Annotated in this window: 53 protein-coding genes, 4 tRNA genes, 1 other RNA gene and 5 pseudogenes; 29 read left to right on the top strand and 34 right to left on the bottom strand. The window is 69.7% G+C overall.

Going from position 1 to position 51,150, the window contains the following annotated elements; genetic code table 11:
* Positions 1 to 140: 140 nt before the first annotated feature.
* Positions 141 to 2,312, bottom strand: a pseudogene (locus QWM81_RS26405) (PAS domain-containing protein); the annotation flags it as partial.
* Positions 2,313 to 2,399: 87 nt separating this feature from the next.
* A complete protein-coding gene (locus QWM81_RS26400) occupies positions 2,400 to 2,843 on the bottom strand; it encodes an SSI family serine proteinase inhibitor (RefSeq protein WP_290114864.1) in 444 nt (147 codons plus the stop codon).
* Positions 2,844 to 3,054: 211 nt separating this feature from the next.
* On the opposite strand from QWM81_RS26400, the gene QWM81_RS26395 reads away from it, so the two are divergent.
* A tRNA-Ser gene (locus QWM81_RS26395) sits at positions 3,055 to 3,145 on the top strand.
* Between the two features lie 182 nt (positions 3,146 to 3,327).
* Positions 3,328 to 3,400 (top strand) — tRNA-Arg (locus tag QWM81_RS26390).
* Between the two features lie 78 nt (positions 3,401 to 3,478).
* On the opposite strand, the gene QWM81_RS26385 is transcribed toward QWM81_RS26390, so the two are convergent.
* The 12 genes from QWM81_RS26385 to QWM81_RS26330 form a co-directional block, all read right to left on the bottom strand.
* Positions 3,479 to 4,705 (bottom strand): site-specific integrase, encoded by a 1,227-nt coding sequence (locus tag QWM81_RS26385; RefSeq protein WP_493660873.1) that lies wholly within the window; start codon positions 4,703 to 4,705, stop codon positions 3,479 to 3,481.
* Positions 4,702 to 4,908 carry an excisionase family DNA-binding protein gene (locus QWM81_RS26380; RefSeq protein ID WP_290114862.1) on the bottom strand — a complete coding sequence of 69 codons (207 nt, stop codon included), beginning with the start codon at positions 4,906 to 4,908 and terminating at the stop codon, positions 4,702 to 4,704. Before QWM81_RS26380 ends, QWM81_RS26385 begins: the two co-directional genes overlap by 4 nt.
* Positions 4,896 to 6,299: a replication initiator protein RepSA gene (gene repSA, locus QWM81_RS26375; protein ID WP_290114861.1), complete on the bottom strand. Its 1,404-nt coding sequence runs from the start codon at positions 6,297 to 6,299 to the stop codon at positions 4,896 to 4,898. Before repSA ends, QWM81_RS26380 begins: the two co-directional genes overlap by 13 nt.
* Positions 6,296 to 6,940, bottom strand: coding sequence for a DNA methylase (locus QWM81_RS26370; RefSeq protein WP_290114869.1), 645 nt, complete (start codon positions 6,938 to 6,940; stop codon positions 6,296 to 6,298). The genes repSA and QWM81_RS26370 overlap by 4 nt, the downstream gene beginning before the upstream one ends.
* A gap of 49 nt (positions 6,941 to 6,989) precedes the next feature.
* A complete protein-coding gene (locus QWM81_RS26365) occupies positions 6,990 to 7,172 on the bottom strand; it encodes a hypothetical protein (protein ID WP_290114860.1) in 183 nt (60 codons plus the stop codon).
* Between the two features lie 91 nt (positions 7,173 to 7,263).
* Positions 7,264 to 7,617, bottom strand: a complete 354-nt coding sequence (locus QWM81_RS26360; RefSeq protein WP_290114859.1) for a SpdD-like protein — start codon at positions 7,615 to 7,617, stop codon at positions 7,264 to 7,266.
* 11 nt (positions 7,618 to 7,628) lie between these two features.
* Positions 7,629 to 7,787 carry a hypothetical protein gene (locus QWM81_RS26355; RefSeq protein WP_290114858.1) on the bottom strand — a complete coding sequence of 53 codons (159 nt, stop codon included), beginning with the start codon at positions 7,785 to 7,787 and terminating at the stop codon, positions 7,629 to 7,631.
* A 16-nt stretch (positions 7,788 to 7,803) separates the two neighbouring features.
* On the bottom strand, positions 7,804 to 7,995 hold the full coding sequence (locus QWM81_RS26350) for a mobile element transfer protein (RefSeq protein ID WP_290114857.1): 192 nt from the start codon (positions 7,993 to 7,995) through the stop codon (positions 7,804 to 7,806).
* Between the two features lie 13 nt (positions 7,996 to 8,008).
* Complete coding sequence (locus QWM81_RS26345; RefSeq protein ID WP_290114856.1) at positions 8,009 to 8,701, bottom strand: DUF2637 domain-containing protein; 693 nt, start codon at positions 8,699 to 8,701, stop codon at positions 8,009 to 8,011.
* Between the two features lie 75 nt (positions 8,702 to 8,776).
* Positions 8,777 to 8,941, bottom strand: a complete 165-nt coding sequence (locus tag QWM81_RS26340) for a hypothetical protein (RefSeq protein ID WP_290114855.1) — start codon at positions 8,939 to 8,941, stop codon at positions 8,777 to 8,779.
* Between the two features lie 86 nt (positions 8,942 to 9,027).
* Positions 9,028 to 10,383 carry an FtsK/SpoIIIE domain-containing protein gene (locus QWM81_RS26335; protein ID WP_290114854.1) on the bottom strand — a complete coding sequence of 452 codons (1,356 nt, stop codon included), beginning with the start codon at positions 10,381 to 10,383 and terminating at the stop codon, positions 9,028 to 9,030.
* 2 nt (positions 10,384 to 10,385) lie between these two features.
* Positions 10,386 to 10,730: an SCO3933 family regulatory protein gene (locus QWM81_RS26330; RefSeq protein WP_290114853.1), complete on the bottom strand. Its 345-nt coding sequence runs from the start codon at positions 10,728 to 10,730 to the stop codon at positions 10,386 to 10,388.
* A gap of 150 nt (positions 10,731 to 10,880) precedes the next feature.
* Here QWM81_RS26330 and QWM81_RS26325 point away from each other — a divergent pair, with 150 nt between their 5' ends.
* From QWM81_RS26325 to QWM81_RS26285, 9 genes and pseudogenes are all read left to right on the top strand, one after another.
* Positions 10,881 to 11,747: a GntR family transcriptional regulator gene (locus tag QWM81_RS26325; protein WP_290114852.1), complete on the top strand. Its 867-nt coding sequence runs from the start codon at positions 10,881 to 10,883 to the stop codon at positions 11,745 to 11,747.
* The gene (locus QWM81_RS26320; RefSeq protein ID WP_290114851.1) at positions 11,734 to 12,426 is read left to right on the top strand and encodes an HAD family hydrolase; all 693 of its coding nucleotides are present in this window, start codon (positions 11,734 to 11,736) and stop codon (positions 12,424 to 12,426) included. The genes QWM81_RS26325 and QWM81_RS26320 overlap by 14 nt, the downstream gene beginning before the upstream one ends.
* Before the next feature lie 679 nt (positions 12,427 to 13,105).
* Positions 13,106 to 13,273: a YjzC family protein gene (locus QWM81_RS26315; RefSeq protein ID WP_290114850.1), complete on the top strand. Its 168-nt coding sequence runs from the start codon at positions 13,106 to 13,108 to the stop codon at positions 13,271 to 13,273.
* 59 nt (positions 13,274 to 13,332) lie between these two features.
* Positions 13,333 to 13,509, top strand: coding sequence for a hypothetical protein (locus QWM81_RS26310; protein ID WP_290114849.1), 177 nt, complete (start codon positions 13,333 to 13,335; stop codon positions 13,507 to 13,509).
* Positions 13,510 to 13,978: 469 nt separating this feature from the next.
* Positions 13,979 to 14,605 carry a DUF2797 domain-containing protein gene (locus QWM81_RS26305; RefSeq protein WP_353938350.1) on the top strand — a complete coding sequence of 209 codons (627 nt, stop codon included), beginning with the start codon at positions 13,979 to 13,981 and terminating at the stop codon, positions 14,603 to 14,605.
* Between the two features lie 45 nt (positions 14,606 to 14,650).
* Positions 14,651 to 15,583: an amidohydrolase family protein gene (locus QWM81_RS26300; RefSeq protein WP_290114847.1), complete on the top strand. Its 933-nt coding sequence runs from the start codon at positions 14,651 to 14,653 to the stop codon at positions 15,581 to 15,583.
* 40 nt (positions 15,584 to 15,623) lie between these two features.
* Entirely contained in the window at positions 15,624 to 16,361 is a 738-nt protein-coding gene (locus QWM81_RS26295) for a response regulator transcription factor (RefSeq protein WP_290114846.1), read from the top strand.
* Positions 16,358 to 16,531: a hypothetical protein gene (locus QWM81_RS26290; RefSeq protein WP_290114845.1), complete on the top strand. Its 174-nt coding sequence runs from the start codon at positions 16,358 to 16,360 to the stop codon at positions 16,529 to 16,531. The genes QWM81_RS26295 and QWM81_RS26290 overlap by 4 nt, the downstream gene beginning before the upstream one ends.
* Positions 16,532 to 16,622: 91 nt before the next feature.
* Positions 16,623 to 17,001, top strand: a pseudogene (locus QWM81_RS26285) (histidine kinase dimerization/phospho-acceptor domain-containing protein); the annotation flags it as partial.
* Between the two features lie 204 nt (positions 17,002 to 17,205).
* Here the strand turns inward: QWM81_RS26285 and QWM81_RS26280 are convergent.
* From QWM81_RS26280 to QWM81_RS26265, 4 genes are all read right to left on the bottom strand, one after another.
* Positions 17,206 to 17,682: a hypothetical protein gene (locus tag QWM81_RS26280; protein ID WP_290114844.1), complete on the bottom strand. Its 477-nt coding sequence runs from the start codon at positions 17,680 to 17,682 to the stop codon at positions 17,206 to 17,208.
* A 50-nt stretch (positions 17,683 to 17,732) separates the two neighbouring features.
* Positions 17,733 to 18,563 (bottom strand): YceI family protein, encoded by an 831-nt coding sequence (locus QWM81_RS26275; protein WP_290114843.1) that lies wholly within the window; start codon positions 18,561 to 18,563, stop codon positions 17,733 to 17,735.
* A gap of 98 nt (positions 18,564 to 18,661) precedes the next feature.
* Complete coding sequence (locus QWM81_RS26270) at positions 18,662 to 21,016, bottom strand: MFS transporter (protein WP_493660874.1); 2,355 nt, start codon at positions 21,014 to 21,016, stop codon at positions 18,662 to 18,664.
* Positions 21,017 to 21,099: 83 nt separating this feature from the next.
* Complete coding sequence (locus QWM81_RS26265) at positions 21,100 to 21,564, bottom strand: MarR family winged helix-turn-helix transcriptional regulator (protein WP_290114841.1); 465 nt, start codon at positions 21,562 to 21,564, stop codon at positions 21,100 to 21,102.
* Between the two features lie 152 nt (positions 21,565 to 21,716).
* Here QWM81_RS26265 and QWM81_RS26260 point away from each other — a divergent pair, with 152 nt between their 5' ends.
* A complete protein-coding gene (locus QWM81_RS26260) occupies positions 21,717 to 21,917 on the top strand; it encodes a hypothetical protein (RefSeq protein ID WP_290114840.1) in 201 nt (66 codons plus the stop codon).
* A gap of 280 nt (positions 21,918 to 22,197) precedes the next feature.
* On the opposite strand, the gene QWM81_RS26255 is transcribed toward QWM81_RS26260, so the two are convergent.
* The 8 genes from QWM81_RS26255 to QWM81_RS26220 all read right to left on the bottom strand — a co-directional run bounded on the left by QWM81_RS26255 (position 22,198) and on the right by QWM81_RS26220 (position 26,528).
* A complete protein-coding gene (locus QWM81_RS26255; protein WP_290114839.1) occupies positions 22,198 to 23,106 on the bottom strand; it encodes a SigB/SigF/SigG family RNA polymerase sigma factor in 909 nt (302 codons plus the stop codon).
* 235 nt (positions 23,107 to 23,341) lie between these two features.
* On the bottom strand, positions 23,342 to 24,148 hold the full coding sequence (locus QWM81_RS26250; protein WP_290114838.1) for an RNA polymerase sigma factor SigF: 807 nt from the start codon (positions 24,146 to 24,148) through the stop codon (positions 23,342 to 23,344).
* 204 nt (positions 24,149 to 24,352) lie between these two features.
* The gene (locus QWM81_RS26245) at positions 24,353 to 24,646 is read right to left on the bottom strand and encodes a Dabb family protein (RefSeq protein WP_290114837.1); all 294 of its coding nucleotides are present in this window, start codon (positions 24,644 to 24,646) and stop codon (positions 24,353 to 24,355) included.
* A gap of 8 nt (positions 24,647 to 24,654) precedes the next feature.
* Entirely contained in the window at positions 24,655 to 24,819 is a 165-nt protein-coding gene (locus QWM81_RS26240) for a hypothetical protein (RefSeq protein WP_290114836.1), read from the bottom strand.
* Between the two features lie 138 nt (positions 24,820 to 24,957).
* A tRNA-Ser gene (locus tag QWM81_RS26235) sits at positions 24,958 to 25,042 on the bottom strand.
* A 68-nt stretch (positions 25,043 to 25,110) separates the two neighbouring features.
* Positions 25,111 to 25,539 (bottom strand): tRNA adenosine(34) deaminase TadA, encoded by a 429-nt coding sequence (tadA, locus tag QWM81_RS26230; RefSeq protein ID WP_290114835.1) that lies wholly within the window; start codon positions 25,537 to 25,539, stop codon positions 25,111 to 25,113.
* Between the two features lie 119 nt (positions 25,540 to 25,658).
* A complete protein-coding gene (locus QWM81_RS26225; protein WP_290114834.1) occupies positions 25,659 to 26,189 on the bottom strand; it encodes a tRNA adenosine deaminase-associated protein in 531 nt (176 codons plus the stop codon).
* Between the two features lie 150 nt (positions 26,190 to 26,339).
* The gene (locus tag QWM81_RS26220) at positions 26,340 to 26,528 is read right to left on the bottom strand and encodes a hypothetical protein (protein ID WP_290114868.1); all 189 of its coding nucleotides are present in this window, start codon (positions 26,526 to 26,528) and stop codon (positions 26,340 to 26,342) included.
* Positions 26,529 to 26,611: 83 nt separating this feature from the next.
* On the opposite strand from QWM81_RS26220, the gene upp reads away from it, so the two are divergent.
* Positions 26,612 to 27,247 carry a uracil phosphoribosyltransferase gene (gene upp, locus QWM81_RS26215; RefSeq protein ID WP_290114833.1) on the top strand — a complete coding sequence of 212 codons (636 nt, stop codon included), beginning with the start codon at positions 26,612 to 26,614 and terminating at the stop codon, positions 27,245 to 27,247.
* Between the two features lie 10 nt (positions 27,248 to 27,257).
* Here the strand turns inward: upp and QWM81_RS26210 are convergent, their stop codons facing one another.
* The 6 genes from QWM81_RS26210 to QWM81_RS26185 form a co-directional block, all read right to left on the bottom strand.
* The gene (locus tag QWM81_RS26210; RefSeq protein WP_290114832.1) at positions 27,258 to 27,896 is read right to left on the bottom strand and encodes a LytR C-terminal domain-containing protein; all 639 of its coding nucleotides are present in this window, start codon (positions 27,894 to 27,896) and stop codon (positions 27,258 to 27,260) included.
* A gap of 165 nt (positions 27,897 to 28,061) precedes the next feature.
* Positions 28,062 to 28,358, bottom strand: a complete 297-nt coding sequence (locus QWM81_RS26205) for a type II toxin-antitoxin system VapB family antitoxin (RefSeq protein ID WP_003999914.1) — start codon at positions 28,356 to 28,358, stop codon at positions 28,062 to 28,064.
* Positions 28,359 to 28,575: 217 nt separating this feature from the next.
* Positions 28,576 to 30,120: a M28 family metallopeptidase gene (locus QWM81_RS26200; protein WP_290114867.1), complete on the bottom strand. Its 1,545-nt coding sequence runs from the start codon at positions 30,118 to 30,120 to the stop codon at positions 28,576 to 28,578.
* Between the two features lie 137 nt (positions 30,121 to 30,257).
* The gene (locus QWM81_RS26195; RefSeq protein ID WP_290114831.1) at positions 30,258 to 30,989 is read right to left on the bottom strand and encodes an HhH-GPD-type base excision DNA repair protein; all 732 of its coding nucleotides are present in this window, start codon (positions 30,987 to 30,989) and stop codon (positions 30,258 to 30,260) included.
* Positions 30,986 to 32,002 carry a prolyl aminopeptidase gene (pip, locus tag QWM81_RS26190; protein WP_290114830.1) on the bottom strand — a complete coding sequence of 339 codons (1,017 nt, stop codon included), beginning with the start codon at positions 32,000 to 32,002 and terminating at the stop codon, positions 30,986 to 30,988. The genes QWM81_RS26195 and pip overlap by 4 nt, the downstream gene beginning before the upstream one ends.
* A gap of 113 nt (positions 32,003 to 32,115) precedes the next feature.
* Positions 32,116 to 32,529, bottom strand: a complete 414-nt coding sequence (locus QWM81_RS26185; RefSeq protein WP_290114829.1) for a YciI family protein — start codon at positions 32,527 to 32,529, stop codon at positions 32,116 to 32,118.
* A 247-nt stretch (positions 32,530 to 32,776) separates the two neighbouring features.
* On the opposite strand from QWM81_RS26185, the gene QWM81_RS26180 reads away from it, so the two are divergent.
* From QWM81_RS26180 to QWM81_RS26170, 3 genes are all read left to right on the top strand, one after another.
* Complete coding sequence (locus QWM81_RS26180; protein ID WP_290114828.1) at positions 32,777 to 34,117, top strand: LPXTG cell wall anchor domain-containing protein; 1,341 nt, start codon at positions 32,777 to 32,779, stop codon at positions 34,115 to 34,117.
* A gap of 201 nt (positions 34,118 to 34,318) precedes the next feature.
* Positions 34,319 to 34,954, top strand: a complete 636-nt coding sequence (locus tag QWM81_RS26175) for a hypothetical protein (RefSeq protein ID WP_290114827.1) — start codon at positions 34,319 to 34,321, stop codon at positions 34,952 to 34,954.
* Between the two features lie 14 nt (positions 34,955 to 34,968).
* The gene (locus tag QWM81_RS26170; protein WP_290114826.1) at positions 34,969 to 37,956 is read left to right on the top strand and encodes a M48 family metalloprotease; all 2,988 of its coding nucleotides are present in this window, start codon (positions 34,969 to 34,971) and stop codon (positions 37,954 to 37,956) included.
* A 153-nt stretch (positions 37,957 to 38,109) separates the two neighbouring features.
* On the opposite strand, the gene QWM81_RS26165 is transcribed toward QWM81_RS26170, so the two are convergent.
* Complete coding sequence (locus tag QWM81_RS26165; RefSeq protein WP_290114825.1) at positions 38,110 to 38,535, bottom strand: hypothetical protein; 426 nt, start codon at positions 38,533 to 38,535, stop codon at positions 38,110 to 38,112.
* 88 nt (positions 38,536 to 38,623) lie between these two features.
* Between QWM81_RS26165 and QWM81_RS26160 the strand changes: the two genes are divergently transcribed.
* From QWM81_RS26160 to QWM81_RS26105, 11 genes and pseudogenes are all read left to right on the top strand, one after another.
* Positions 38,624 to 39,043, top strand: coding sequence for a hypothetical protein (locus QWM81_RS26160; RefSeq protein ID WP_290114824.1), 420 nt, complete (start codon positions 38,624 to 38,626; stop codon positions 39,041 to 39,043).
* Positions 39,044 to 39,929: 886 nt separating this feature from the next.
* Positions 39,930 to 40,670, top strand: a complete 741-nt coding sequence (locus QWM81_RS26155; protein ID WP_290114823.1) for an ABC transporter permease family protein — start codon at positions 39,930 to 39,932, stop codon at positions 40,668 to 40,670.
* A gap of 68 nt (positions 40,671 to 40,738) precedes the next feature.
* Positions 40,739 to 40,924: a hypothetical protein gene (locus tag QWM81_RS26150; RefSeq protein WP_290114822.1), complete on the top strand. Its 186-nt coding sequence runs from the start codon at positions 40,739 to 40,741 to the stop codon at positions 40,922 to 40,924.
* A 66-nt stretch (positions 40,925 to 40,990) separates the two neighbouring features.
* On the top strand, positions 40,991 to 41,452 hold the full coding sequence (locus QWM81_RS26145; RefSeq protein ID WP_290114821.1) for an LLM class flavin-dependent oxidoreductase: 462 nt from the start codon (positions 40,991 to 40,993) through the stop codon (positions 41,450 to 41,452).
* Positions 41,453 to 41,627: 175 nt separating this feature from the next.
* Positions 41,628 to 42,002 (top strand): hypothetical protein, encoded by a 375-nt coding sequence (locus QWM81_RS26140; protein ID WP_290114820.1) that lies wholly within the window; start codon positions 41,628 to 41,630, stop codon positions 42,000 to 42,002.
* A gap of 24 nt (positions 42,003 to 42,026) precedes the next feature.
* A pseudogene (locus QWM81_RS29340) lies at positions 42,027 to 42,536 on the top strand (transposase); the annotation flags it as partial.
* A 1,173-nt stretch (positions 42,537 to 43,709) separates the two neighbouring features.
* Positions 43,710 to 44,312 carry a hypothetical protein gene (locus tag QWM81_RS26125; protein ID WP_290114819.1) on the top strand — a complete coding sequence of 201 codons (603 nt, stop codon included), beginning with the start codon at positions 43,710 to 43,712 and terminating at the stop codon, positions 44,310 to 44,312.
* 848 nt (positions 44,313 to 45,160) lie between these two features.
* Entirely contained in the window at positions 45,161 to 46,117 is a 957-nt protein-coding gene (locus QWM81_RS26120; protein ID WP_290114818.1) for a hypothetical protein, read from the top strand.
* Positions 46,118 to 46,143: 26 nt separating this feature from the next.
* Positions 46,144 to 46,665, top strand: a complete 522-nt coding sequence (locus tag QWM81_RS26115; RefSeq protein WP_290114817.1) for a hypothetical protein — start codon at positions 46,144 to 46,146, stop codon at positions 46,663 to 46,665.
* A gap of 487 nt (positions 46,666 to 47,152) precedes the next feature.
* Entirely contained in the window at positions 47,153 to 48,004 is an 852-nt protein-coding gene (locus QWM81_RS26110) for a helix-turn-helix domain-containing protein (protein ID WP_290114816.1), read from the top strand.
* Between the two features lie 210 nt (positions 48,005 to 48,214).
* Positions 48,215 to 49,264, top strand: a pseudogene (locus tag QWM81_RS26105) (tyrosine-type recombinase/integrase); the annotation flags it as partial.
* Positions 49,265 to 49,343: 79 nt separating this feature from the next.
* On the opposite strand, the gene QWM81_RS26100 reads toward QWM81_RS26105, so the two are convergent.
* Positions 49,344 to 49,431, bottom strand: a tRNA-Ser gene (locus QWM81_RS26100).
* 72 nt (positions 49,432 to 49,503) lie between these two features.
* Here QWM81_RS26100 and ffs point away from each other — a divergent pair.
* Both ffs and QWM81_RS26090 read left to right on the top strand, forming a co-directional pair.
* Positions 49,504 to 49,602, top strand: an RNA gene (gene ffs / locus QWM81_RS26095) — signal recognition particle sRNA small type.
* Positions 49,603 to 49,638: 36 nt separating this feature from the next.
* A pseudogene (locus tag QWM81_RS26090) lies at positions 49,639 to 51,030 on the top strand (DNA polymerase III subunit gamma and tau); the annotation flags it as partial.
* Positions 51,031 to 51,150: the final 120 nt, after the last annotated feature.

Below are 51,150 nucleotides of genomic sequence, written 5' to 3'. Positions count from 1 at the left end.
GAACCTCCCGGTCGGCCGAATACGCCCGTCGCCCCGAGTCCGGGTGAGGACTCGGGGCGACGGGCTGTCGCCGGGGAGCGGCCTGCCAATCGGTGGCTCAGTGGCTCAGTGGATCAGTGACGGCGGCGCCGGGGGGGTGGGGCGCAGGGGCGGCGGGGTTGGGCGCGGCGGGGCAGCGCGGGCATCGCGCCCTCGCCGCCCCGCCGCGCCCGGCGCCCGGCAGCCGGAACCGGCACCGCATCCGCGGGCACGCCCTGCGGGGGCACCGTCTCCCCGAGCGCGGCACGCCCCTGGGCGCTCTCGGCGGCCGTCACGACCGCCCCCTCCGCAGGAGCCCCGGCCCCGGCCCCGGTCACGGCCTCCGCCGGGCTGGGCCGGCCACGCCGCCGCCCGGTCGGCTTGGCGGCCACCGGGTCCTCGGCCTGCACCGGGGTGTCCAGGAAGGCGTCCGTCGAAGCGCGCCGCGCCCGCCGCCGCCCGCTGCCGCCGGAGGCCCCGCCTCCGGACGTGTCACCGCTCTGCTGCGCGGGCACGACAGGGGGCACCACAGCGCCCTCAGCCGCACCCTCACCAGCCACAGCCACAGCCCCAGCCCCAGCCACAGCCACGGCCCCAGCCCCAGCCACAGCCACGGCCCCAGCCCCAGCCGAAGCCGCAGCACCAGCCCCAGCCGCGGGTTCCCCCGGCTTCACCGTCCCGGCGCCCTCACCCAGCGGCACCTCCAGCACATACGCGCTGCCGGGCATCCCCGGCACCTCGTGCGTCTGGAGCACGCCGCCGTGCGCCCGTACGATCCCGCGCACGATCGGCTCGTGCACCGGGTCGCCGCCGGCATACGGCCCGCGCACCTCGATCCGTACGACATCACCGCGCTGAGCGGCCGCGACGACGATCGTCGAGTCGACGTACCCGCCGGCCGCCACCGGCCGCGTCTTGCCGGTCGAGTCGACGCCCGCCACGTCAGCGATCAGGTGCGCGAGCGCCGTGGAGATCCGTACGCCGTCCACCTCGGCCTCTATCGGCGGAGCGTGCACCGCGAACTGGGCCCGGCCCGGCCCGATCAGCTCCACCGCGCCCTCGACACCGGCCGCGACGACCGCGTCGAGCAGCACCTTGCCCTTGTGCAGCGACTCGTCACCGACGTCGAGCCGCTGGAAGCCGAGCACGTTGTCGACGAGTGTGGTCATCCGGGCGTACCCGGCGGCCAGATGGTGCAGCACCTGGTTCGCCTCGGGCCACAGCTGACCGGCCGGGTCGGCGGCGAGCGTGCCCAGCTCCGCGCGCAGCTCCTCCAGCGGCCCGCGCAGCGACCCGCCCAGCACGGCGGTCAGCTGGGCGTGGCGCGCGGCCAGCTCCGCGTACCGCTCCTCGCGCCGCTCGATCTCGACGGAGAGCCGCTCGCTGAGGTCGGCCATCTCGGTGGCGTGCCGCTCCAGCTCCGCCGCGTGGCGCTCGGTCAGCTCCGCGACCTCCGCCGCGTGCTGTTCGACCAGCTCCTCGTACGGCCGCCGGTCGGTGAACGTCATCACCGCCCCGACGAGCTGGTCCCCGTCCCGTACCGGCGCGGTCGTCAGGTCGACCGCCACGGCCGAACCGTCCTTGGCCCACACCACCTGCCCGCGCACCCGGTGCTTGCGCCCGGAGCGCAGCGTGTCGGCGAGTGGCGACTCCTCGAACGGGAAGGGCTCACCGTCCGCCCGCGAGTGGAGCATCAGCGGGTGGAGCTCCTTGCCGCCCAGGTCGCTGGCGCGCCAGCCGAGTATCTGCGCGGCGGCCGGGTTGACCAGCACGATCCGCCCGTCGGTGTCCGTGCCGACGACGCCCTCGGAGGCGGCGCGCAGGATCATCTCGGTCTGCCGCTGCGAGCGCGCGAGCTCCGCCTCGGTGTCGATGGTCCCGGACAGATCGCGTACGACGAGCATCAGCAGCTCGTCACCGGTGTACGCGGGTCCACCCGTTCCGTACGAGTCGTACGCCTCGCGCCCGTCCTCCAGGCTCGCGCTGGTCACCTCGACGGGGAACTCGCTCCCGTCCGTACGACGCGCGACCATCCGGGTCGGCTTGGTGCGCCCGCGCTCGTCGGCGGCCTCGGGCCGGCGCATCGAGCCGGGGATCAGCCGGGAGTCGAACGCCGGCAGCAGGTCGAGCAGCCCGCGCCCGACCAGCGCCGTACCGGGCGTCTCGAACATTTCGAGGGCGATGGTGTTGGCGTTGACGACCGTGCCGTTGCAATTGACGAGTACGAGCCCGTCCGGCAGCGCGTCGAGTATGGCTGCGAGGCGAGCAGCGCCTCGGGATGGCCTGCTGCTCACGACGACGCTTCCTCCCACTCGGCCTGTCACTGGAGGGAGTCTAAAGGCACGTGATGGGGGCTCGACGGCGGTTGTGTGCGGGTTCCTCTACGACCTGGCCATCGGCAGCAGCGGCTTGAGGGTGTCCCACCTGGCGATCTCGCAGCCGTTGGTCCGCTGGAAGTGGGCGTCCACATCCTGTCCCTGCCAGGTCCCGGTGACGTGCGCGGTGGCGTCCCCGCCGTGCTGCTGGGTGCACATCTGGCTCGTGGCCACGGGTGCGAACGGGTCCCTGCCCTCCTGGGCCAGCTCCTCCAGCCGGTCGCACGCGCCCTTGGCCTTCGGATGGGTGCCTTCGGCGCTCCGGACGCCGCACGTCAGCTCGAAGGTGCCGTCCGCCATCGGGTTCCCGGAGTTCTTCACGGTCACGGTCAGCGAGTCGGGGCCCGCCAGCAACGGCAGCGGCAGGGGTCCGCCGGCCGCGGCGGCGGGCGCGGCGGCCACCAGCGCGGCGAGGGACGCGGCGGAGGTGAGGACGAGGCGGCGCAGCATACGAACTCCTGGTGAGTACGGAACCGTCGGAATGCCCGGGATGCCCGGGATCCCTCACCTCACTAACGCTCCATCCCCCGGCGCGTTGCGCAAGCCGAACGCCTTTGCCCTACGCCCGGCCCGCCTAGTACCGTGGGGAGCGATTGGTGGCACCCCCTTGGACTGTGTCATCATCTGCACGCACCACTCGCGCTCGCGCGGGTGTGCAACTGGAGGCGTCGCCTAGTCCGGTCTATGGCGCCGCACTGCTAATGCGGTTTGGGTCTTAAAGCCCATCGAGGGTTCAAATCCCTCCGCCTCCGCCGCACCACCCCGAAGCCCCGGCCCCACGGCCGGGGCTTCGGCCGTTCCGGCTCCTGTGGGACCTCCGAATGGTGTTTCCGCAGGTCAGGCGGGGTGTGCTTAACGGATTTCGCGTGACGGCGCAGGTCATGTAATGTTGTTCCCGCAACGCCGACCGGGCAGAAAAGCCCGGGAAGCACAAGCACTCGTAGCTTAACGGATAGAGCATCTGACTACGGATCAGAAGGTTGCAGGTTCGAATCCTGCCGAGTGCACACAGGTGAGAGGCCCCGGAGAGATCCGGGGCCTCTTGCGTTGCCGGGGCGTACAGCAGCGAAGTACAGCAACCGCCCTCAGCCGGTGCCGCCCATCGCGTCGGACAGCTTGCCGATCGCTTTCCGCACCTCTTCCTCGCTCGCCTCTGCGTAGACCTCCATCGTCATCGCGATCTGCGAATGCCGGAGGATGCGCTGCGCCACCTTCGGGTGGACCTTGAGCGCGACCAGGAGCGAGCTGCACGTGTGCCGGGTGTTCCGCAGCGGGATCACCCGAAGGCCGGCACGGTGAGCGCGAAGGGCGAACATCCGGGTGAGGTTGCCCGGCTCGATCGGGGTGCCGTACTTGGTCGTGAAGATCAGATCGTGGCTGTCCTGCCAAAGCTCCCCGGCCGCCTTCCGGTCGCCGAGCTGCTGAGCGCGGCGCATGCGGAGAGCCTTCAGGCAGAGCGCGGGCAGCGGCAGAAAGTCGTCCGAGTCCTCCGTCTTGGTCTCGCGGTGGAGGATCTGCCGCCCTGCGCGCTGGAGCTGGTGATCCACGTACAGCTCCCCGGTCTCGAAGTCGACGGACTTCCACGTCAGGCCCAGGACCTCACCCCGGCGGAGGCCCAGGCACAGCACGAGCACCCAGGCCGCGAAGAGGTGATCGTCCCGGGCGGCGGCATCCGCGAGGAACCGACCCGCTTCCGCGACGGACCAAGGCTTGATCCGGCGGCGGCGCGGCTTGGGGACCTTCACCAGAGAGGCGACGTTCTTACTGATCTCTTCCTCTGCGACCGCATGGGTGAGGGCAGCCCGCAGTGCGTCCCGGGAACCCTGGATCACCCGCCGGGACGGGTACGACTCGCAGCAGTCGCCGGCAGCGCAGCATCTGCGGCTCCTGGGGGCCCTCTTGGCGTCCTTCCCCTGGGCGCAGCACTGGCAGACCGTCGCCAGTTTGGTCAGCCACTCCCGCACGTCCCGGACGGTGAGCTTGTCCAGGCGCTTGGCGCCCAGGTGCGGGGCGATGTAGAGCCGGACGTACCCCTCGTACGACACGTACGAGAGCGGGGCGAGGTTGGGCTTCACGATCGAGTCCAGCCAGTACGCCAGGAAGGCCGCGAGGGTGCGGTGGCGCGTGGCGACCGGGCCCTTCTTCGCCTCGGCGTGGAGGTTGAGCCACTTCTCGTGGACCTCCTCGCGGGTCTTGCCGTAGGCGTACTTCCGGGCCCGCTTGCCGTCCGGCTTGGTGACCCAGACGTAGGCGGCGTAGCCGTTCTTGTACGGGTAGATCGAACCCTCGCCATTGCCGCGCTTGCCGCTCATGCGGCCCACCTTTCGGCGTCGGCGGTGACGCGTTCGACGTACTCGTCGACCCAGGCCGGGAGGATGCGCCGGTTGCGGCCGACCTTGACCGAGCGGATCTCCCCGGTGAGCACGAGCATCTTGGTCTTGGACAGCCCGAAGCCGAGCATCTCGGCGACTTCGGCGGTGGTGTGCCACTTCCGCTCGATGACTACGGCAGCCACGTGTTCTCTCCTTCGAGTTCGGCGCGGATTTCGCGGGCGTGTTCGCGGTTGTGCTGGAGGTCCCGGCGGACGTTGGCGGCGAGCCAGGACTCGCCGGGGGTGTGACCGTGGCCGGCATAGACCCAGTGGGCGACGACGAGGACGGTGGACTCCGGGTGGTCGTCGGGGTCGGGCAGGCCCAAGGCTTGGCGTTGCTGTGCGGCGCGGTAGTCGGCGCGGACCTGGCGTAGGGCACCGAGGGTGGTGGAGTAGCGGCGGGACTTGGTGGAGAAGTGGCCCCGGAAGCCGAGCATGTGAGCCCAGGCACGCAGGCGCCGATCCGGGTAGGCCGCATCGAGGTCCATGCAGGCCTCCATCAGCCGCCGGGGGTGGTCGGGCACGCCGAGGAGGATGAGGGCTTCCTTGTTGCCGACCGGGTGGTCCACGGTCCCGGTCGTTTCGGCTGCCTTGGTGGCGTACTTGGCCACATAGGCGGCTACGGCCTGTTCCGTCAGGTCCTCGCCGTTCCCGAAGGCGCCGATGGGCTGGACGTCGATCTGCTCACCCCACCGCAGCACCCAGTCGTTCACGAACCCGTACTCCTCGTTGGCGGGAACGACGACGCGGACGCGAGCGGCGGCAGCCCGGATGGCGGCGGTCAGCAGGTCGAGGGTGGCCCAGGCCGGGGGCGGGGTGCCGGGCCCCTCGGGGCCGTCGAAGCGGATTACGGCGTGGAAGTGCACGGCCCCGCGCTTCTGGTACTCGGCGACCTTGCCGAAGGAGATCCGGGACTGCTCGCGGGCGGCTTTCTGCGTGAGGCCAGCGCGGGCAGCGATCTCTCGGCGGAGGTAGATCGTGAAGTAGCGCCACAGCTCGGAGGCGTGGTTGTTCCACAGCACCGCACCCGCGTAGTCGTACACGTACGGGTCGAGGGGAGTGCCGAGTTCGGGGGCGCCTTCCGGGTGGCGGGTACCGCAGCGGCAGGGGTGGTTGCCGGGGCGGTTGTGGACGGGGCCGAAGGAGGGGGCGGTGAGGGTGGCGAAGACGCGGGGGTGGTCGCGGATGGTGTCGGGGGTGCCCTTGTCGGGGGCGCCGATGAGTCCGGCGCGGATCAGGTGGTAGGTGTCCCCCGCATAGGTCCAGGCGCAGGCGGGGCAGCGGGAGGCCCGGCGGTTGCCGCAGGCGACGCGCAGGACCCCGCCGGGTTCGTTGCCGGTGGTGTACGCGTGGAGCACGGTCTTGGTGGCCGGGTCGAGGAGCTTGGTGCCGCCGGAGAGGCGGATGGGTGCGGCGCATCCTCCGGTGCGGCGGATCTGTTCGGTGAGGCGGTCGAAGCCGGGGGACCCGGCGACCCGGAGCAGATCGCTCAGGGTGGCCGGGTCCAGGCCCGCCACGGTGGCGGTGTCGGTCACGCGAACACCTCCTGTCGGGCCGTACGGAAGGCGGTGCCGATCCAGCGGGTGTAGGCGGGTGGGATGGCTTCGGTCAGTTCCTCGCGGATGTCGGTCCAGCCGATGCCCATGGCCGCCTGCATCTCCGGGACGGTGGCTTTGCCGCCGCCTTGGCCGTAGCCGGCGACGTAGGGGCCGTCGAAGAACTGGCCGTGACGCCAGCCCCTGACCCGGCCTTCGTGCTTGATGTGCCGGGGCCGGCTAGCGACGGACCAGCGGCCAAGCTCGAAGTTGCGGTGCCGCAGGACGCCGAGGCCGAACATGGCGCCGCACAGAGTGAGGTCCTTGCGGATGGCTGCCTGGCCGTTGGGCTGCTCGATCACGTACGGCAGGCCACAGGCGTCGAGGAGTTCACGGGTCGGGGCGACGAGGTCGATGTGGTCGTTGCCCCAGCCCTGGGAGTGGTTGGTGCCCACGGTCAGCGCGCAGCCGGCCTGGCAGGGCGGGGAGGCATGCACGAGGGCGTAGCGCTCGATCTCTCCCGAAGCGATCAGGCGGGCGAGGTAGTCGAGGGCGTCGCCCTGGTGGAAGGCGAAAGGGTAGCGGGGGCGGTCGGCGATGTCGATGCCGTCGACCGCAAAGCCGGCCTGGTGGTAGCCCATGGCGGCGCCACCGGAGCAGCAGAACAGGTCCAGGACCCGGGGCAGGGGGTCAGACACGGGAGGTCTCCCGCGTCCGGGTCGGGCGGGTGCCGGTGCCTTGGCAGGCCGGGCAGTGGGCGGTGACGGTGCGCAGGTGGCCAGCGTGGTCGCGGCCGCCGAGGGTGATGGAGACGGAGGAGTGTCCGTCGCAGTTCGAGCAGATCCGGGCCGGGTTGTGGTTGTGCTGGGCCATGATGGGCGTGTTCCTTCCGGTTCTGTGGACTGGCAAGGGGTGCGGCTCCCGGGCGGCGGAGACTTGGCGGTTGAGGCCGCCCGGGGGCCGGTCAGCGCTGGTGCCGGCTCTTGAGGAGCGAGCGCAGGACGACGGCGCAGATGGTGACCGAGGCGGCGCTGATGGCGACGGCGAGGAGCATCGAGACCAGGACCGTGCCGACGATCAGGACGAGTCCGGCGCCACCGGCGACGACCGTGACGAGACCGGCCGGGGTGAGACGGACCGCCGGGACCTGAACCCGGGGCGCAGCCGGGACGGGCGCCGGGGCGTGGTCGTGCTGGTGGTTGCAGGCCACCGGCTCGACGTCGTGGCGAGGCTCGATGTCGGTCGTGGTGGTCGGCTGGACGAGCGGGGTGACGAGGCCGGTCGGGAGCGGGTTGACCGGGATGCGCGGTTGGAACATGGCGGGTCTCCCTACTTGGTGATTGCGGTGTCGATGACGGGGGCGAGGAAGCTGTCGGCGAGGAGGTAGCCGCCGAGGAGGATCACGGCGACGAGCCACCAGGGCGGGCGGATGAGCTTGATCCCGAGGGCGCCGACGACGATCAGGGTGAGCCAGAGCGGAACGTCCATGACGTGATCTCCCTTGTCAGCGGGGGTTGCAGCGGTGGGTGCGGGCGGCGAGTTGGGCGGCGGACTGGTTGGAGTAGTCGGCGGACCATCCGCAGTTGTCGCCGGTGCAGGCGGCGGTGTGCTTGGTACGTCCGTGGCGGTCGCGGTGGGTGCCGATTTGCACGGGGCCGATCCGCATCACGGAGTGGAACTGGTCGCGGGCGGGCATGAGGTCACCTCCTTCAGGCGAGTTGGGCGGCGATGGCGTCGGCCATCACGGGCGGGACACCGAGGCGGGCACGCAGGGTGTCGGTGTCGATCGGCGAGCCGGTACGGCTCTCGTGGTCGTCGGCGAGCTTCTGGGCGTGAGCGACCAGCGCGGGCGGCACAGGAACGGCCGGGGACACCGGGCTCGGCTCGGGTACCGACTCCGGCTCGACGGCGGGCAGGGCAGGCGTGGGATCGAGTTCGGGCTCCAGCTCGACCGCGTCGTCCCGGTCGATGACCGACTCGACAGGGGGCTCGGCGGTGTCCGTGACGGTGGTCGGCTGCCCGGCCGTGGGTGGGGTGTGGACGAGGAGGGTGCCGCCGAGGAAGGCGAGGGCGGGCCATCCGGCGACGAGGATGCGCAGCCAGTCGGGGACGTCGCCGAGGTCGAGGAGTCCGGCGGTGGCGACGTTCGCCCCGAGTGAGGCGGCGAGCGCGACCGTGAACCAGGTCCAGGCCGAGCGAGCGGAAGCACCGGCAGCACGGAGTGTGCGCAGGCGCCGCCAGGCGGCGACGAGCAGGAGGTCGACGGAGACGGGGTAGGCCCAGGCTTTCCAGCCGGTCTGTCCGGCTGCTGCGGCGAGGTCGTGGAGGTGGGCGAAGGACAGGGCCCCGGCAATCACGGCCTGGACGAGGACGGCGTCCACGCGGATCGGCGAGCGCTTCACGGGGGTTCCTCCTTCCTGGGGTTGGGGCTGGGACAGGGGCGGGGCGCTGGTGGCCGGCCGCCCTGTCCCGGCGGGTCAGGTGGTGGCGTCGCCGGTGCCGAAGCAGGACAGGCAGAGCGCGGCCTGACGGTGGTCGGTGTCGCGGCGCTTGCGGGTGCCGACCTGGACGGTTTCGGCGGTCTCTCCGGTGCCCTTGCAGTCCGGGCACTTCTTCGGTGCGGGCTTCCTGCGAGTGGCCATGGCGGGTGCCTTCTTCCGGTTTCGGGCATGGAAGGGGTAGGGACCTGGCGCGAGGCGGTCACGCCGACCGGGTGTGCGGGGAGTGGTTAGGCCGGGGCGGGGGCGGGTTCGACCGCCGGGGCCGGGACCTTGACCAGGCTCGGCAAGACCGGCCGGAAGGCGTCCAGGGCCGGGATCTGCGGAGTCCGATGGGCCTGGGCGTTGCAGGTGTTCACGGCCCGCCGCAGCGTGAGGTGTGGGGTGCGGATGCGGACCCAGCCGCCGGAGGAGTCACCAGCCACCGCCGTACCGGGCCGGTCGGTGCGGATCTGGATCGTGGCCAGGACGGCGTCCGGTGAGATGTCGCCGAAGGCCATGTTCGCCGAGGTCTCGTCGTTGACGCGGTGCGCGGTGCGGCCGGTGAGCTGGGCCCGGAGCATGGTGATGCCCTTGCCGAGTTCGGAGCCGAAGCGCTGACCGCAGATTTCCAGGTAGATCCCGGCAGCGCGGCCGAGCTGGGCGAGACGCACCAGGGCCGTGATGATCCGGTCTCGGCGCTTCTCCTCCTCCTTCGTGGCGAACAGGGCGAGTTCGGCGACCTCATCGACCACGAGCACGATCGGTGTCGGGCGCAGGTGGTCGGGCAGGTCCCAGATGTCGGCGGTGATCTCCGCGTCCGGGACGTCGGCGCTCAGCCGCTGTTCGCGGCGGATGAGCTGGTAGACGTCGGCCATGTGCTCGACTAGCGCGTCGAGGAGTTCGGCGGCGGTGTCCGGGTTGTCAGCCAGAGCGGTGAACCGTCGTGCGAGCGGCGCGAGTTCCACCCCCTGTTTGCAGTCGATCCCCACGAGGGCGACGTCCAGGGCGGCGAGGCCGGCGACGAGGTTGCGCTGATAGACGGACTTGCCGGACTGCGTGGCGCCGACGTTCAGCGCGTGCGGGCTCTGGCGGTAGTCGCGGTAGTAGACCTCTCCGTCCTCCCGCATGGCGACCGGAACCCGCATCACCCCACCAGCCGCCAGGGCGGGCATCTGGACGCGCTTGAGGACGTCGTAACCGGTCATACGCAGCTCCACCACACCCGAGCGGATCTCCCGGGCGGTGATGTTCTGCATGACGAACGAGTGCCTCAGCCGGTCCGAGGCGGCGGAGAAGTCGAACGCGTCCTGACCGGGCCGGAGCTTCACCCGCAGTACGAGGCCGGTCCGCGTCGGCCGGAGCCGGAGGATCCTCGGCGGGCGGGACTCCGGAACCGGGCGGTTCGTCATCCGGGCGACCGCGAGGCGGAAGCGGGACGGCGGGACGGTCAGCCCACAGGCGTCCATGACCGATGCGTACCGGACGAGGACCCGCACCACCGCGATGGGGATGCCGAAGGCCATCCAGTACCAGGCCGGACGCTGCCACCGCAGCAGCAGCGCGACCGTGGCGACCAGCGCCAGCGTGACCGTTAACGCGGTCATGCTCAGGCCGCCTTCGAGGCGGTCAGCGGGGTGACGGCAACGGCGCGGAACGAGATGCCGTGCCGGGTCTGGCCGTTGAACGTGTTCTCCCAGTCCCGCGCCTTGAGCCCGATCACCGACACCGGCATGCCCGGCGCGAGGCCCTCGGGGAGACCGGTCTCCGGAACGGTCACCTGGTAGAGGTTGCCCTCACCCTCGTCCGAGATCAGCAGACCGACCGTGGACAGGCCCGCACCGGTCTCCCGGTCCACGGCTCGCTCACCGGTCTGCTTGCTCACCAGCTTCGGCACGGGGGCCGTAGCAACGAACACCACGGCGGTCGACGTGTCCACCTTGAACGACGGCATGGTTTCTCCCTCAGAGATGCCAGTAGGGGCAGATGACCAACTTGGCTAATCCGGTTGGTCACATCCCGAAGTTAAGGGAGATGGCTAGCCATGTCAACAACATGACTGCCGTGACTGTCCTGACCTAGGCCACTCGCCTACCATCGACCTATGACCTTCGTCCCCGAGCCTCTAGACCCTGACGACGACCGAGCCCCCTACGAGCAGGTAGCCAGCAGCCTCAGTGCTGCCATCCGAACGAGGCGGCTGGGCCCCGGAGAGAAGCTCCCGTCTCACAAGGAACTGACGGAGCTTTATGGGTTCGCTCGGGCGACGATCCAGCGCGCGCTAAGAGACCTCGAAGACGAGGGACTGGTGGTCTCCCGTAAGGGCAGCGGCGTGTACGTTCGCAACCGGACCGAGAGGCCGGCGGGGCTTAGGCCGTATGTCGAGCAGGCATTCGCCAAAAATCACGTCACCATCGACTTCGCCGGGTTCTCCAGCGAGACCCTGCACGGTGCGCTTCAAGAACCACTCGACAAGATCCGCGTCGGCAGGCTCACCCCGTCGAGCATCACCATGCGGATACTCGTCCCTGACATGTCCGTGCCGCAGGCCGCGCCCGTACGCATGGAGGACGGCGCGGACGACAAGCGGCTCCGCGACCGTATGCACGAGATCATGGTCAGCTACACCCGTAGCATTCGGGACGCCATCACCGAGCTGGAACACCTCGGCCTCGTAGCCGAGACCCGGATCAACGTGCGTGTCCACAGCGGCACTCAGTTTTTCAAGCTCTACGTGATCAACAACGAGGACGCGTTCTTCGGGTACTACCCGATCCGCCCCAACAAGGTCGTCGTCCAGGGCGAGACGATCGAGATTTACGACCTCGTTGGCAAGGACACCACGCTCTTCCACCACTCGATCAACGACGGCGAGGCCTCCAGCGGAGCACAGCAGGTGCAGCAGGCCCGCATGTGGTTCGACAGCGTCTGGGAGACCATCGGAAGGGACTTCGACCTTGACGCACGCTGACCCGCTCACCGAGACCCTGGCGAACGCCCGCGTCATCCTTTTCGACTTCGACGGACCCATGTGCGACGTGTTCGCCGGACTGCCGGCACCCGAGGTGGCGAAGGAGCTGACCGCGCTCCTTTCGGCGCAGGATGAAGCCGCAGGAACGAAGGCCGCCCAGACGGACGACCCAATCGAGGTTCTGCGCATCGCGCACGAAGCCGACGCCGAGCTTGGCCAGAAGATCGAGCAAGCCCTCACGGCCGCCGAAGTCCGAGCAGTCACGGTGGCCGGTCAGCCGATCCCAGGGGCGGTGGAGTGTCTCCATGCCGCGCGTTCCGCAGGCCGAGCAGTCGCGGTAGTGAGCAACAACTCCGCCGAGTGTGTACGGGCCTTCCTTGAGCTGCACGGACTGGACAAGTACGTCACGAGGATCGTGGGCCGCCCCTCCGAGCAGCCGCACTTGATGAAGCCGAACCCGTTCCCGCTCATCACGGCAGCCGAGCAGATGCACGTAGACGTCACGGCTTGCACTCTGATCGGTGACTCGCTCACGGACATCCAGGCCGCTCATGCCGCCGGGGCGACGGTCATCGGCTTCGCCAACAAGCCCCGGAAGGCTGACCTGTTCGATGAGGCGCAAGCCGACGCCGTCACCGAGGACATGAAGGCGATCGCCGACGCACTCGCCACGGTGTAGCCGAGGATCAGCGAGGGAGCTGTTACAGGTTTCTCTACCTCATCAAGGCACCCGCCGCGCACAGCGCGGCGCGCGCGGCCCGTCGCCCGGGCCGACGCTCCTGTCTCCGCCCCGCTCCGGCCCGGCCGCCGGCCGCACGCCTAGCAGCTCGGGTTGATGGTGGGAGAAACCCGCTGTGGCTGGGGCGGTCGGCTCCACGGCTTTAGCCACCTCCCCGGTCCGGGTCCCGCGCCGAGCAAGACCAGGGGGCCACTCGTGCTCATTACGGGCAGGTCCAAAGCCTGCCCGAGTTGCCAACCAGCGTACGGCCCCCTGATCATGCTCGGCCCCAGACCGGGCAGGACACCGGCCAAACCCGTTCCGCCGACGTTGTCAGTGGCCGTCGCTATCCTGACAGGTTGGCGCCTGAGCCACGCCAACCACTAGATGTAGTGGTTGGATTGTCCAGACACTCCCATAACTTGTGTCAGTGGGCGCACAATTGACTTGCGACGCGGTATGCTCCGCCGTGAGCACGGAAAACCCCAGCTCGGAGGTACCGAGTTGAGGTCGATACCTGCCCGAACTGGGGTCAAATTGCGTTCCTAGGCGCTTGATGAACCTACACGGAGATGGCTGCTGCGAAAACCACTCCGGCTCAATCGGGTGCGTGTCCAGCTCGGAAAGGCAGGTGATCGGGATGGCTGGAAAGAAGCTCAACCCCGGCATGCCGGCCCCGGCCTCAGGACAGTACCGGCCGACCGGAGGCGGATCCGAGGTGACGGCGGTAAAGGGAAAGTCACTGCCGCCGACGCCTAAGAAGGGCCAGGGCTGGAAGCTGGTCGACAAGACCAAGCACAAGTCCTAGCCAAGCCCGGGGGCGCCTTCTGAGGCGCCCCCACCCTGCGTATCCGTGCAAGGAGTGTCATGAACAAGTACGTAATCAACAAGGAGTACAGCGGTTCGCGCGAAGTCGCAGCGAGCAGCTTCTCCACGGTCGGCGACTTCGTTGACTTCTTCAGCCCCAATGGCAGAGGCGATCTGGAAGTGACCTTCCGGATGCGTGCCGAGCTCATCTACACGATCGAGCGCGTGAACCAGTGACGGGATCGCCCCGTACAGCAGCCAGGTACCGCAACCTCAAGAACCGAATCCGTCCAGTAACAGCTCTCAGAGGGTGCGGCGCGACCGGTATGGCCGTCGCTGACCGATCCGGCTAGAGCTACGGATCAGAAGGTTGCAGGTTCGAATCCTGCCGAGTGCACAGCAGACCAGAGGCCCCGGACGAAAAGTCCGGGGCCTCTGGCGTTGAGCGGCAGGTCCGGGCCCGTAGCGTGGCGGCATGGTGTGGCGGTGCAGGGGACTGCGGTGGGCGGGTGCGGCGCCCGTGTTGATGTGGGAGGGCGGGCGCGGCAGTGCGCTTGCGTACGGGCGGGAGATCGGCTTCCGGGCCGTGGGGGAGCGGCGGTGCGGCGGGGCGCGGGGGAACCCTTGTCTGGTGGGGGCCGTCGTGGGTGGGCGCAGTACCGGGGGGCGGTGCGCGGAGTGTGCGCGGTGGGACAGGGTGGGGTCCGTGGCGGCGGATGGGGTCGCCGATGATCCGCGGGTCTATCGGGTGTACCTCGCGTGGTGCGGCCCCGGCATGGTCAAGGTCGGGATCACGGCCGAGGAGCGGGGCGACGCGCGGCTGCGGGAGCAGGGGGCCGTGGCGTACAGCTGGCTCGGGCGCGGGCCGCTGATGGCGGCGCGGCGGACCGAGGAGGTGCTCGGTACGGCGCTGGGGGTGCCCGACCGGATCCCGTACGCGGCGAAGCGGGTCGCGCGGGTGGGGCTGCCGGGGGAGCGGGAGCGGGCGGCGGAGGTGGAATCGCTGTACCGGCGGGCCGTGGGGGTGCCCGGGTGGACCGAGACGCTGGAGCCGGTGGCGTTGCGGGTGGTGGATCAGGTCGGGGTCTTCGGGCTCGGCCGGGTCGATCGGATCGACGGCGTGGTCGCCGAGTTGGTGGAGGACGGGTGCGTCCACGGGACGCTCGTCGCCGCCGCCGGGCCCGATCTTCACGTGGAGGCCCCCGATGGGCGGGCGCTCGTGCTCGATACGCGGCTGATCACGGGATGGGGGCTCGTCGCGGCCGGGAGCGGGGACGGTACGACCGTGCCCGTCACCGTCCTGCCGCCGGGCGTGCAGGGCGGGCTCTTCTGAGCGGGACCTGGACATCGCCCCGCGCCCCGGCGGAAGGTGAGTCGCATGAGCGCAGACCGCCGGTACGGCGTGCACGTCGGCAAGGTGGCCGGAGTTGACGAGGCGCAGCAGGTCAGAGCCTTCTGGGGGCGGCTCGGGCTCCCCGGGCTCGTGGACGTGCACACGCACTTCATGCCCGAGCGGGTGCTGCGCAAGGTGTGGGCGTACTTCGACGCCGTCGGGCCGCTGACCGGGACGGCGTGGCCCATCACGTACCGCGAGGAGGAGGACCGGCGGGTCGAACTGCTGCGGAAGTTCGGGGTCGTGCGCTTCACCTCGATGGTCTATCCGCACAAGCGGGGCATGGCGGAGTGGCTCAACGAGTGGGCGGCGAGCTTCGCCGCGCGGGTGGCGGGGTGCCTGCGGACGGCGACGCTGTTTCCCGAGGAGGGGGTGGAGAGGTATGTCGCGGAGGCGGTCGAGGGCGGCGTGCGGGTGTTCAAGGCGCATGTGCAGGTCGGCGCCTACGACCCCAACGACCCACTCCTGGACGGCGCCTGGGGGCTGCTCGCCGAGGCCGGCGTACCGATCGTGATCCACTGCGGCTCGGGGCCCGCGCCCGGTAAGCACACCGGGCCCGAGCCGGTCGCGCGGCTGCTGGCGCGCCATCCCCGGCTGCGGCTGGTCGTCGCGCACATGGGGATGCCCGAGTACGCGGAGTTCCTGGACCTCGCCGAGCGCTACGAGGGGGTGTGGCTGGACACGACGATGGCGTTCACGGACTTCAGCGAGCGCTTTTCGCCCTTCCCGGTGGGCGAGCGGCGACGGTTGCTGGAGCTGGGGGACCGGATTGTGCTCGGCAGCGACTTCCCCAACATTCCGTACGGGTATCTCCATCAGCTCCAGGCGCTGGAGCGGCTCGGGTTGGGGGACGACTGGCTGCGCGGGGTCTGTTACGGGAATGGGGTCCGGTTGTTTTCTCAGGGAATTCACAGGTAGGGGGAAGGGGTCTCTCACGCTTCCGCGTCACCGTCGGAGCATGACCGTTTCCTCGCCCCACGCGCGTACCGGAATGCTCAGGCCGGACGGGAGTCGCGTCCGCGTGCTCGTCGTGGACGACGAGGCTTCGCTCGCCGAGCTGCTGTCCATGGCCCTGCGGTACGAGGGGTGGGAGGTGCGCTGCGCCGGGGACGGGGCCGGGGCGGTGCGGTCGGCGCGGGAGGCGCGGCCGGACGCCGTCGTGCTGGGCATGATGCTGCCCGACATGGACGGGCCGGCGGTGCTGCGCGGGCTGCGGCGCGAACGGCCCGACGTACCCGTGCTGTTCCTGACGGCCAAGGACGCGGTGGAGGACCGGATCGCGGGGCTGACGGCGGGCGGGGACGACTACGTCACCAAGCCGTTCAGCCTGGAGGAGGTCGTGGCGCGGCTGCGCGGGCTGATCCGGCGGTCGGGGGCGGTGACGGGGCGCAGTGAGTCCTTGTTGGTGGTGGGGGACTTGATGCTCGACGAGGACAGCCATGAGGTGTCGCGGGGCGGACAGGGGATCCACCTCACGGCCACGGAGTTCGAGCTGTTGCGGTTCCTCATGCGCAATCCGCGGCGGGTGCTGAGCAAGGCGCAGATCCTCGACCGGGTGTGGAGCTATGACTTCGGCGGGCGGGCCAATGTGGTCGAGCTCTACATCTCGTACCTGAGGAAGAAGATCGACGCGGGGCGGGCGCCCATGATCCACACCCGGCGTGGTGCGGGGTATCTGATCAAGCCCGCGGCGTGAAGCGACGCTGGTCGCCGCGGGCCCGGCCGGTCCTCTCGGCGGTCGCGCTGATCGCGGTTGTCGCGGCGGTGATCGCTACCGTCACGACGGTCGCCCTGCGGTCGTATCTGGTCGGGCAGAAGGACGAGCACCTGGCCGAGGCCGTGCGACGGGCTCAGGGTTTCACGTGAAACAAACTGCGGTTCGTCACGGCTCCCGGGTAGGACCTCGGCCCCGTCGGCGGCCGCGCGGACATCCGGGAGGCGCCGCTGCGCACGGCGGGTGTGCGTCACCGCCCCCGGGCTGGTCGCGGCCGGTATCGCGGCGCGGCACGCTCGTCGGCGTCGCGCTGCGGCCGCTGCGGCGGGTGGCCGCGACCGCGACCCGGGTGGGGCAACTGCCGCTGCACCGGGGCGAGGTGGCCCGGCACGAGCGCGTACCGGATGCCGAGGCCGATCCCCGTACCGAGGTCGGCCAGGTCGGCGCGGCCCTCAACCGGCTGCTGGACCATGTGCACTCGGCGCTGCACGCGCGCCAGAAGAGCGAGACGCGGGTCCGGCGATTCGTGGCGGACGCCAGCCATGAGCTGCGTACGCCGCTGGCGTCGATCCGCGGGTACGCGGAGCTGAACGGCCCGGGTACAAGGAGGACTGCGAGCAGGCCGAGCGGATGATGGAGGCCCGCGGCCGGAGCACCGTGGCGGAGATGCGGGAGCGGGACTTCCAGCTCGCGCTGAACATCCAGATCGCGGGGCATCGAGGCGATGGTGGAGCCGGGCGCCTGACGGCGGACCCGGCCGCCCATGCCGTGAAGGGCCGCGAGCCCGCCGGGCCGCCCGGAGCGGGTTCGCCCGCCCCGAACGGGTTCAGCGGCCGTTGCCGGTCCTGTGCGCCACGGCACCGCGCATCGCTTCCATCAGTTCCTGACGGGACGAGCGGAACGCGCGCCGCGCCTGGGCGCATTCAGGATCGTCCCGCTTGCCGCCCTCCACCACCACGTCCCGGTACACGGCCAGCTTGTCAGCGGCGTCCCTGGCCTTCGCCACGACCTGCGGCGGAGCTAGGAGCTCCAGTTGGTACTGCTTGACGTGCACGCCGTGGTCCAGCAAAGCCGTCATCACCGACCGCCGGTCCTCTTGCGCAGCGCTGAAGTCCCGGCTTGCGTGGCTGATCAAATCCCGGGCCTGCGTCAGCGCCTCCAGGAACTGCGCGTACGTGGCATGGAGCGTCTCCCTTTCCCGCTCTCCGGTGTCCCGTTTCCAACGTAAGCGGTCCGCGAGCAGCGTGCTCCCGACACCGATCACCGCCCCCAGCGCCGTGCTGATCAGTGCTGTCCATTCCATGGCCGCAGCGTACGGAGCCTGTCCGGTGACGGACCAGACCCGCGTTGGCCCTACGGCAGGGCCTCCCCCTGCACCGCCTGACCCCCCTGCACCGCCTGCACGTCCAGCTCCACCCGCAGCGTCGTGCCGATCGCGGAGATCCCCGCCTGCACCACCTGGTTGTAGTTCATCGCGAAGTCCTCCCGGCGCAGCTCCGCGGTCGCGCGGAACGCCGCCCGCACCCCGCCCCACGGGTCCGGGCCCGTGCCCAGGTACGTGAGGTCCAGGTCGACGTCACGCACGACACCGTGCAGGGACAGTGCGCCGTGCACGGTCCAGCGGTCGGGGCCCGCCGCCGTCAGGCCGTGGCTGCGGTACGTGATCTCCGGGTACGCCTCGGCGTCGAGGAAGTCCGGCGACTTCAGATGCCTGTCGCGCAGGGCGTTGCCCGTGTCGATGGACGCCGCCGAGATCACCGCGTCCACGCGCGAGGCTCCGAGGTCCGGGGAGATCTCGATCCGGCCGCCGAAGTCGGTGAAGCGGCCGTGCACGCTGGAGATGCCCAGGTGCTGCGCGACCGCGCCCACGGACGAGTGCGCCGGGTCCAGCGTCCAGGCGCCCGGGGGCGGGAGTTCCACGCCGCCCGCCCGGGCCAGCACGACCGTGCCGACCTCGGCGCGCCCGCTCGCGGTCACCAGCGCGGTGGACGCGACCGGGGCGTACCCGACCGCCGTCACGATCACCGTGTACGGGCCGGGGGCCAGCGGGGTGTCCGCGACGACGGCCCCCTCGGTGTCGGCGGTGGCCCGCAGCACCTGCGCGCCGGTCATGTCGGTCACGGTCACCACGGCGTGCTGGACGGCCCAGCCGTCGCGGGTGCGTACCTGTGCGTGCAGTGCCATTCCGGTTATCTCTCCTCGTACGAAAGCGGGGCGGCAGGCCGTCCCCTGCCTGCCGCCCCTTCATCGGGTGTCTCCGCTCGAAGCACCCGAGCTGTGGGTCACTCGCCGGGGTGGGCGAGTTCGATGTCGTGGCCGTCGACTCCGCGGCCCGCCACGGTGAGCGCCCCGGCCACCGGCGGGTAGCCGGTCGCGATGACGGTGTACTCGCCCGCGTCGAGGTCGGCGAACGCGTACGCGCCGTCCTCGCCGGTCGTCGCCGTCGCGACCACGTTCCCGGCCGCGTCGACGAGCGTCACCCGCGCGTCGGGCAGCGGGCGGCGGCCCGCCCCGGCCCGTACCGTGCCCTGGAGCCGCGCCCCGGAGCGGAGCACCGCCTCGACACGGGTCACGCCCTGGCCGCCGATCTCGACCGGCAGGGCGAGCGGCCGGTAGCCGGCGGCGTTCACGGCCACGGTCACCGAGCCCGGCACCAGCTCGCCGAAGGTGAAGGCGCCGTCCTCGGCGGACGTGCCGGTGGCCAGCACATCGCCGCGCACATCCGTGACGATCACCATCGCGCCCTCGATGGGCTCCCCGCCCTCGGCGGCCCTGACGGCGACGGCGAGGCCACTCGTACCGGAGAGCAGGATGTCGTACGCCAGCGCCTCGCCGCCCACGACGACCGTGGCGGCCTGCGGCTGGAAGCCGTCGGCGGAGGCGATCAGGACGTAGGAGCCGGTGCCCGGGGCGTCCAGCGCGTACGTACCGTCCGCCTGGGCCACCGCGCGGCCCAGCTGCCGTCCGGCGAGGGAGATCAGAGTGACCGCCGCCCGGGCGACGGGGGTGCCCTCCGCGGTGCGGACGGTGCCGTGCACCGGGGTGCCGCCCGCGGTCGCCACGACGACGGGTGCCTCCGGCGACGCATCCGGCGTCACGTCGGGCTCCGGCCCGGGCTCCGGCGTGGGCTCCGGCTTCGCGTGGCTCTTCAGCGTGACCTCCTTGATGAACAGGGTCACCAGGAAGGCGATCAGGGCGAAGGGAGCGGCGTACAGGAAGATGTCGGCGACACCGTGCCCGTACGCGGTCTCCATCACCGTACGGAACGGAGCCGGCAGCGCGTCCAGGTCGGGGATGCCCCCGTTGCCCGTGCCGCCGTGGCCCAGCGCCGCGCCCCGCGGGCCGAGGTCGGCGAGCCCGTCCTGCACATAGTGCGTGACCCGGTTGGCCATGACGGCGCCCAGCGCCGAGACGCCGATGGCACCGCCGAGGGACCGGAAGAAGGTGACCACGGAGGAGGCGGCCCCGAGGTCGGCCGCGTCGACCTGGTTCTGTGTGCACAGCACCAGGTTCTGCATCATCATGCCCAGGCCGAGGCCCATGACCGCCATGAAGACGGCGATGTGCCAGAACTCGGTGTCGTACCGGATCGTGCCCAGCAGTCCGAGGCCCGCCGTCAGCAGCACACCGCCGACGACCAGCCACGCCTTCCAGCGGCCGGTCTTGGTGATGACCCAGCCGGAGACGGTGGAGGAGAGGAACAGCCCGCCGATCATCGGGATCGTCATGACCCCGGACATCGTGGGCGACTTGTCGCGCGCCAGCTGGAAGTACTGGCTGAAGAACACCGTGCCCGCGAACATCGCGACGCCGACGAACAGCGAGGCCAGCGAGGCGAGCGCGATGGTGCGGTTGCGGAACAGCCGCAGCGGGATGATGGGCTCGCTCGCCCGGCTCTCGACCAGCAGGAACAGCGCGCCGAGCACGACCGAGCCGCCGACCATGGTGTACGTCTGCCACGACGCCCAGTCGTACTTGTCCCCGGCGAAGGTCACCCACACCAGCAGCAGCGAGACCGCCGCGCTGATGAAGAACGCGCCCGACCAGTCGACCTTGACCTGGCGCTTGACGACCGGCAGCTTCAGGGTCTTCTGGAGCACGATCAGCGCGATGACCGCGAAGGGCACGCCGACGTAGAAGCACCAGCGCCAGCCGAGCCAGTCGGTGTCGGTGATGACACCGCCGAGCAGGGGACCGCCGACGGTGGCGACGGCGAAGGTGGCGCCCAGGTAGCCGCTGTAGCGGCCGCGTTCGCGCGGGGAGATCATCGCGGCCATCACGATCTGCGCGAGGGCGGACAGACCGCCGACGCCGATGCCCTGGACGACACGGCAGGCGATGAGCATGCCGGCGTTCTGGGAGAGGCCGGCGACGACCGAGCCCAGCACGTAGATGATCAGGGAGATCTGTACCAGCAGCTTCTTGGAGAACAGGTCCGAGAGCTTGCCCCACAGCGGGGTGGTCGCGGTCATCGACAGCAGAGAGGCGGTCACGACCCAGGTGTAGGCGCTCTGGCCGCCGCCGAGGTCGGAGATGATCTCGGGCAGCGCGTTGGAGACGATCGTCGAGGACAGGATGGCGACGAACATCCCGAGCAGCAGCCCGGAGAGCGCCTCCATGATCTGTCGGTGCGTCATCGGCGCGCCGTCGTCACGGGTCTTGGCGTGGCCGCCCCGCACACCGGCCGGTGTGGTCGTAGCCATGAACTTCCTTTACGTCGTTACGTGGTTGATGCGGGTGTACGGGTGGCGTGGGCCCGGCAGTCTCCGAAGGAGTCCCGGAGGCGGGCCAGCAGCGCGGTCAGCCGTCCGACGTCGTCGTCGGACCAGTCCTTGAGGGTGCGGGCGAACATGTCCGCGGTCCGGCGGCCGAGGTCGTCGAGCATGTCCTGACCCGCCGGGGTCAGCCGCAGGATGCGGGAGCGCCGGTCGTCCGGGTCGGGCAGCCGCTCGATCCAGCCGCGCTCCGCGACGTGCGCGACATGGCGGCTGGTGACCGACATGTCGACGGCGAGCAGCTCGGCGAGCCGGCTCATCCGCATGTCCCCGTGGTGGGCGAGGAGCGAGAGCACGGCCGCCGATCCGCCCGGGCACTCGGACGGCAGGGCCCGGGAGAGTCCGCGCTTGACGGCGCCGATGGCGCTCAGCTGCCGGGCCAGTTCTTCGTACTGACTCCGCTCGGCCATCGGCACGCACCCCCACGCATCTTGTTGCTTAGGGCAACCATAGAAGCGGTTGGTTGCTACAGGCAAACGAAAAGGGGGCGAACGCGGCTAAAGTCCTGGCAAAAGAAGGTGTGGGTTGGGCCGGGGAACCAGGTTCGCTAGGGTCCTTCCCCATGGCACACAACCCCCAGGGCCCCGAGGGCAACTACGACCCGTCGGGCAGCACCCAGATGTTCCGCGCCTTCGTCGACGAGGGCGCGCCGCAGCGCCGGCCGCAGGCGGCGCCCCAGTCGGGCCCCCGGGTCAGCCTGATCGCCGGCGTCATCGCGGCGGTCGTGATCGTCGCCGCGGTCGCCTGGCTCGCCCTCGGCTGACGCGTCTTACCCGGTGGGCGGGTGGGGGCGGGGGACTGGAGGGCGCCGGTCCCCGGTCCCGCCCCCTGCCACCACTACCGCCGCCCCCGCGCGGCTGCCGCCGACGCGGTCAGCGCGCCCCGCCCATGCGGGGCGCCGCCCCCGCCACTACCACCGCACGCGGTCAGCGCTCCGCCCATGCGGAGCGCCACCGCCTTGAACCGGGGCCGAGCGCAGCGCGATCCACCGCGCCGGCCGCGCCAGTGCGGCTGACGGCCGGCGGGTGGCCAGCCCTGGCCGGTCAGTCGGAAATGAGCCCGTCCCGCAGCTGCGCCAGCGTCCGCGTCAGCAGCCGCGAGACATGCATCTGCGAGATGCCGACCTCCTCGCCGATCTGCGACTGCGTCATGTTGGCGAAGAACCGCAGCATGATGATCTGCCGCTCACGGGGCGGCAGTTTGGCCAGCAGCGGCTTGAGCGACTCGCGGTACTCGACGCCCTCCAGCGCCGAGTCCTCGTAACCGAGTCTGTCCGCCAGCGACCCCTCGCCGCCGTCGTCCTCGGGGGAGGGCGAGTCGAGCGACGAGGCGGTGTACGCGTTGCCGACGGCGAGGCCGTCCACCACGTCCTCCTCCGAAACGCCCAGAACGGCGGCGAGTTCGGGGACGGTCGGCGAGCGGTCGAGCTTCTGCGCCAGCTCGTCGCTCGCCTTGGTCAGGGCCAGGCGCAGCTCCTGGAGCCGGCGCGGCACGCGCACGGACCACGAGGTGTCGCGGAAGAAGCGCTTGATCTCACCGACGACGGTCGGCATCGCGAACGTCGGGAACTCCACGCCCCGTTCGCAGTCGAACCGGTCGATCGCCTTGATCAGGCCGATCGTCCCGACCTGGACGATGTCCTCCATCGGCTCGTTGCGCGAGCGGAAGCGGGCGGCGGCGTACCGCACGAGCGGCAGGTTCAGCTCGATGAGCGTGTCACGTACGTACGTGCGCTCCGGGCCGTCCGTGCCTTCGGCGTCCAGGGCGGCGAGCCGCAGGAACAGGGAGCGGGAGAGCGTGCGGGTGTCGATGGCTTCCGACGGGTCGGTGAGCACGGCGGGTCCGCTCTGCGCGGGCACGGGTGCGGGCCCGGGCGCCGTCATGGGCTCGGGCACGGAATCCGGCACGGGCGTGAGCGTGAGCACCTTCGAGCTGCCCTGTTCTGCGGACATGCCACCCCCTTTGAGGTCGCGGACGGTCGCGTGGGCCGCGACCATCGGAGGAACGCAGCCTCCACCTGAATACCGGAGCCGAGACTGCGGCAAACGCGGTTCCAGCAGAATGTCACATGTCGGCAACACGCTGTAGTGACTTGTCGACAAGAATGCCGCAAAAATGCGCTGGAAACAGGGGGTCCGGGGCTTTTGAGCCGCCTGATCCGGGGCTGAACGGGTCTACCCGATCAGGTTACGCATCGATTCGATTTGCGGACCTCAAGCGGGCGAAGCTGCGCGCGAGGAGCCTTGACACGTGCATCTGTGAGACGCCCAGTTCCTGGCTGATCTGGGACTGGGTCAGATTGCTGTAGTACCGGAGCATCAAGATCCGCTGCTCCCGCTCGGGCAGCTGAACGAGCAGATGCCGTACGAGATCCCGGTGCTCGACCCCGGCCAGCGCCGGGTCCTCGTAGCCGAGCCGGTCGAGCAGTCCGGGCAGCCCGTCGCCCTCCTGGGCGGCCTCCAGCGACGTGGCGTGGTAGGAGCGGCCCGCCTCGATGCAGGACAGGACCTCCTCCTCGGAGATCTTCAGCCGCTCGGCGATCTCGGCGGTCGTGGGGGAGCGCCCATGAGCCGTCGTCAGATCCTCCGTCGCGCCGTTGACCTGCACCCACAGTTCGTGCAGCCGGCGCGGTACGTGGACGGTCCGCACGTTGTCCCGGAAGTACCGCTTGATCTCGCCGACGACGGTCGGCATGGCGAACGTCGGGAACTGCACGCCGCGGTCCGGGTCGAACCGGTCGATCGCGTTGATCAGACCGATCGTGCCGACCTGGACGACGTCCTCCATCGGCTCGTTGCGGGACCGGAAGCGGGCCGCGGCGTACCGCACGAGCGGCAGGTTCGCCTCGATGAGGGCACCGCGCACCCGGGTGTGCTCGGGTGTGCCCGGCTCCAGCGTCTTGAGCTGGCCGAACAGCACCTGTGTGAGCGCTCGGGTGTCGGCGGCCCGCCCCTGCGGCTTGGTGCGGGCCTCCGACTCGTTCTGGGGTGGCACCTGTTGAGGCGTCGTACTGGCCGGCACGTTCACGCCACCCCTTCGCGGTCAATTTCGGTCAACTCATCCGTCAAAAGCGGTCATAGCATCACAAGACATGTCCACTGTGTGCAAGCACCTGATAACCCCGTGTTGTAGACAAAACGAAAAGCCCCGCACACGTCAGTGCGGGGCTTCCGGCGGATCCGGGGCGAGCGCGGGTGCTCAGAACTCGTAGTCGGCGATCACCCAGGTGGCGAACTCACGCCACTGGCCGGCGGCGGCCTGGTGGGCGGGGTGCTCGATGTAACGCTTCAGCGCGTCCGTGTCCTCGACCGCCGAGTTGATGGCGTAGTCGTACGCGATGGGCCGGTCGGTGATGTTCCAGGCGCACTCCCAGAACTTCAGCTCCGGGATGAGCCCGCCCAGCTCCTCGAACGCCTTCACGGCCTCGACGACGCGCTGCTCGTCGCGCCGCACCCCGTCGTTGAGCTTGAACAGGACCAGGTGGCGGATCACGGGGACTCCTAGTTGACGAGCTCGGTCATGAAGTCGCCGACGCCCTGCGCGGCGCTCGAAATGCCTTCGAACCCTACCTGGACGAGGTCGGCGGCACGCTCGGGGGAGGTGATGATCGTGTAGAACACGAAGACGATGACGACATAGAGCGTGAGCTTCTTCGCCTGCACCATCGGCCGTGTCTCCCCGTCTCTGCCTGCGATCCCCTGGGCGGTCGGGTGAGTGTAACCGAGCCCTCAAAGGCCAAGACCGTGCCCCCCGCACAAGAAAAGGGCCCCGACGCCATTGGCGCCGGGGCCCTTTCACAAGAGCGGTAGCGGAGGGATTTGAACCCTCGGTGACTTGCGCCACACTCGCTTTCGAGGCGAGCTCCTTCGGCCGCTCGGACACGCTACCGAGAGAGAGCTTAGCCCAAAGGAGCCGCTTCGAAGAAATCCATTGTCAGCGGCGCCGGCAGGGGTGTCTCAGCGGTCGCGGAAGAAGCGGGTGAGCAGCGCCGCGCACTCCTCGGCCAGCACTCCATGGACCACCTCCGGCCGATGGTTGAGCCGTCTGTCCCGTACGAGATCCCACAGCGAGCCCACCGCGCCCGCCTTCTCGTCCAGCGCTCCGAACACCACCCGGTCCACCCGGGACTGCACGAGCGCGCCCGCGCACATGACGCACGGCTCCAGCGTGACGATCAGCGTGCAGCCGGTCAGCCGCCACTCGCCGAGCGCGGCGGCAGCCCGGCGCAGCGCCAGCACCTCGGCGTGCGCCGTCGGATCGCCCGTCGCCTCCCGCTCGTTGTGACCGGTGGCGAGCACCGTGCCGTCCGCGGACAGCACGACCGCGCCGACCGGCACGTCGCCGGCCCGCGCAGCTCGCTCGGCCTCCTCCATCGCGAGGCGCATCGGCGCCCGCCATGGCTCCCGTACGGGATCGGGTGCGGGGACGGGCCCGGGGTCCCGTACGGGGTCGGCGGAAGGGGCAGGGTGAGGGGCAGGGGTAGGGGCAGGAACAGGTTCTTGCACTAGCGGACGGTCTCCAGCACCTCCGCGGCGCCCAGCGCGTCCGCGATCTCGGTGAGCGCGTCGGTGTCGAGCGCCAGCAGCTCCTTCTCGGACAGGCCGAGGTCGTCAAGGATCAGCCGGTCGCCGACGGGCGCCGCTGGCACGGTCCCGGCCGCCACCTCCGGCTCCTCTTCTTCCTCTTCCTCGAGCGGCTCTCCTTCCTCGGTGCCGTCGAGGTCCAGCGCGTCCAGGTCCGGGCCGTCGTCGTCCTGGTCGTCGCCCAGCAGTTCCTTGGTGAGGATCTCCCCGTACGAGGAGCGGGCGGCGGCCGCTCCGTCGGAGACATAGATACGAGGGTCGTCCTCACCCTCCACCCGGACGATGCCGAACCATGCGTCCTCCTGCTCGATGAAGACGATCACTGTGTCGTCGTCCACCGAGGCATCACGGGCCAGCTCGGTCAGATCCGACAAGGTCTCCACATCGTCGAGCTCTGTGTCGCTCGCTTCCCACCCGTCTTCGGTGCGCGCGAGCAGTGCGGCGAAGTACACCGTGACTCTCCCACTGATCAGAGGTGTGACGATCGGGCGGCACGCTCCTGAATGCCCCGCCCACTCGGCATCGTGGCAGATGCAAGGCCCTCAGGAGAGGTGTTCCGCTCTTGCGTCGTGCACCAGTCTGAGTCCGATGCCCGGTCCGTGTCACCAGCGGAACGTACGCATCCGCATCGCCTGACGCATCCGGGCCGCCCTCGCCCGGCGCGGCTGGACCCGGTCACGCAGCGCTTTCGCCTCGTTCAGCTCCCGGAGGAACTGGGCGCGGCGCCGCCTGCGCTCGGCGTCGTTGTCCTGGCACTCCTGTACCCGCTGCGGCTCTTGCTCGTCCGGCATGGCGACCACCCCCAGGCTGGGTCCGTCCACCCCACCTTCCCTCCAGGGCGGGGGTTGATGCCAGTGCGGCTACTGTTGAGGACATGCGGATCCACGTCGTCGACCACCCGCTGGTGGCGCACAAACTCACCACGCTGCGCGACAAGCGCACCGACTCCCCGACCTTCCGGCGGCTCGCCGACGAGCTGGTCACCCTGCTCGCGTACGAGGCCACCCGGGACGTGCGCACCGAGCAGGTCGACATCGAGACCCCCGTGACCCGGACGACCGGTGTGAAGCTGTCGAGCCCGAAGCCGCTGGTGGTGCCGATCCTGCGGGCCGGTCTCGGCATGCTCGACGGCATGGTGCGGCTGCTGCCGACCGCCGAGGTGGGTTTCCTCGGCATGATCCGCAACGAGGAGACGCTGGAGGCGTCCACGTACGCGACCCGGATGCCCGAGGACCTCTCCGGGCGCCAGGTCTACGTCCTGGACCCGATGCTGGCCACGGGCGGCACGCTGGTCGCCGCGATCCAGGAGCTGATCAAGCGCGGCGCGGACGATGTGACCGCCGTCGTGCTGCTGGCGGCGCCCGAGGGCGTCGAGGTGATGGAACGCGAGCTGGCGGGCACGCCGGTCACGGTCGTCACGGCCTCGGTCGACGAGCGCCTCAACGAGCACGGCTACATCGTCCCCGGCCTGGGCGACGCGGGTGACCGCATGTACGGGACGGCCGACTAGACGTTCCGGTTCAGCACTTCTCGGAGGGCGCGGGGGTGGGCTTGGCCAGGGCGGCCAGGGCCACACTCGCGTCCTTCTGCGGTGCCAGGGCCTTGAACGCGGCGCCGATGATCAGGTCCACGTCCGCCGTCGCCCGGGCGTCCGTCTTGAGCGTCGCGCCCTTCAGCTGCGTACCGAGGACCGGGAAGGCGCCCTTGGCGGAACCGGTGCCGCCGAGGAGCAGGCCGGGGCCGGGGACCTTCTTGTCGTAGGCGGCGGGGGCGTTGCCCACCTTGCCGATGGCGAAGCCGCGCTTCTTGAGCTCGTCGGCGGTCGACTTGGCGAGGCCCGCGCGGGGGGTCGCGTTGTAGACGTTCACCGTGATCTGGCCGGGCTTCAAGGGGACGTGGACCGGGGTGACGGGGACCTTGCGGGGCTTGCAGCCGGGGTCGGCGGCGGTCTGCGCGCGGCCCGCGCCGGCACCGTGGCCGCCACCGCCGAAGACGGTGATGAGCTGCAGGGTCCCCCAGCCGGCCAGGCCGAGGGCGACCGCTGCGGCGAGTGCCGCGAGCACGATTCGGCGGCGGCGTCGTGGGCGGCGCATGCGCGGGTACGCGTCACCCGTGATGCGGTACTTTCCGCCCATACCAGGGGGAGTGAGCATGCTCATGAGCGCAGCGTAGTGCGGCCCGGTGGCTATGCCTACTAAACGATCAGCGGATGAGGCCGGACGAGTGGGAAAGGGCCCGAAAGGCTGACGTGAGTACGGGTGACGTCGGTACCGCTGACAGCGCTATGGGTGACGTCGGTACGGGTGACATGGGTACGCGTGTCATCAGTCGAGTTCGAGCACCCGGGCGTGCAGCACCTGGCGCTGCTGGAGGGCAGCGCGCACGGCGCGGTGCAGCCCGTCCTCCAGGTAGAGGTCGCCCTGCCACTTCACGACGTGCGCGAAGAGGTCGCCGTAGAACGTCGAGTCCTCGGCGAGGAGGGTCTCCAGGTCCAGCTGGCCCTTGGTGGTCACGAGCTGATCGAGGCGGACCGGGCGCGGCGCGACATCCGCCCACTGCCGGGTGCTTTCCCGGCCGTGGTCGGGATACGGCCGCCCGTTACCGATGCGCTTGAAGATCACACGGAAAGCCTACCGGGCAAGGGGGTCCCGGCGCAGCCACGCGACACCCGCGTGATGGTGACCCAGGTGGGCCAAGGGGTGGCAAAGCGGGGCATATGCCAGGGATCGGTGACATCGAGCGTCCCCGTACCCGCCCGCCCGAGCGCGTCGGGCACGTCGGGCGCCGGGTGTGGCGGCGTGCCCCGGGGGTCGCCCCAGGGGCACGCCGCCGGGGGTGCTACTCGGTGACCTCGTGGTCGTGACCGTCGTGCAGGCCGCCGCCGCTGCCCGCGTCGCCGTCCGTGGGGACGGTGACGACCGGCTTGCGCAGCGAGCTCAGGTCGTGGGCGTAGACGCCCACCGCGTTGGCGATGACGTCGATGTTGACGTCGAACGCCGTCATGTCGATGTTCTTGATGTCGTCGCACTTGGCGTGGTAGCACGCGTCGTACGCGACACCCGCCGTGCCGCCGAACTTCTCCACCTGCTTGGCCGTCTTGATGCCCTCGGCGCCCGTGAACGTACCGCCGGAGGGGATGCCGACCGCGATGAACGGGCCGTAGTCGGAGCGGCCGGTGAAGTCCGTGCCCTCGTGCGGCCGGCCCTGCTTGTCCATGAACTCGTTGATGTCGCGCTCGATCTGGGCGGAGCCGGCCGGGCCGGCCGGTGCGCCGACACCGTCGGAGTTGTCACCGTCGTACACGAACAGGCCGTAGTTGGGGGAGGCGATCATGTCGAAGTTCAGGTAGAGCTTGATCTCCTTGCGATCGAGCTCGCTGAGGTTGTCGACATAGTGCTCGGAGCCGAGCAGGCCGTTCTCCTCCGCCGACCACCAGGCGAAACGCACCTTGTTGGCGGGCTTCTGCTTGGACTTGGCGAGGTCCAGGGCGACTTCCAGCAGGCCGGCCGAGCCGGAGCCGTTGTCGTTGATGCCGGGGCCGGCCACCACCGAGTCGAGGTGGGAGCCGAGCATCACGGTGTTGGCGGCGTTGCCGCGCTCGGTCTCCGCGATGACGTTGTTGGTCGAACGCTTCTCCTGGAGCTGGCGGATCTCGAAGGAGACCTCCACCGGTCCCTTGGCCAGGTCGGCGACGAGCTTCTCGCCGTCGGCGAGGGATATGCCGCCGGTCGGTATCTTGCCGGCCGCCGGGTCGCCGAGGGTGCCGGAGAGCGCGCCCGTCGTGTTGTTGTAGATGATCGCGCCGGACGCGCCCGCGGCGGCGGCCTGGGCCTGCTTGTCGGCGAAGGTGCAGCCGCCGCGCTTGATCAGGGCGATCTTGCCGGTGAAGGTGCCGCTCGCGTAGTCGGCCGCCTCGCAGCCGGGCGTGGTGTCCGAGGCGGGCGCCGGGACGGCGGCGAGGGCGGCCTTGATGCCGCCCACGGGCGTCGACTTGGTGTACGTCATCGCCGCGATGGTGATGTCGCGCGGCGCGGGCGAGACGACCGAGAGCTTCTCCGCCTGGGTCTGGGTGTAGAGGAACTCGAACTTCTGGTACGAGACCTGGTAACCGGCCTTCTTGAGCTGCTGGTACACGTACGCGGCGGAGGCGTCGTGGCCGAGCGAGCCCGCGGCCCGGTGGCCGCCGGCCGAGTCGGCTATCTGCTGGAATTTCTCCAGGTGCTTGTAGGCGTCGTCGGCGGACGCCTCCCGGACCAGCTTCTTGGAGAGTTTCGCGGCGTCCTTCGCCGCCTCCTTGCCGGGGTCGTTCCGGTCGGCGGAGGCGGGGGACGCGGATGCCAGCATGAGAGGGGTCGCGAGTGCGGCTGCGGCCAGGGTGGCCACGGCTCTGCGATGGGATGCGTTCACAGAGGTCCTTCCGGTGCGAACGGGGATGAAGGGAAGCTAGCGATCTCCCACGCTCCTGTGAACAGATGTGCCACAACTCACGGCGTATCCCGTACGTTTGGCAGCGGAAGGTGTCACTCCGCCGCAGAAGGTCCAGAGCCCTTGGGCGATTTGGCGGACTCGGCGGCCTTGGCGGCCTTGACGGTCTTGACGGTCTTCGTGGTCTTGGTGGTCTTCGCGGTCCTGGCGGTGCCGGCGGTCCTGGCGGTGCCGGCTGAGGCGGCCGTCTTGGCGGACTTGGCCGCGCGCTTGGCCTCCTGTTTGTACGCGCGGACCTTGGCCAGTGACTCGGGCCCGGTGATGTCGGCCGCCGAACGGAACGACCCCTCCTCGCCGTACGCGCCCGCCGCCTCCCGCCAGCCCTTGGGCCGTACGCCGTACTGCTTGCCCAGCAGCGCCAGGAAGATCTGCGCCTTCTGCTTGCCGAACCCGGGCAGCGCGAGAAGCCGGTCGAGCAGCTCCTCGCCGGTGGCGGCGTCCGACCAGACGGCGCTCGCCTCGCCGCCGTACTCGTCCACCAGGTACTGGCACAGCTGCTGGATGCGCTTGGCCATCGAGCCGGGGTAGCGGTGCACGGCCGGCTTGGCGGACAGGAGGTCGGCGAAGGCCTCCGGGTCGTACGCGGCGATCTCGTGCGCGTCCAGGTCGTCGGCGCCCATGCGCCGCGCGATGGTGTACGGACCCGAGAAGGCCCACTCCATGGGGACCTGCTGGTCGAGCAGCATTCCGACGAGCGCGGCGAGCGGACTGCGGCTCAGCAACTCGTCGGCCTCGGGCTGCTGGGCGAGATGGATCGTGGTGGTCATGGTCCGATGATCGCGCCGTGACCGGCAGGCCGCACGGCGGAGCTGGGCGGTCCGTGCGATGCCCCCGGCTCCGGCCCGGCGAACCGGTCCAGCGCGGCCATCACCCGCGCGCGGGTCACCTCCGTGCCCAGGTGGCCCGCCTCGTCGACCACCATCAGCTCCGCGTCCGGCCAGGCGCGGCTCAGCTCCCACGCGGTCCTCAGCGGACTGCCCAGGTCGAGCCGCCCGTGGATCAGCACGCCCGGAATGCCCGCCAGCCGATGGGCGTCGCGCAGCAGGGCGCCCTCGTCCAGCCAGGCGCCGTGTGCGAAGTAGTGCGCGCAGATGCGTACGAAGGCGAGGCGGGCGGCGTCCGGGCGGCCGCCGTACGGCGCCCCGCCGCCCTCCAGGGACACCACCGCGTCCTCCCAGGCGCACCAGTCGTTCGTCGCCCGCTCCCGCACGGCCGGGTCGGGATGGCCGGTCAACCGGGCGTACGCCCCGACGAGGTCGTCCGCCCCGCCGGCACCGGCCCGGAACCGCTCCCAGGCCTCCGGGAAGAACCGGCCCACCCCCTCGTACAGCCGGGCGATCTCGGAGCGACGGGTCGTGGTGACCGCGCTGATGACGATCTGCGAGACGCGCCCGGGGTGCCGCTCGGCGTACGCCAGGATCAGCGTCGAGCCCCAGGACCCCCCGTACAGCAGCCACCGATCGATGCCCAGGTGCTCGCGCAGCCGTTCCATGTCGGCGATCAGGTGACCGGTGGTGTTGACGCTGAGGTCGGCGGCCGGGTCGCTCGCGTGCGGGGTGCTGCGCCCGCAGCCGCGCTGGTCGAAGAGCACGATCCGGTACCGGGTGGGGTCGAAGACACGGGCGGCGCCGGGGCGGCAGCCGGAGCCGGGACCGCCGTGCACGACGAGCGCGGGCTTGCCGGCCGGGTTGCCGTGGACCTCCCAGTGGATGAGGTTGCCATCACCGACGTCGAGCATGCCGTGGTCGTGCGGCTCCGTCTCGGGATACATGGGACCCATGGATACACGTCGCGCCGGTGGCGCGGGTCAGAACGTTCCGCCCAGCACCTGCCCGTACACCCGCCTGCCCGTACACCTGCCGGCCTGCACGCCTGCCTGCACGCCTCGCCGAGTCACATGTCCTCGGCGTCCTCCATGATGGGCCGGATGACGACCGGGTAGTCGGTCGACCCTTCGGGGACCGGGCAACGGGCGACGCGCGCGGCGATCTCGGTGACCCGGTCGAGGCTGTCGCAGTCGAGCACCCAGTACCCGGCGATCACCTCGCGCGTCCGGTCGTACGGATCGTCGGTGACGACCGGACGGCCGTTCTCGTCGGCGCTGACGAGGCGGGTCCGGCGGGGCTCGGCCAGTCCCTGGGCGTCGATGAGCTCACCGGACTCGGCGAGGTCGTCGTTGATCCGCTGCATGAAGGCGAACATCGCCTGGATGTCCTCCTCGCTCCAGACGGGGCTGTGCGCGGAGCCCTTGCCCTTCATCGCCTCGTAGTCGGCCTGCGAACCCTGCACCATCACCAAGAACTTCATGAGGTCGCTCCTCTCATGACAAGGCTCACAGAATCGCCGCAGGGGTGATGAGCAACTGCGCCTGTTGGCCGTTTTTGTCCCTCGCCGGGAAAGTGGGGCGCACCCAATTGAGGGAAATTCCCCTTCTCCGCCCGTGAAACCGGTCATACGATCAACGCCGGTCGCGGTGTGCGAGATCGTCGCTCCACAGCGGCCCCTCGCCTTTTCAGACCTTTCCGACCAAAGGGCTCCTGTGAAGATCCGCCGTATGCTCGCGACGGCTGTCGTCGCCGCTGTGACCACGCCAGCTGTACTGCTCACCGTCACACCCGCGTTCGCCGACACCGAGCCGGCCGTGCCGCAGGGTCAGGACAGGCCCGTGGGCCGGGCGCTCGCCGACGCGCCCCCCTCGGACGCGCCCCCCTCGGACGCGCCCGCCCCGGACGCGCCCGCCCCGCGCTCCCAGCCGTCCATCGCGGAACTCGAGAGGGCGGCCCTTGAGGCGAAGAAGGCGTACGACGTCGCCGTCGCCGCCGAGGCCCTCGCGCTCCAGGCACAGAAGGACGTCTACTCCGACGCCCATCCGCTCGCCGTGGCGGCCGCCACCGCGAAGAAGGCCGCCGAGGCCGCCGCCACCGCCAAGGACGACGCCGACCAGAAGCTGGCCGACGCCGAGGCCGAGCTGAAGAAGCTCGAGGACTCGGGCACCGCCACGGACCAGGAGAAGGCGGACGCCGAGAAGAAGGTCGCCGACGCCGCGAAGGTCGCCGAGGCCGCCGCCACCGCCAAGGACGCCGCCGACGCCAAGGCGAAGGAGGCCGACCAGGCGCGGGACGCCGCGCGGGACGCCGCCGACCAGCGGCTGGACGCGGCCCGGAAGGCGACGGCCGCGGCCCTCGCCGCGAAGGACGCCGCCGACAAGGCGCTCGCCGACGCGAAGAAGGAGGCCGAGGAGGGCTCCTGCGTCCCGGAGGACCGGCTCACCGTCGACGTCACCGGCCTGCCCGCCAAGGTCACCGCCGGAACGACCGTCGACTTCACGCTCCGCGTCACCAACGGCACCGGCCGGACCCTGGACGAGGTCTGGCCGGAGGTCAGCATCCACGCCACCGACAAGAGCGGTGAGAAGAGCCTGGACGACCTGCTGGACGTCCAGTGGTCCACGACCGCGTCCCCGACGTGGCAGGACCTGGACGCCGACGAGTTCGCGGGCGCCATCGAGAAGCTGAAGGCCGGCGCCCACGCCGACGTCAAGCTGCGCCTGAAGGTCGACGCCTCGGCGGTGGCCGGCGACGGGGAGGCCGCGGTCGCCGCCGACTACGTCAACGAAGACGGTACGTGCGGGGGGATGCCGGAGTACGAGGAGTACGACTTCGACGTCGTCGCCGCGGCCGTCAAGCCGGGTAAGACCACGCCGCCGAGCACGTCCGGCACGCAGGCGCAGGGCGCGACGTCCAACCAGCCGGTCACCACGACGTCCGGCAGCCTGGCCGACACGGGTTCGTCCTCCGCCATGCCGAAGGTCGCGCTCGCGGGCGGCGCGGCGGTGGCGCTCGGCGCCGGCGCGATGTTCGCCGTACGCCGCCGTAAGGCAGGCGCCGACATCTGACGCGAAACGTAGATACGTACGTACCTACGTACGCACCTACGTACCTGCGTACGGGCCCGGCTCCCAGGTCACCGACCGGGGCCGGGCCCTTGCTCGTCGGTCGGCCGACGGCCGATCAGCGACCCTGCCGCCGGCTACGCACTTGCTTTCGTCCTGCGTGCCGACGAGGATCAATGGCCTTGCGAGGGAGGGGAGTTCGCGGTGGCCAGAGTACGGGACGTGGTCCATGCGGTGGTGGCCGAGCAGGCGGCGCACGAGCTGCCCCTCGTCGAAGGACTGCTGCACTTCGACGACGCGCGCGCGGTGCGGATCCTCAGCGGACAGGGGCGGCGCAAGGAGCCGCTCGGGTTCGGGTTCGCGGAGGCGGCCGCGCTGGTCACGCCCGTCGTCTGGCTGGTGCTCGACCAGGTCGCCCGGCACGGGGTCGAGGTCGTCACCGACAGCGTGATGGAGCGGTTGCGCGGACGGTTGCGCGGGGTCCTGCGTCGCGGGGCGGGCGCATCCCCGGTGGAGCTGGTGGAGCTGGACAGCGCCCAGTTGGCCCGCGTACGGGAGCGCGTCCTGGAGCGCGCGGTGGAGCGGGGCATGAGCCGCCGGGAGGCCGAGGCGCTGGCGGACGGCGTGGTGGCCCGGCTCGCGACGGAGCAGGCGGAGCGGGCGCAGGAACCTGAACAGACGGAACAGGCCGAACGCGCGGAACAGGCACGGGCGGAACAGGTCGAGCGCGCGGAACAGGCACGGGCGGAAAGGGCGGAACGGGGGGAAGGGGCGGAACGTGCCGGTACGGAGGGAGCCCCCGTACCCCCGAACACTCCGCCGTCGCCCACCGCCTCCTAGCCGTGGGCGGCCCGGTGCTGGACACACTGCTCCGGCGGGCGCGCGCGGGTGTCGCCGACACGGGGCTCCGCTTCGCGCTGCTGATGATCCTCGTCGCGGTGTCGAGCGTCACCATGCTGCAGACCGTCCTGGCACCCAGCCCCAATGACACCCCGGGCGACGCCCTGGGCTGCCTCCTGGCCGCCGGGATCGACCCCAACAGACAGAATCTGGACAATCTTCTGCTCAGCGCCCGCCATGCCGAGACGCTGGCCGAGTGCATGTCCGGTGTGCCGAAGGTGGAGAACGCGAAGGGCCTGATCGCCACCTGCGTCCTGCTGGTGGCCGCGGCGGTCGTCTACGCGTGGCTGCCCCGCTGGCGCAACCGCAAGAACCGCACCGTGCCCGTCGAGGCGGTGAGCGGGGACACCGGTCTCACGGACGAACTGCACGAGCTGCGGGAACTCAGCGGAACCGGCCCCCGGGTGCGCTTCCGGGTCGATCCGACCCGGACGACCGCGGGCGCCGTGGCGTACGGACGCACCGGGCGGTACACCGTGTGCCTGCACGCCGGGCTGCTCGCGCGACGCGGCACCGACCCCGACGGCTTCCGGGCCGTCGTCCTCCACGAGCTCGCCCACATCCGCAACCGGGACGTCGACTTCGCGTACGGCAGTACCGCGCTGTGGCGTGTCTTCGTCGTCCTGGCCCTGCTGCCCTACCTCGTCCATGAGGCCCGGCTCCTGGCCGAAGGGCTGCTCGGCACCACCACGTCACCCTTCTGGCCCGGGGCGGCCTCCATCCTGACCTACTCCGTGCTGTCCGGGCTCCTGCTCGTCGCGCTCGTGCACCTGGCCCGCGCGGACCTGCTGCGCCGCCGCGAACTCCACGCCGACGTGCAGGCGGTCGCCTGGGGCGCGCACCCCGCCGGCTGGGACCACCCCGATCCCTCGGGTGCCGTCGTGACCCCGCTGCGCCGCGTCACCGCACTGCTGCGCACCCACCCGGGGTGGGCCGAGCGCAGGCGCGTCCTCGACGACCCGGCCCGCATGTCCGGGGCGGGCGCGCTGGAGATGCTGCTCACCGGCGTGGGCGCGTCGCTCCTGGTGCACCGGATCCTGGTGGTGCCCGGCCTGTCCGGGGCCACCGCCGGCGCGCTTCTCACCGCGATGCTGGTGGCCCCGGTGCTCTTCCTGGTCCTGAGGCGCTCGGTCGCCGCCGCCGAGGCTGTGGGGGCTGCTGGGGCCGCCGAGGCCACCGGGGCGGTGGGGCCTGCTGGGGCCGCCGAGGCCGGCGGGGCTGGGGCCGGTGGGCCTGCCACCGGGCCTGCCGGGGTCGCCGGGCCTGCTGGGGCCGGGGCGCCGGACGGCCGGGGCCGCGTGGAGTCGGGGGTGCGCGCCGGGCTGTGGCTGGGGGCGGGTCTGGTGACCGGCGCGGTCATCGGCGGCGGGCACAGCGGCAACGGCTGGCTGGTCGAGCAGCCGGCGTACTTCCTGACGCTGGTGGTCGTGGCGGTCGTCCCGTCGGTCTGGTCGGCGCAGTTCAGCCGGCTGACGCTCGCGGTGCCCGGGCGGGCGCCGCGCACCCTGGCGTCCCTGGCGAACTTCCTGGTGACGCTGGGCCTGCTCTGGGGCGGCCTGCGCTGGTGGCAGGGGTCGGGCAGCCAACTGGCCGTCGGCATCGCGGTCCATGACGGAGCGCTCACCGACCTGATCAAGCAGGAGTTCCCGGGACCGTGGGAGGACTTCGCCCGCGAGCTGTCGGTCATCAGCGCCGTCTCGCCGGCCCTGACGTTGCTCGGCAACGAAATACGGCTCGGTGCCGCGGCGCTTTTGATGACGCTCGTCCCGCTCCTGCTGCACATCTGCGTACGGGGTACGGGGCTGCGCCTCCGTAAGACCCTGCTGGCCGGCCTCGCGGGCGGACTGCTGTGCTGGGCGGGCTTCGTCGTCGGTGCGTACGCGATCCGGGGGCGGCGGCCCGGGACCGTGGGCGAGCGGGCGGGGGCGTTCCAGTACGTCCACCTGTGGTGGCAGGCCGCGGCCGTGATAGTGGCCTGTCTGGTCACGGCCGCGGTGGTGGCGGGGGTGTCCCGAAGGCACTGGATGCTGCGGGCCCTGCTCGCCGCGCTGGTGGTGCAGTTCATGGCGTACATGGCGTTCTTCCTGCTGGCGGCCGGGGACGGCTGCGTCGGCCCGCTGAACAACCTCGGCGACCGGTGCCACTGGCTGCCGGCCAACGGCCGGCTCGTGACGGAGATGGTGGCCGGCCAGTCCCTGACCGCCACCGTCCTGCTCTCCGCGTGCGCGGCACTGGCGGGCGCGGCAGTGAGCCGGGCGCTCCGCGGCCACCGCCCGGTTCGCGCCGAAGCCGCTGCCTCCCCGGCCCCCGGCATCCGGCCGTGGCGGGCGGTGCTGAAACGCAGCGCCGCCCTCGCCCTGGCCGTACCCACCTGCCTGCTCACAGCCGTGACCCACGCCGACGACATTGGCACCTCACCCCGCTCGTCGGAGGCGGGCCGCAGGTTCACCGAACTCTTCGACACCCCACCGACGGCCCGCGTCGCGAAGGTCCGCGAATGGCAGGCCCTTGCCTGGCTCAGCAAGGGCGGCCTCGACCGGATGGCCGCCCTCAGCGAGGCCTTCAGCGCCCTCGGCGAGGGTCTCACCGAGGCCGCCGACCAGAAGCCGAACGCCAACGGCAAGATCGAACTGGACGACCAGAAGTTCACCCGCCTCTGCGCCACCCTCGGCAAACGCGCAGCGGAGGCCCGCGACTATTTCCCGCTCCCCTTCAGGGAACTCGACCAGCCCTGGTCGACGGCCCTACGCCAACTCCAACAGCACGCCCGCGGCTGCCAGGACGCGCTGGCCACAGGCGAAAACGCCAAGTACCCCACCCCCGCCGAACGCAGCCGCCGCTTCCAGCAATCGCTCGACGGCATGCTGACCGCCATGAACACCGCCTCCACCGCCCTCGAAAAACTCCGCGCCACCGCCCTCCCACCCAAGAACAACGCCTGACACCTCCCCCGAAGCCGCCCGCCGCCCCCCACCAACGGCATCCCCGAAACCCGCGCAGCGGCCGCCGCGGGCCGAGGCCCTGGAGGCGAACAGAAAGACGCCGGCAGGCCCGTCACCTCCCGGCCGAGGTGTTGCCCCCGCCCGCCTTTCTGGTCATACCTTCCTGACGACGATCGAGTCCGGGACCAGCTTTTCCAGGTCGTCCACGTCCGAGCTGAAGACGGTCACCTGCCCCGTCTGCTGCCGGGCGATCACGGCGAGCACCGCGTCGATGGCGTACTTGTGTCCGTGCAGTTTGGCGTCGGCGAGGAGCCGGCGGGCCTGGCGGGCCTCGTCCTTCCCGATGTCGGCGACTTTCAGTCGGGAGAGCACCCAGTCCCAGCGCTGTTCTGTCGTCCGGCCGTCATACGCCTCGACCAGTGTCATCGGGGACGTCACCACCTCGGCCTCACCCCGGGCCGCCAGGTCGAGCCAGGCGATCATCTTGCGGTCGCCGCGCACAGCGAGGGACAGGGCTTCGCAGTCGAGTACGAAGACGCGGAGCGGCCGCTGCCCGTACTCACCGGCCCGCTTCTTCACGCGGCCTCTCCAGCCCCGGGCGGAGGCGAAGAAAGCGGCGGCACGCGATGCCGCCGACATTGCTCTGCGCGGCGCCTTGTGGAGGTGCGTGGGGCGCGATGCCCACAGCGACGTGCCTCCCCTGGCCCGCCGAAACCAGTTGCTCGCGCTGTACTTCGTCATCCCCTACCTGCGGAAGCCAGCCGGAAAGGTAGCGAGGAGGCTCTGCGTCGACGTGGCGGATCTCAGGTCCGCAATGGTGTTCGGTGCGCTGTATGGACTGGCTCTGGCGACAGAGGGCGACGACGTCCGTGACCAAGTCGTCCGAGCCGCCAATGCCGCCGGTTGGGCGGTGGAACGCGGGAACCCGGCAGAGCGCGCGACGGACCCGCACAGCCTTGTCGACCGCGCGGGCCGGCGTGACGACGACTACTTAGGGATCTTGAACGAGCTCCTTGCCTCGGCCTCGGGTCCGGTGTCCGAGGCGGAGCGCGACGGTCTCGGCGGGCCGCAGGAGGAAGCCGAGTGAGCTCGAACGCCAGGCCGTTGTCACAGTGCTCGTCCCGTTGTGGCGCCGACGCGTACGGCGTTCCCGGCTGCTGCTCCTGGACGCCCCGCTCGGCGATGGCCTGTGCCTCTACGACCTTGTCGCCGACCGGGCCAACCTTTCCGACGCCTGCCTCGGCACGGCCATCCACGACGACCGCCTCGTACGGATCATGCAGCACCTGACGCCTGAGGAACGCCTGGTCGTAATCGCCTTGGCCACCGGTGACGGCACCACTTGGACCGAGGCCACTGCCCATGCCGGCGCCTCTGAACCGGCTGCGTTCGGTGAACGAGTCCGTCGCAAGACCCGTCGCCTCGCCGTTCGGGCCGAAGAACGTCGCGCCGCAGCTCGCGCCACGAGCGCTTCAGCCCTCGCCGGGACGGTCCACAGACACGGTGATTTCTGCACCCGGTATGCCCGTTGTTCGCAGGGGGCATCTTCCCCCGCCCATTCACCGTGGAGAACCCACTGTGCCTATCGAAGTGTGGCTACTGCTTCCGCTCGCCCTTTTGCTCGGCCTCGTCTGCGCCACTGGCGTCTGTCTCTTCGCCCCGAGCCGCGCCGACCAGACCGACATCGTCGCTGTCACCAGGGAGCTGCGGATCTCGCTGCCGTCATCCTCCGCCACCGCGGGAAGCGATGACCACGCTGAAACGTGGCGAGGGCCCTCTCTCGACTAGTAGCGAACCTGAAGGCACGGACCGCCCAACGGCCGTGCTTCCGAAGCTTCTTGACCGCCTGTGATCACGAATGTAAGAGTAGTGATCGACCAAGACTCGCCAATGGCTGACTTTTTTGCGCAATGGCGGATTTGTAATATGCAGGGGGAACAAGTGAAAGAGGAAGCACGTCCGGTAATGCCAATTTGTCGGTTCGCCAAGCGACCGACGTTCCGGTACGTAGACAGCGCGACATCATCAAAGCCGAGTTCCGCCGGGTCCTGGGGTTTGCCCGCTCGCGGCCGGGCGACGTCACCAAGGCGGTCGAGTCCTGTCTGGGCGATGCTGCCTTCCGGTACGTCAGCAACCCCACCATCTTCTACGGCGTTCTTGTGGCCACCCAGGAATACAGCTCCCGCTCGATCGTGCACACGCTGATCGCCGAGCCGCGACGACGCACTGTCTATCTGGGCAAGCTCGCAGTGGGGCTGCTCGTGGCCTTTCTGTACAGCCTGGCGTCCGTCGGGCTGTGCGTAGTGGTCACCGTCTCGATGCTCGTCGCTCAGGACGAAAGCCCACAGCTCGGCAATACCGAAGTCCTGAAAGCTATCGCCGGCAGTGTCGTGGTACTCACTGCGTGGGGTGCCCTCGGTGTCGGCATCGGGGCTCTTGTACGCAGGCAGGTCCCGGCCATCGTCGGCATCTTGGTCGTGAACCAGTTCGTCGAACCCCTCATCAGGCTGGCCGTCGCCCGGACCGGTAACCCGGAGCTGGGTGCCCTTCTGCCCGGTGGAGCAGGCGATGCCGCGAGCGGGGGCACCATCGTCAACAAGGCGGGAGATATGAGCGCTCCCTCCCCAGCCGTGGGATTCATGGTCCTGTGCCTCTACGTCTTGGTACTGGTTTTCGTCGGCGGAAGGCGTTTCATCAGATACCAAGGGACCTGACACCGTTGAGCCAGCCGTTTCGGACCATGGTTCCGCCCACCACCAGTTCAAGGAAAAGGGAGAAAGGTATGAAGGCGAAGAATGAAGGAGTCATGTGGGCGGCGCTGGCCGTCTGCCTCGTCGCGGGCCTGACAGCGCCGTTTTTCGGCGATGACGGGCGGGCGACCGTGATCCCATTCGTTGTTGCCCTGCTGATTGCCATCAACATCGGCTGGCTGCGCAGCAAGGCGGGCCGCGACGACCGGCAACAGTGACGCCCGGACCCCCGTCGTATAGGTAACGCCACCTGGAAGCAGAACTCGTTGAGCACCCTTTCCATCATGGCGCCGTACGCACCGCCACGCCCGGACCTGATCCTCCCGTACGCCTCGCTTGTCCAGCGGACCGGCGCGCACCGTCTCTGGCAGGGCCAGGCGTTGTCCTGTGATCCGCACCAGACCTTCAGTTACGCCGCCGCTCGGGGTTACCGCATTCCGGTGGGCCTAGGCGTCGCCCTGATGCCGTTCCGGCACCCCTTCGATGCCGCGATCCAGGCCCATCAGCTGTCGGTCGCCATGGATCAGCCTGTGGTGGCCCGCTACGGAGTGGGGGCCGTGGAGCTTCAGCGCAGTCTCCTCGGCCGCCCCTACGCGAGCCAGCTCGGCATGGCCCGCGAGTACCTCACCGTCATGCGGTCACTCCTCGACGGCGAGAGGGTGGACCACACCGGCGACCACCTCACCTGCCACGCCGTTCTGCGGGCGCGGCCACGCCGTTCTGCCGACGCTGCCGCGCCCGCCTGAGATCGGGCTCGGTGTGCTGCGGCAGAGGGCCGCACGGCTGGCAGGTGAGGTCGCTGATGTCGCGATCACCTGGCTTACCCCGGCGGCGTACCTGTGAGAGGTCATCGTGCCGGCCCTCGAGGAGGGGGCGGCGAGGGCTGGACGACCACGTCCCCGTCTCGTTTCCCTGGTTCCGGTGGCGATCGAAGCACCAGAGCGCGACCCGTACACCGAGGCCCTGGCCAGCGCCGCCATGCACATGCAGATCGACCACTACGCCGCCATGCTCGCCCGAGGGGGAATCACCTACGACATCAACGACCCGAAGTCCGCCGGCGCTGCGATGGTCGATGGCGGTGCCTTTCTCTACGGAACCCTGGACGAGCTGGCCGGCCTGCTTGCCGAGTACCGGGAGGCGGGCGTCGACGAGGTGGTGCTGCACACCACCGGGGTGCTGGTCAGGTTCGGGGAGCAAGCCGTGAAGGAAGAGCTGGGCATGCTCCTTTCTGCGTGCGTGCGTGCGTGCGTGCCAGCCAGGGTCTGTTGCGAAAGTGATCGTGTTCGTTGGTGATCACGTCTTGGGGGACGTGGGGATCTGACGAATGGGCAGTGGGCCCGGCTTGAGCCGTTGCTGCCGCAGGGCATCAAGCCGGGTCGGCCGCAGGTGTGGACGCGGCGGCAGTTGATAGACGGCATCCCGTGGCGGACCCGGACGGGCGCCCCCTGGCGGGACGTCCCGAACGCTACTCGAGCCGGCCGACCACGGACTCACGCGTGTCTGACCGTGCGGGGCGATGAGCTGTTCGAGCTGGCGGACTCGGTGCTGTGTGCGCCGGGTGCCCTGCGCGCGGTGGAGCTGACGCTGCTGCCCGAGCACCGGCGCGGGCACGGCGCGATGTACGACGGCCTCAATCACGGCCGGATCCACACCAACCGGCTGCGGCAGGCCCTGGCCGGCTTGCGGCTGCCCCGCTTCCCGGACGGCCGTCTGGTGCTGGCCGTGGACGTCTCGCCGTGGCTGCGCTCCGACGCGCCGTGCTCGCCGGACCGGCTGTTCTGCCACGTCTGCGGACGTGCGAAGACGGCCTCGCAGTTCATAGTGCCGTCGTGCTCGTTTCCACCATCCTCAGAGATGGTGGTGCCCGGTGCCGGTGCCGGCGCCGGCGCCGGATCCGGCATGTTGTGGTGCGCCCGGTGGGGGCGCTTTCACCGAGGACAGACGACGTAACTCGGCAGTAGCGCGAGGCGTGGGGCCGGTGGTTCAGTCGCAGTCGCGGCAGCGTGCATTGGCACCGTCGAACATGGTTAGAGGGTGTACGACGAAGCAGGCGGTGCACTGCCGCTCGGAAACCTTGCGGTCGCAGCCACATCGACGGCAGTCGGGGCACGGGGCGGACTCGCAGCGGGTGCAGGCGGGGGCGTAGGAGGCGAAGTGCTCCCCACAGTGAGCGCAGGTGTAATCGGTGGGCTCGGGTGCCCGGTCTGCCGGGCGGAGGGCGCTGAACGATGCCCAGGGGGGGGCGAGGTCGGTGACGGCGATGGTGAGGAGGTAGCCGCCCATTTCTGCGGTCTGTAGGTACAGCTCCTCGCCGAGGATCCCGTCGCGGTAGGAAAGTCGTCCCCGCCCCTCGGTACCGGCCGCCGCCGGACGGGGCAGTACGGAGAACCGGAACATGACTCTGGTCACTGCCGCGGCGCAGCGGGGGCAGCCCGTGGGAGGCAGCGAAGGCCAGGGCTCCGTCAGAGTCGATAAGCAGGACAAGGCCAAGATCGCCTAGCTGGCCAAGTCGCGCCAGCTCCTCATGTGCCCCGTCCGCCATCAATCACCCCGACCTGACCTCGCGGACGTCTCGTCCGCACAGGCTTCCTCCGTACACCCTCTCCAGGCCAGCGGTAACCCGCCGTGCCGAGGGGCGAGCGGCACAACTTCGCGCCGCTCCGGAGGCGCTCCCACGCAAGAAACTGCAACCACGGAACGACGAAGATCCCGGCCGCATCGCGGTCGGGACCTTCGTTTCGGCTGGTCAGCCGCGGCGGAGGATACGAGATTCGAACTCGTGAGGGGTTGCCCCCAACACGCTTTCCAACTGTGTTGGCGGGGTGGTGGGCGGTGTGCAGGGGCGTTCACCTGCGTTCATGGGTGGTTGGCTGTCGCTGTGGGGACGGCTCCGGATCTCACCTGAACGGCCGTGAACGGCGCTGAATGAGACGGAAACTGAGACGGAGCCCGCTCATAACTCGGGTGACGGCGGGCTGCGGTCGGCGCTAGCGTGCGGCGGTGATCAGCAGAGAGGGAGTACGCCTCGGTGCGGAGGCCGCACGTCGCCTGGCGCAGACAGGACTGTATGAGTTCGAGCCGGGGCTGACCGACGCCGAGTTCACCCGCATCGAGCGCGAGTACGGCTTCGAGTTCGCTGACGATCACCGAGCGTTTCTCGCGGTCGGCCTTCCCGTCAACGTCCCTCCCGAGGACGGGCAGACCTGGTCCAGGCCATGGCCGGAGTGGCGCTGCGGTGATCTGGACAGCTTGCGTCGACAGCTCGCCTGGCCGGTCGAAGGTGTTCTGCTCGGCGTTGAACACAACGGGTTCTGGTACGAGGGCTGGGGCAAGCGTCCAGCCGACGGGACGGCAGCACTGAATACAGCGCGGTGTCATCTGGCGGAGGCGCCAGTGCTGGTGCCTGTGTATGCCCACCGATACCTGCCCGCTGGCCGGGGAAGCTTCGGGCACCCGGTGCTCTCGATGTGGCAGACCGACATCATCTATTACGGCCTGGACCTAGTCGACTACATGCACCAGGAGTTCGACGAGGCGCGAGGTGACGTCGACGAGAGCTGGAACCCGCGAGCTACGGTTCCCTTCTGGCGGGACCTTCTCTGAGGGGGTTCCGTGGCCAGGCGGTGGGCGCTCAGCTTGGGAATCACTGATGCTTCCAAGACCGGTCGCTGCCTGACCAGCGGAAGCGGGTGCCAGGGCCAGCCCAGGGGCACGCCCCGGCACCCACAGTTGACCGTGGTTCGCCCACGTGTCGGGCACGCATCGGGCACGTGGCCATCGGACGCTGTCATCACACCGGCTCAGCTCGGGGACGGCTCCGCAGCCGGTGGGCCGTCCTTGCTCCTTTCCAAGGCGCGGCCGAATTCCGGCAGAACCGTATAAAGCTCTCGCCTGTGCCCGGTACTGGGGCGAAGGATGCGAACGTCCCGATGTTCTCCCCACTCACTGCAAATCGAGCGTCCCTTGCGCGCCTATGCGTGCACTCGGCAGTCTTGAAGATCTTGAGCAAACATCGGCTTGGTGCGCCGCCCTTGCCCGAGGAAGGCACCCCAATAGACTGTCCGGTCCGTGAGGAAGAGGACGCCATCGCGAGGTCCGTCCTACAGGTTCCGTGCCGGCACGCTGTCGATCTTCTGTTCCCCGGGTTCGAGTAGCGGAGCGACACTTGCCCAGTACTCTGCCTGGCTCCTGGCATGACGGCGTTGCGCCCATCGTCTCAACATCGGTATGGCCCGTCTCGTCGACTGAGCTTCAGTATCGGGTGAACGGCAGGCTCTGGGGTGCAGGTCTCCGACTCCGGGCGCTGATTGCCTCTCAGTAGTTATCGCACGCTTGGTCGATATCGCTTGGATGGTGGTCTTCTAAGGATGATCCCCATCCACTAGCAGGCAGGCCGCAACGAGGTCATACTGTTCCTAACGGAGCGTCAATGCGCATGGGGGTGCCTTCGGTTGGCCACTGCGGGGCGAAAGAAGACTGTTGCATTCTATGAAATCGTCAGGCCAAAAGAGGCCGGTGACCCCAGGTTTCCGCACCTTGATTGGCCTAAAGTTTTGAGAAACCTTGGGAACATCGAAATGCGCCAGCGTCGGTATGTGCATGGTGCTGATGTTTACGTGGGTGATCCGATTTCGGTGCAAGGTCGCGAACATCTCGTCCTAGCGAGGCTGCGAGACGGTGACATTCAGCAGATCGATTGGGAGCGTAATCGAATTTCTGACCTTAGGCTCGGTGATAATCGCAGCGTGGTTGACACCACGATTATTTGCTTTCTTCCTTTCGGTAACGTGATTGGGGTAATTCAGGGCAGCGCCTCTGCGCCTCGGCCGACAGCCTTGCAGCGCTGGCTGAATAGCATGAATGTGATTCATGAAGAGTTGGCTGTCATGCCCTTGGTGGGGAAGAAGGCGTGGGACAAGTTAAATAGCGCTGAAGCGGTGAACCTTTTCGAGATGCGGTTGCGTCCGGGTCAGATGATGTTTCCCTCGGATGCTGATGGGTTGGGAGACTTTGCGCGGCAAGCGCATAAGCGAAACCCTGACGCGTTGATCACTCTCACCATGAAGATCCCGAAACGGCGAGGTTTTGGGAGGGATACGTCTCGTTCGCGCGGGGAGAGGCGACTCCGTGAGGACGTCCAACACTTCATTTCCGATTTTGGCAGTTTGGTCGGTCCGGATGGTGCGGTAGACAGGGCGATCGCCCATGTGATTTTGTCCGCTTCAGACGGGTCGTTGATAGAGGATCAAATCAACTTCGTGTCTGACCACATCACGGCACAAAAGCCGGTGTTTCTGCGTCGGAGTGAAGGGCAAGCCCCTTGGTATGAGGCGGCCGTGCAGGCGGTGCTCGACGTGGCCGAGGCCCACGACGGCGAGCTCAGGGATGCTGTCAGACCCATGCCCTAGGCTCCCAGTAGCCGAAGGGGGCAGTGATGGCTAGCTGGGGTCAAGCTACTCGTAAAGTCCATAATCTGTGGAGCGAGCATCCTTCCGTGGATTGGTTAGCTGCTGCGCTTTGTGTATCCGTGCTTGGGTTCTGGCAGCACGGTCATGTTCTCAGCGGGCACTCTCTCGATCAGCGGATGAGCGTTTATGCGACGGTCGCCTCTGTTGCGGCGATTATTGGCGGATTCGGTACGGCTGCCATTAGCCAGTATGCGACCAGTTCGGGGCGCCGGATGACGTTTTTGCGCGCGCGCTTCGGTGAAAGTCTTCGACGCAATTGGGTGAGCATTCTAACGTCGATGACCGCTGTTTCTGCTGGTTTGCTAGCGGTCATGTTGGGTGACACGGGTAAGACGGTCGGGTGGCCGGGGTGGCTGGTTGGCTTTTTGCTTTTTCTGGGGCTCTTACGGTCAGTGCGGTTGATTTGGCTATTTCGCCTCCTCATCGATGTCGCTGACCATGACGGAACCACTACGAATAATAACGAACCGGTGAGAATCGTTGATTAAGGTCGAGATTGGAGATACTGACCGCCTTACCGCCGGGGAGAAATGAGCTAGCCCTCAGCGTCCAACTAGGTCGGTGGAGCGGGTTTGGCCGGTGGCCTGCCCGGTCTGGGGCCGAGCATGGTCAGGGGGCCGTACGCTGGTTGGCAACTCGGGCAGGCTTTGGACCTGCCCGTAATGAGCACGAGTGGCCCCCTGGTCTTGCTCGGCGCGGGACCCGGACCGGGGAGGTGGCTAAAGCCGTGGAGCCGACCGCCCCAGCCACAGCGGGTTTTCCCTCAGCAACCCACAGCCAGAGGCGTGCGGCCGGCGGCCGGGCCGGAGCGGGGCGGAGACAGGAGCGTCGGCCCGGACGACGGGCCGCGCGCGCCGCGCTGTGCGCGGCGGATGCCTTGAACCAGTAGAGAAAATTGAATCATGCTCGGGCTGTTGGCAGTCATCGCTCCTCGCGCGCATTGGCCGTGCCGCCCCGTGGTGTAGAACCCTGACCATGGGGAGTGAGCGGCGAGAGCAGATGAAGGCGTTGGGGGCGCGTCTTCGTGGTCTGCGTGCTGAGGCTCGTCTAACGGGTGCCGTCCTGGCGAAGCGTGCCGGCGTGGGACAGCCAACCGTGTCCAAGGTCGAGAACGGGCGCATGGTCCCGAGCGCCGACGTCCTGGACCGGCTCTCCCGCGCTCTCGGCCTCGATGAGTCGACCACTCGTGAGGTGCGTGACCTCCTGGCCGCAGTGGAGGCTGCCTCGGGCTCCGAGCAGCTGGCCGATGCGGCACCCCTGCTCGGCGCAACCGTCGATGAAGAGGTGCGCTCCGCACAGCTGGTGCGTTCCTTCCAGTGCGTCGTTCTGCCGGCCATGCTGCAAAGCGCGGAGTACGCCCGGCACGTCTTCGAGAGCGCGCCGAATTCGACGCCTGAGGCGGTCGGTCGGGCTGTCGCTGCTCGTGTGGAGCGGCAGAGTGTGCTGTACGAGCCGGGCCGGGAGTCGGTGTTCGTGCTGACGGAGGCCGTGTTGCGGACCTGGCCGGGGACCCCGGCGTTGATGCTTGCCCAGCTCGATCGGTTGCTGGCCGTCGAGAGCCTGAGCACCGTACGGCTCGGGGTTATCCCATGGCGGCGGCCGGTGCCGGTGCTGCCTCGCCACGGGTTCACGTTGTGCGATCGGCGGGCGGTCGTGCTGGAGACCTTCGATGGTGAGCGGCTGACGAGCGACGCCGCTGAACTCACTGCACACGAGGACACGTTCGCCCGCTTCGAGCGAGCTGCGGTCTTCGGTGACGAGGTACGCGAGCTGGTGTTGCGGATGATGAAGGAGTTCCGCGACTTGGGAGACAGACTCACTCCTTAGAAGAATAATTCCTAAGATGCCTGGCCTGGCTGTCGCTATGGGAATACTCTGCCTCGTGCTGTCTAGCCCCCTAGACGAACTGAGGAGTTCCCATGTTCACCAAGTGGTGCCGTGCCTTCCCTGGCTTGCCCGAAGAGGTGGGGCATGCGCGTCACTTCGTCACCGCACTGCTCACTGAGCGCGGCCCGGTCGAGCATGCCGTCCAAGCTCAGGAAGCCGGGGCAGAGCTGGACGCTCCAGGCCTGGCTTGAGCACTGGGTCGAGAACATCGCCAAGCCGTACGTCTCCGAGAACACGTACGACGGTTACGAGGTCGATGTACGCGTGCACTTGGTGCCCGGCCTGGGCGCCCACAAGCTCGACCGCCTGGAGCCCGAGCACCTGGAACGCTTCTACCGGAAGATGCAGGACTCCGGGAGCTCCGCCGGCACCGCCCACCACGTCCACCGGACGATCCGGGTCGCCCTCGGTGAGGCGGTAAGGCGCGGACACGTCCCGACCAACGTGGCGGAGATCGCCAAGGCTCCGCGGCTCGAAGAGGGGGACATCGAGCCGTACACCATCGAGGAGGTTCGGAGCCTGCTCGTGGAGGCGGCCAAGCTCCGCAACAGCGCGCGGTGGGTCGTCGCCCTCGCCCTCGGCCTACGGCAAGGAGAAGCGCTCGGGCTGCACTGGGAGGACGTCGACCTCGACGCGGGGTACGTCCGCATCCGTAAGAATCGGTTGCGCCCCAAGTACGCGCACGGCTGCGGTGCCAACCCCTGCGGCCGGAAGGCGGGCTACTGCCCCCAGCGGGAGCAGACCCGTCGCGAACACAAGTCGACCAAGTCCCGGGCCGGGCGGCGCACCATCGACCTGCCCGATCCGCTGATCAAGATTCTCCGCCAGCACCAGGAGGCCCAGGAGCGGGAGCGGATCGCGGCCGGTGCCGACTGGGAGGGGAAGGGGTACGTCTTTGCCTCGCCCACCGGCGGGCCGCTGAGTCCGAACACCGACTTCCACGTCTGGAAGCGGCTGCTTCGGGACGCCGGCGTCTGAGACGGCCGCCTCCATGACGCCCGCCACACCGCTGCGACCGTGCTTCTGATCCCCGGTGTCCCGGACGTCGTGATCGACTCGATCATGGGTTGGGAGCCCGGGGGAGCGGCCCGTATGCGCGCCCGCTACATGCATGTGACGGGAGTCATGCTCCGGAAGGTCGCCCAGCAGGTCGGCGACGCGCTCTGGATGCCGTCCGGCTCCGAGGAAAAAACCGACTGAGACGGAAACTGAGACGGACAACGTCGAAGGGCCCCACCGCGAGCGGTGGGGCCCTTCGACATCGTGCCCGGTGAGGCACTGGCGGAGGATACGAGATTCGAACTCGTGAGGGGTTGCCCCCAACACGCTTTCCAAGCGTGCGCCCTAGGCCTCTAGGCGAATCCTCCGCCAGGAACATTACATGACCGAGAGGAGTGCTCGCGAACTCGTTTCGCACCCCGGCGATCAGGTACCCTTGGCGGAGCCCCTCACGTGGCGCTATCTGACTGAACTCCCCCAGGGCCGGAAGGCAGCAAGGGTAGGTTGGCTCTGGCGGGTGCGTGGGGGGCGCTTGCGTTCCTGGGGGAGCGGGCCGTGGGCCGGGTCGATTGTCAGTGGGGCCCGATATCGTCGTAAGGGTGTCGTCCCTTGCGCTGTACCGCCGCTATCGTCCCGAGTCCTTCGCCGAGGTCATCGGGCAGGAGCATGTCACCGACCCGTTGCAGCAGGCCCTGCGGAACAACCGGGTCAATCACGCGTACCTCTTCAGCGGGCCGCGTGGGTGCGGGAAGACGACCAGTGCCCGGATTCTCGCCCGCTGCCTGAACTGCGAGCAGGGGCCCACGCCCACGCCGTGCGGGGAGTGCCAGTCGTGCCGGGACCTGGCCAGGAACGGGCCGGGGTCGATCGATGTGATCGAGATCGACGCCGCGTCGCACGGTGGTGTGGACGACGCCCGTGACCTGCGGGAAAAGGCCTTCTTCGGGCCTGCGAGCAGCCGGTACAAGATCTACATCATCGACGAGGCGCACATGGTCACCTCGGCGGGCTTCAACGCCCTGCTGAAGGTGGTCGAGGAGCCGCCGGAGCACCTCAAATTCATCTTCGCGACGACCGAGCCCGAGAAGGTCATCGGGACCATCCGGTCGCGTACGCACCACTATCCCTTCCGCTTGGTCCCGCCGGGGACCCTGCGGGAGTACCTGGCCGAGGTGTGCGGCAAGGAGCAGATCCCGGTCGAGGACGGCGTGCTGCCGCTGGTGGTGCGGGCGGGTGGCGGATCGGTGCGTGACTCGATGTCCGTCATGGACCAGCTGCTGGCCGGTGCCGCCGAGGACGGTGTGACGTACGCCATGGCCACGTCGCTCCTCGGGTATACGGACGGGTCCCTGCTCGATTCGGTGGTGGACGCCTTCGCCGCCGGGGACGGGGCCGCCGCGTTCGAGGTGGTCGACCGGGTCATCGAGGGCGGCAACGACCCGCGGCGGTTCGTGGCCGACCTGCTGGAGCGGCTGCGTGACCTGGTGATCCTGGCCGCCGTGCCGGACGCCGCCGCGAAGGGGCTCATCGACGCGCCCGCCGACGTGGTCGAGCGGATGCAGGCCCAGGCGTCGGTGTTCGGCGCCGCCGAGCTCAGCCGCGCGGCTGACATCGTGAACACCGGGCTGACCGAGATGCGCGGGGCGACCTCGCCGCGGTTGCAGCTGGAGCTGATCTGCGCGCGTGTGCTGCTGCCCGCCGCGTTCGCCGACGAGCGGTCGCTGCTCGCCCGGCTGGACCGGCTGGAGCGGGGCAGCGCGGTTCAGGGCGCCGTCTTCCAGGCCACGGGGCCGGGGCCTGCCATGGGGTACGCACCCGGGCCCGAGGCTCATGGCCAGGGTCCGGCCGCGCCGCCGGTTGCGCCGGGTGGTGGGCCCGCCGCCGCTCGTGCTGCGGTACGAGGGCCCGGGGCCGGCCCGGGGCCGGAGGCCGAGCCCGTTCCGGCGCCCCCTGGGCCGGCCCCTCGGCCGCCTTCTTCAGCTCGGCGAGCGCCGTGTCGACCGCCGCCTGGTCGCGTTCGGCGCGCAGCTTGGCCAGGCGTTCCGCCTGCTGGGCCTCGATCGCGGGGTCGACGCGCAGGGGCTCGT

The organism is Streptomyces ficellus (genome assembly GCF_030406405.1).
In the GTDB taxonomy this organism is placed as follows: Bacteria; Actinomycetota; Actinomycetes; order Streptomycetales; family Streptomycetaceae; genus Streptomyces; species Streptomyces ficellus_B.
Note: the sequence above shows the minus strand (reverse complement) of the source record. Positions and strands in the feature narration are given on the sequence as shown.

What these genes read in the sequence shown, in the direction of transcription:
- QWM81_RS26275 (WP_290114843.1), bottom strand. Translation starts at nt 18,563, where the DNA reads ATGGCACTGCACGCACAGGTACGCACCCGCGACGGCTGGGCCGTCCAG.
- QWM81_RS26350 (WP_290114857.1), bottom strand. Translation starts at nt 7,995, where the DNA reads ATGCCCGCCCGCGACCAGTTCCACTCCGTGATGCGGATCGGCCCCGTG.
- QWM81_RS26110 (WP_290114816.1), top strand. Translation starts at nt 47,153, where the DNA reads ATGGGGAGTGAGCGGCGAGAGCAGATGAAGGCGTTGGGGGCGCGTCTT.
- QWM81_RS26310 (WP_290114849.1), top strand. Translation starts at nt 13,333, where the DNA reads ATGAACAAGTACGTAATCAACAAGGAGTACAGCGGTTCGCGCGAAGTC.
- QWM81_RS26360 (WP_290114859.1), bottom strand. Translation starts at nt 7,617, where the DNA reads ATGTTCCAACCGCGCATCCCGGTCAACCCGCTCCCGACCGGCCTCGTC.
- QWM81_RS26300 (WP_290114847.1), top strand. Translation starts at nt 14,651, where the DNA reads ATGAGCGCAGACCGCCGGTACGGCGTGCACGTCGGCAAGGTGGCCGGA.
- pip (WP_290114830.1), bottom strand. Translation starts at nt 32,002, where the DNA reads ATGGGTCCCATGTATCCCGAGACGGAGCCGCACGACCACGGCATGCTC.
- QWM81_RS26270 (WP_493660874.1), bottom strand. Translation starts at nt 21,016, where the DNA reads ATGACGCACCGACAGATCATGGAGGCGCTCTCCGGGCTGCTGCTCGGG.
- QWM81_RS26220 (WP_290114868.1), bottom strand. Translation starts at nt 26,528, where the DNA reads ATGCCGGACGAGCAAGAGCCGCAGCGGGTACAGGAGTGCCAGGACAAC.
- QWM81_RS26145 (WP_290114821.1), top strand. Translation starts at nt 40,991, where the DNA reads ATGGCGCCGTACGCACCGCCACGCCCGGACCTGATCCTCCCGTACGCC.
- QWM81_RS26325 (WP_290114852.1), top strand. Translation starts at nt 10,881, where the DNA reads ATGACCTTCGTCCCCGAGCCTCTAGACCCTGACGACGACCGAGCCCCC.
- QWM81_RS26355 (WP_290114858.1), bottom strand. Translation starts at nt 7,787, where the DNA reads ATGGACGTTCCGCTCTGGCTCACCCTGATCGTCGTCGGCGCCCTCGGG.
- QWM81_RS26340 (WP_290114855.1), bottom strand. Translation starts at nt 8,941, where the DNA reads ATGGCCACTCGCAGGAAGCCCGCACCGAAGAAGTGCCCGGACTGCAAG.
- QWM81_RS26255 (WP_290114839.1), bottom strand. Translation starts at nt 23,106, where the DNA reads ATGTCCGCAGAACAGGGCAGCTCGAAGGTGCTCACGCTCACGCCCGTG.
- QWM81_RS26195 (WP_290114831.1), bottom strand. Translation starts at nt 30,989, where the DNA reads ATGACCACCACGATCCATCTCGCCCAGCAGCCCGAGGCCGACGAGTTG.
- QWM81_RS26180 (WP_290114828.1), top strand. Translation starts at nt 32,777, where the DNA reads ATGCTCGCGACGGCTGTCGTCGCCGCTGTGACCACGCCAGCTGTACTG.
- QWM81_RS26240 (WP_290114836.1), bottom strand. Translation starts at nt 24,819, where the DNA reads ATGGTGCAGGCGAAGAAGCTCACGCTCTATGTCGTCATCGTCTTCGTG.
- QWM81_RS26335 (WP_290114854.1), bottom strand. Translation starts at nt 10,383, where the DNA reads ATGACCGCGTTAACGGTCACGCTGGCGCTGGTCGCCACGGTCGCGCTG.
- QWM81_RS26280 (WP_290114844.1), bottom strand. Translation starts at nt 17,682, where the DNA reads ATGGAATGGACAGCACTGATCAGCACGGCGCTGGGGGCGGTGATCGGT.
- upp (WP_290114833.1), top strand. Translation starts at nt 26,612, where the DNA reads ATGCGGATCCACGTCGTCGACCACCCGCTGGTGGCGCACAAACTCACC.
- QWM81_RS26185 (WP_290114829.1), bottom strand. Translation starts at nt 32,529, where the DNA reads ATGAAGTTCTTGGTGATGGTGCAGGGTTCGCAGGCCGACTACGAGGCG.
- QWM81_RS26370 (WP_290114869.1), bottom strand. Translation starts at nt 6,940, where the DNA reads ATGGGCTACCACCAGGCCGGCTTTGCGGTCGACGGCATCGACATCGCC.
- QWM81_RS26150 (WP_290114822.1), top strand. Translation starts at nt 40,739, where the DNA reads ATGAAGGCGAAGAATGAAGGAGTCATGTGGGCGGCGCTGGCCGTCTGC.
- QWM81_RS26330 (WP_290114853.1), bottom strand. Translation starts at nt 10,730, where the DNA reads ATGCCGTCGTTCAAGGTGGACACGTCGACCGCCGTGGTGTTCGTTGCT.
- QWM81_RS26400 (WP_290114864.1), bottom strand. Translation starts at nt 2,843, where the DNA reads ATGCTGCGCCGCCTCGTCCTCACCTCCGCCGCGTCCCTCGCCGCGCTG.
- QWM81_RS26385 (WP_493660873.1), bottom strand. Translation starts at nt 4,705, where the DNA reads ATGAGCGGCAAGCGCGGCAATGGCGAGGGTTCGATCTACCCGTACAAG.
- QWM81_RS26365 (WP_290114860.1), bottom strand. Translation starts at nt 7,172, where the DNA reads ATGGCCCAGCACAACCACAACCCGGCCCGGATCTGCTCGAACTGCGAC.
- QWM81_RS26265 (WP_290114841.1), bottom strand. Translation starts at nt 21,564, where the DNA reads ATGGCCGAGCGGAGTCAGTACGAAGAACTGGCCCGGCAGCTGAGCGCC.
- QWM81_RS26295 (WP_290114846.1), top strand. Translation starts at nt 15,624, where the DNA reads ATGACCGTTTCCTCGCCCCACGCGCGTACCGGAATGCTCAGGCCGGAC.
- QWM81_RS26115 (WP_290114817.1), top strand. Translation starts at nt 46,144, where the DNA reads ATGGCTAGCTGGGGTCAAGCTACTCGTAAAGTCCATAATCTGTGGAGC.
- QWM81_RS26210 (WP_290114832.1), bottom strand. Translation starts at nt 27,896, where the DNA reads ATGAGCATGCTCACTCCCCCTGGTATGGGCGGAAAGTACCGCATCACG.
- QWM81_RS26260 (WP_290114840.1), top strand. Translation starts at nt 21,717, where the DNA reads ATGGCACACAACCCCCAGGGCCCCGAGGGCAACTACGACCCGTCGGGC.
- tadA (WP_290114835.1), bottom strand. Translation starts at nt 25,539, where the DNA reads ATGCGCCTCGCGATGGAGGAGGCCGAGCGAGCTGCGCGGGCCGGCGAC.
- QWM81_RS26315 (WP_290114850.1), top strand. Translation starts at nt 13,106, where the DNA reads ATGGCTGGAAAGAAGCTCAACCCCGGCATGCCGGCCCCGGCCTCAGGA.